Here is a 57671-nt window from a genome sequence, read left to right as displayed (position 1 = left end):
TGCAGGTAAATGCCATCGGGCCGCTGCTGGTGTCGCAGGCGATGCTCCCGCTGCTGCGGGCCGGCCGCAAGGGCCGTATCCTGAGCATCTCATCGGGCCAGGGCTCGCTCACCTGGAAGGCCACCGGCGACCCCTACCACTACAGCGCCAGCAAAGCCGCCCTGAACATGTACATGCGCAGCCTGGCCGCCGAAATCGGCCACATGGGCCTTATTTCGGTGCTCGTCGACCCCGGTTGGATGCGCACCGAAATGGGCGGCGAGCATGCCACCCAGGAACCGGCCGACTCGGCCCGCGGCATCATCCGCCTGGCCGAGCAGCTGCACGCCGAAGAAAATGGCAGCTTCGTGACCTGGCAGGGCCAAGCCGTGCCGTGGTAATCGCCTGCGTGCAGCCCCACGCCAGCTGCGCCGGATGAAGGCCGCCGACAGTTTAACTGCTCATGCCCGTCTAGTTGATGAATCAGCAGACGGGCTTTTTTGTGGCCCCTTCCGCAGCCGCCCGGTAGGCGAGGCATCGGCGCAACTCCCCAGCTGAGTAAATGCTTTACAAAATACTTTCAATAGTAAGTATTGCAGGCAAAGCACCAGGCCGTTGGGCAAAAAACATAAAATAGGGGTTTTTTTATGATAAATGCACTTTAATTGCAAACCAGCAACTACTTTCGGCAATTCCGTTACTCACTTTTCACCAATCAGCTACTCGTATGACAAAAAGCTTACTCCTCTTCCTGTTCATGGTTCTGGGCCTCGCGGCTCACGACCTGCGGGCTCAGAACCGAACCGTTACGGGCACCGTCGTCGGTTCCGACGGGGCGTCCATTCCTGGCGTAACTGTGCTGGTAAAAGGCACCAAGCTGGGCACGTCAACCGACGTCGATGGCAAGTATTCGTTGTCGGTACCTACGAATGCAACGACACTGGTCTTTTCCTACGTGGGTTACGACAACCGCGAAGTGCCCATTGGTAACGAGTCGACCATTAATGCTTCTTTGAAAGTAAACCCCACCGGCCTCGACGAGGTGGTGGTGGTGGGCTACGGCACCCAGAGCCGCCGCGACCTGACGGGCAGCGTGGCCACGGTTACCGGCAAAGAAATAGCCACGGCCCCCGTGCAAAGCTTCGACCAGGCCTTGCAGGGCCGGGCCTCCGGCGTGAGCATCACCACCCCCAATGGGGTGCTGAACAACCCGCCCGTTATCCGCATTCGCGGGGTGAACTCCATTAGCCTGAGCTCGGGGCCACTCATCGTGATTGACGGCATACCCGCGTTCAGCGGCAATTCCTCGGCGGTGGGCAGCGTGCCCAACAACCCGCTCAGCAACCTGAACCCGGCCGACATCGAGAGCATGGACGTGCTGAAAGACGCTTCGGCCACTGCCATTTATGGCTCGCGTGCGGCCGGCGGGGTTATCCTGGTGACCACCAAAAAGGGCAAAAAAGGCCAGAGCCACCTCAGCTACGACACCTGGGCGGGCTGGAGCAAGCCCGTGCGCCTATACAACGTGCTGGGCGCGCAAGACTACGTGAGCATCAAGAACGAGGCCGTGCGCAACCTCAACGACAACCGGCGTGCCGTGGGCTCTACGGCTACGCCGAACGTGGAAGGCTTCAAACTGGCCGACGCCAACGGCAACGCCGCCGACACCCGCTGGTACGACTACATCTACCGCACGGGCTTCGCGCAGTCGCACAACCTGAACTTCTCGGGCGGCACCGACAAAACGACGTTTTACTCGTCGGTGGGCTACACCAACCAGAAGGGCATGATTGTGAACAACGATTTCCAGCGCGTGTCGGCCCGCGTGAACGTGGACCACAAGGTGTTTAAAAACTTCAGCGTGGGCATGCGCGTGGGCTACTCCAACACCCACAACGCCTCGCCCAACACGGGCTCGGTGGGCGACAACTCCTTCGGCTCGGCCGGGCTGGGCCGCGTGCCCATCCTGCTGCCGCCCAACCTGGCGGCTTACAACCCCGACGGCACCCCCAACACCAGCGGCCCTAGCATCGGGGCCGGCCCCAACATCAACCCCGCCACGGGCGGCCCGTTTGTGATTGGCTTTATTAACCCGGTGGTGGACATCGCCAACAACCGCTTCAACTCCGACGGCAGCGAAATCCAGGGCAGCGTGAACGCCGACTGGGAAATTGTGAAGGGCCTGAACCTGCGCACGCAGTACGGCATCAACAACATCGCCTTTAATGACGAGGCCTTCTTTACTTCCTTGCCCGGCACCCTGACCTTTCCGGGCGGCGAAGCGGATAGCTACACCCGCACCAACAAGCGGACGAACTGGCAGAACACGCTCCAGTACGACCACACCTTTGGCGAGAAGCACAACTTTTCGCTGCTGCTCGGCAACGAGCAGCAAACCACCAACGTGCTGCGCTCGGGTGCCGTGCGCACCGGGGTGGCCGACCCGTTCTTCACCACTTATCAGGGCAACTACACCAACATCACGCCGTCGGGCAACTTCCAGGGTGCCAACTACCTGGTGTCCTTCTTTGGCCGTTTGAACTACAATTTCGACCGCAAGTACCTGGCCACGGTCAACGTACGCCGCGACGGCTATTCGTCGTTTGCCCGGAAGTACGGCAACTTTTACGGCGCCTCGCTCGGCTACGCGATTTCGGAAGAAGACTTCTGGAAAAACGCCGCGTTTGCCCAGGCGTTTTCGTTTCTGAAAATCACGGGCAGCTTCGGCAACGTGGGCAACAACCAGGGCATCGGCGATTTTGTGGCGCTGAACACCTACGACTCGGGCTTCTACGGGGCCAACTCCACGCTGGGCTTCAGCAACGCCGGCAACCCCAACCTGGCCTGGGAAGTGAGCAAGAAATCCGACATCGGCGTGTCGTTTGGCTTTCTGCAGGACCGGCTGCGCGGCGACTTCGCCTACTACAACAACCTAGTGGACGGCCTGATTCTGAACGTACCGCAGGCCCCATCGAAAGGCATTCCGGGCAACGCCATCCTGGCCAACGTGGGCTCGATGCGCAACACCGGCGTTGAGCTTAACCTCACATTCAACGCCTTGCAGGGCAAAGCCTTCACTTGGACCGTGAGCGGCAACGTGACCACCCTGAAAAACCGGGTACTGGCCCTGGCCACCGAAGGCCAGCGCCTGCCCACGTCTACGGGCGGCCTCGAAACGGCCAATTTTACCCAGGTGGGCAACTCGGCCGGCCAAATCCTGGCCGTGCAGTCGCTGGGCGTGAACCCGGCCAACGGGCAGCGCATGATTCAGAAAGCTGACGGCACGGTGGCCCAGTACAACCACGGGGGCCTGGGCTGGACCAACGTGGCCGACGGCAAGCCCACCGCCGCCCCCAACCAGCTCACCGACGGGGTGTACTACGGCCCCGTGCTGCCCACCTACTACGGCGGCCTCGACAACACCTTCCGCTACAAAGGCCTGGACCTGGGCCTGTTCGTGCAGTTTTCGGGCGGCAACTACATCTACAACGGCACCAAATCGGGCCTGCACGACCAGCGCTTCTGGAACAACGAAGTGGACATTATTGACCACTGGACCGAAAGCAACCGCGACGCCAAGTGGCCCCGGGTGGTATACACCGACAACGTCTCGAACGGCTCGGCCCTGGTCATGTCGTCGAATGTGGAGAAGGGCGACTTTGCCCGGCTGCGGCAGGTGTCATTGGGCTACTCGCTGCCCCAGAGCCTGGTAGACCGCGTGAAAGTGGCCAACGCCCGCGTGTACGTGCAGGTGCAGAACGCCGGCCTGCTCACGAAGTACTCGGGCATCGACCCGGAGATTTCCACCAACGGAGCCAACAACACCGGCGCCGGCGTCGACCGCAACTCGGTGGGCCAGGCCCGCACCTACACCGTGGGCTTCAACCTCGGCTTCTAACCTCCTTGCTTTCAGTCCTCATGAACAAATTGATAACCAAACCGGCCGCCCGTGCGGTGTGCTGGACGTTTTTGGCGGTGGGCACCTTCGCCTGCCAGCCCGACAAGCTGAACCCCAAGCCCGAGATTCTGCTTTCCGACCAAGTGGTGTTCAGCTCCCCAGCCCGCATTGAGCTGCAGGCCAACAACATGTACGCTTACGTGAAGTCCGGCACCTTTCTCGGGGGCCGGTTCCAGATTTACAACGACATCCGGGCCAACGATTTCATCAACCTGCGCTCGAACGGCGTGACCGGCACGGGCGTGTGGAACCACACGCTCACCGAAACGTCGCAGAACGACGTCATCAACACCTGGGGGGCGGCGTACCAGGCCATCAACCAAATCAACGTGTTCCTCGACGGCCTCGACGCCAACACGGCCAAGTTCGTGGCGCCGCAGTTCCCCGCCACGTACGCAGCCAAGGTCGCCAATTACCAGGGCGAGGGCCGGTTGCTGCGGGCCCTGTGCTACTACTCGCTGCTGCAGCTTTACGCCCGCCCCTACGCGGACGGCAATGGCAGCAAGCCCGGCCTGCCCCTGCGCCTGAAGGGGCAGACGGACGACCAGAACAACGACCTGGCGCGCAGCACGGTGGCCGAGGTGTACACCCAGATTCTGGCTGACCTTGACTTTGCCGAGAAAAACCTGCCTCTCAACAACGGCACGGCCCCGCTGAACGTGACCCGCGCCCACCGCAACACGGCTATCGCCCTGAAAACGCGGGTGTACCTGAGCATGGCCAAGTACGACGAGGTGATTCGGGAAGCCAACAAGCTGGTGCCCGCGACCGCCCCCTTCATTGCACCTACCGGCGTGCCCAACGCACTGAACGCCTCGGTGGCTGCCGTGTTCACGGGCGCGCAGGAAACCACGGAGAGCATCCTGTCTTTCCCCTTCACGTCGCAGGACCAGCCCGGCACCCAGAACCAGCTGGCCTTTTATTACCTACCCCAGAACGGGGGCGGCAACGGCGAGTACTCCCTGAATTCCGGGCCCGGCAGCATCCTGAGCAACCCGGCCTGGGCTGCCACCGATGCCCGCCGTACCAACTTCGTACTCGTGTCGGGCACCGAGTCGTACCTGAAGAAGTACCCCACCGGCTCGCCCAATCCCTACACCGACAAGGCCCCGGTCATTCGCTACCCCGAAGTGATGCTGAGTCTGGCCGAGGCGCGAGCGCGCACCACCAACACCGTCGACCCCCAGGCCCTACTGCTGCTAAACGCCGTGCGCGGCCGCTCGAATCCGGCCGGGGTGTACACCGCCGCCAGCTTTGCGTCGGCCACGGCACTCATCGACGCCATTCTGCTGGAACGGCGCATCGAGTTTCTGGGCGAAGGCATTCGCAACATCGACATCATGCGCCTGCTCGCCCCAATTCCGGGCAAAGGCTCGGTTTCGGCAGTCAACCCCGGCGACATGAATTACGTGTGGCCCATCCCCTTCACGGAGCTGGCCACCAACAAGCTGATGACTCGCAACTAGGCAGTTCCTCAGCGGGACGGCATTCCAGTTAAACCCCGCCTAGACCTAATCCGCTGCTTCACTTTTTGCACCCCTTATTGTCCGCTATGCGGGCCGTAAGGGGTGTTTTCGTTATATGCTGTGGTAAAATGCGTGCGTTTGCAACAGGGTTTTATTATAAAAAAATTATTTAATTAATTAAGATGACATGAATATCAATCTGACCTGGGCCCGCGGCATCATCCGCCTCGTCGAGCAGTTGCACGCCGAAGAGAACGACAGCTTCGTGACCTGGCAGGGCCGGTCCGTTCCCTGGTAGAAACGAAATCGATTCAACAAGGCTGTTTGGCAATTACGAAACTCATTCTGAACGGCGCGCTTTACTGCGGCTGGTATCGCCTTCAGGCTAATTTTAAAAAATTCTGACTAAAAAAAGCAGCCTTTCCATAGAAACTCTGCTTTTTTTCTGAGGGGAGCAAGCTGAATTTCGGGCCCGTATAGCAAAGATATTTTAACGCCAAAAGAGCTAAGAATCAGCTCGTGCAAGCGTTTGCACAGACCGCCAGACGTGCCCACCGGGCTGGCGACCAGGCGGGCGACGGTGCTAGCGACAGGCTGGGTCCGGTTACGCAAGTGAGCCGCGTAGTTAACTTTGGTTTTGCGATATTCAGCGGCATTTCAATAGCGCGCGGCAAACTGGTCGGTGAGTATCGCGCCCTTTTTACTTCTTTCCCCCCAAACTTTTTACTTTTTTACCTGTGAGGAAACCCTCTACAATGAAACTAGGCCTGGCCCTGATGGGGCTGTTGCCAGTTGCGCTGCACGCGCAGACCATTTCCCCCTACTTGGCCCTGGAAACCGCGCTGGCAACCCGCTCGCAGTGGATAGGCCCCGAGTATGCGGAGGCTGACCTGCGCATCAGCAGCGCGTACGCCGAGGCGAACGGACTGGAGCACATTTACGTGCAGCAGGCGCATGCCGGCATTCCGGTGTATAACAGCATGGCTACGCTGGCTTTTGCCCAAGGCCAATTGGCTACGCACTCGGGCAGCTTCGTGCCGGCCAAGCTGCTCGCCGGCCTGCCCACGGTGCCCGCCCTGAGCGCCGCCGGTGCCGTGAGCCGGGCCCTGCTGCACGTGGCCCCCACGGCCGCCGTGGTACCGGTCATGCTCAGCGAGGACAACGGCCCCGAGGCCCGCCACACGTTTGCCGAAACGGGCGTGGCCCGCCGTGCCATCGTCGCCAGCCTGACCTGGGCCATGGACGAGGCCGGCCGCCCCCACCTGGCCTGGAACGTGAACGTGGAATTGCTGCATTCTGCCGACTGGTGGAATGTGCGCGTAGATGCTGCCACCGGCCTCATCCTGGGCCAGGACAACTGGACCGTGGAAGAACAGGCCAGCTCCACCACGGCCGCCCGCCTGATGGGTGCCCGCACCCAGGCCACGGCCCGGCGGCAGCCCCCACCCCCACCGCCCAGCGCCACTTCTTCGACCTTTTTCGTGGTGGGCTACCCACGCGAAAACCCGGGCACCCTCGGTTTCCAGACTGAAACCGACCCCTGGCTGAAGGCCGGAGCCGGCAACAGCGCCACCACCCACGGCTGGAACTTCGACGGCACCACTAACTATGTTACCACGCGTGGCAACAACGTAGCGGCCTACGACGACTCGCTTAAAGCCAACGCTCCGGGCCGCTACGCCAGTTCGAGCACGGCTGCTCCGACGCTGACTTTCTCCTTCTCGCCCAACCCGGGGGCCGCCCCAACCACGCCGGCCAACCGCAACGCGGCTACCGTGAACCTGTTCTACTGGAACAACATCGTTCACGACCTCACCTATCAATACGGCTTTACCGAAGCGGCCGGCAACTTCCAGGCCGACAACCTGGGCCGGGGCGGCCGGGGCAACGACTACGTACGGGCCGAGGCCCAAGACGGCAGCGGCACCAACAACGCCAACTTCAGCACCCCCGCCGACGGCACCAGCGGCCGCATGCAGATGTTTCTGTGGAGCCCGGCCCCGATGCCCTATAGCGTGCAGGTGAGTGCCCCAGCTACGGTGGCCGGCAGCTACCCGGCTGTAGAGGGCGGCTTCAGCACCGCCAACCGGCTGTCGGCCCTGGGGCCGATTGCGGGCCAGCTCGGCCTGTTCATTGATGCGGGCAGCAGCCCCGCCACCAACCAGGCCTGCGGTACCCATGGCGGCAGCCCCCTCACGGGCAAAATTGCCCTGCTTTACCGCGGCACCTGCGGCTTTGCCGTGAAAGTAAAAAACGCCCAGCTAGCCGGGGCCATTGCCGCCATTGTGGTGAACAACGTCGCCGGCGCGCCCATTGTGATGGGTGGTACCGATAACACGGTGACCATTCCGGCGGTGATGATTTCCCTGGCCGATGGCGACCGGCTGGCCGCGCAGGCCGCCAATGGCGTGCAGGCAGTACTGCCGCGACCCGCCGCCGCCGGCCCGGCCCTCGACGGCGACCTCGACAATGGCATCGTGGTGCACGAGTACGGCCACGGCGTATCAACCCGCCTGACCGGCGGCCCGGCCAACAGCAGCTGCCTGAGCAACGCCGAACAGGGCGGCGAAGGCTGGAGCGACTACCTGGCCCTGATGATGACCACCGACTGGGCCAACACCCAGCTCAGCGACGGCCCCAATGCCCGCCCGGTGGGCAACTACGCGGTGGGCCAGGCCAGCACCGGCACCGGCATTCGGCGCTACCCCTATTCCAATTCCCTAACTACCAACCCGCTCACCTACGCCAACGTGGCCACCAACCCCGAGGTGCACGCTATTGGCGAGGTGTGGTGCGCGGCACTGTGGGACATGACCTGGGCGGTTATTCAGCAGCGCGGCAACATTCAGCCCAACCTGTTTAACGGCGCGGCCAACGGCGGCAACAACGTGGCCCTGCAGCTCGTGATGCAGGGCATGAAGCTCCAGCCCTGCCAGCCCGGCTTCCTCGATTCGCGCGATGCCATTCTGAAAGCCGACTCCGTGCTGTACCAGGGCCAGTACCAGAACACCATCTGGGCGGCGTTTGCGCGCCGCGGCATGGGCTACAGTGCCAGCCAGGGCTCGTCGGGCAGCGCTACCGACCAGGTGGCCGCTTTCGACATCCCGCCGCCAGCCAAGCTGCTGCCTACTGCCGGCGTAGTGGCCAGCAATATTTTCGACGTGAGCCTGCAGGTAAGCTCGCTGCTGACCGTGCCCAACACGCCCTACGTGCTCACGGATGAGCTGCCGGCGGGCATGCAGTTTCTGAGCAGCTCGACGGGTGGCACCCTGGTTGGCAATAAAGTAACCTTCAGCAACATCACCTTCACGGCCCCAGGGCAGGTCCGCACCCTCCGCTTCCAGGCGCAGGCTACGGCGGCGGCAGCCTGTGCGCCCGTCTTTCCAGTGAACGACAACCGCGACGTGAGCACCACCGGCGGCTTCACGCCGCAGTCAATTACCGGTACTACCGGCTTTGCTCCCAGCACCGCTCGCGCCAACACCGGCACCAGCAGCTGGTTTTCGCCGGCCCCCGATACCCCCGCCGATTTCGTGCTGACCTCGGCCCCCTTCACGCCCACGGGCCTGTCGGTGCTCTCGTTCTATCACTACTATAACTTCGAGGGAGGCTTCGACGGCGGAGCCGTGGAGATTTCGACCAACAACGGCACTACCTGGCAGAACGCCAAGTCCTTCTTCGTGTTAAATGCCCCTAACACCACGCTCGACCCCAGCACGACGGCACCGGGGGCCTGGGTATTCTCGGGCCAGAGCGCAACCAACGGCACACCCGGCTTCATTCGCTCGGTTGTCGACCTGCGCTCGTTTGCGGGCACCAGCGTGCTCGTGCGCTTCCACACCCGCACCGACAACGGTAGCCCTGCCGGCCCCGAAGGCTGGTTCATCGACGACATTGCCGTACTCAACGGCTGCGGCGGCGACCAGCGCATCGAGCTGCGCGACAACAGTGGCAACCTGGCCGGCTCGCAGAGCGTGGTGAGCTTCCTGTTGCCCGTGGGCGTAACGTTGGGCCAGCAAAGCACCCTGGCTCAGGCCACGGAGTTCAGTGCCCAGCCCAACCCCTTCGGCAGCCAGGGCCTGCGCCTGAACCTGGGCCTGCCCACCGGCTTGCCGCAGGTAAGCATCACCCTGCTCGACGTAACGGGCCGCGTGTTGCTGCGCCGCACCACCGAGCGCCTGGCCGCCGGCCCCAGTACCGTGCAGTGGCCCGAAGCGGCCGGCCTGCCCGCCGGCCTCTACCTGGTGCGCGTGCAGCTGCCCGATGGCAGCAGCCGTACCCTGCGCGTATCGCGCGAGTAACGGCACCTGTAATAATGCCGAAAAAGGCCCGCTGCACGTGCAGCGGGCCTTTTTGCCTTGATAATGGAACCCGTGCTTATCAACTACCAGAACTGCGCCACGCGAGGCTTATGTAATCCAAGTTGCGGAGTACGTGGTTAAGCCCCAGCGGAGTTATCTTCGGTAGTCCGCAAATCGGGTTATGCAGTCAAGTAAACGAGTAGCGTAAACACCGTCATGCAGAACGCGCTGCATATAAGGTTGCTTTTGCGTGAGTAGTTGAAGCCCCTGCGAGGCGATATCCGAACAATAAATACCGCCCGGGTGAGGCTATGCCCTTGTTTTTACTGGTTTCACTACCCGTATCCCATCCCGCTGGGGCTTTGTTGTGTACTCCGCCGCGCGAGTTAAATTGCGGAGCCGTGTGTAAATCGGGCTGCTCCCGCATCGTCCGAATGGTTTCCGACAATCCCCCCTGAGGCTTGCTAACCTAGCCAGCGGAGGATAATGGTATTCTTGCTGAAAAATCCTTCTACCTTGCGCCCCATTCAGGTGGGTTTTTCGCTTTCAAATCTCATCCAAGCATTCCTACTGGCAGATTTTTTCAGGGTCTTGCGCTTCCATCGTTAGCGCACCGAGTTGCAGAAAAATGAGCAAATTGAGTAGTACCAATGGCAATCCGACAAGGTATCCGCTGTGCTGATAAAAGAAAACTATGGCATTACCTATGTTTTTTTGAGCAGTCCAGCTTGTCTGAATATGCCCCGCGCCACTTGCATACGATACCCAAAAATCATTGATTAACAAATAATTAGCCCCATTAAGTAATACTCAGAAAATCGCGATTCTAAATTCACACAATACTCATTGTTGTTGTGATGTTAAGGAAAATACATGCGTTTGTTAAACCTACCGCATCAGAATCTGCGATACATGGCTTATTTTTGGCCATAGCTGCCATCCCACCCCTGTTTTGTTTTCATCCCAAACCTTAATTTTTTACCCATGAAAAAATCCATACTCATGAGCTTGGTGCTCATGTTTACTTTCCTCACCGGAGTGCTGGCGCAAACGCGCGCCATCTCGGGGCGAGTAACTGACCAAGCCTCTGGCGAGGGGTTACCCGGCGTCACGGTGCTATTGAAAGGAACATCCACTGGCATTTCGACCAACTCAGACGGCAAATTCACTTTGTCGGTGCCAGAAGCGGGCGGTACGCTCGTTTTTTCGTCGGTAGGCATGGCAACCCAGGAGCGGGCCATCGGCACCGCTGCGGAAGTTAACATCGCACTCGCCCAGGACAACAAGCAGCTGAGCGAGGTTGTGGTAACGGCCCTTGGCATCGAAAAGGACGTGCGCTCGCTGGGCTACGCGACCCAGGAAATCAAAGCCGACCAGATTTCGCAGAAATCGGAGCCCAACGTACTGAATGCGCTGCAGGGCAAAGTGGCCGGCGTGAACATTACCGGGGCCAGCGGCCTTGCCGGTTCGTCCACTAACATCAACATCCGGGGTATTAGCTCGCTGCAGGGCAGCAACCAGCCGCTGTTCGTGGTGGACGGTATTCCGATTAGCAACGACCTCGACCGCACCAACGGCGGCCCGCTGGGCACGCTCGGCGGCGCCCAAACGTCGAACCGCGCCAACGACATCGACCCCGAAACCATTGCCAGCATCAACATCCTGAAAGGGCCGGCCGCTGCCGCCCTCTACGGCTCGCGGGCCGCTTCGGGTGCTGTCATCATCACCACCAAGTCGGGGCGCAACGCCAAAGGCAAAACCGAGGTTACGGTTACGTCGAGCTACAACGTGTCGAACGTGTATGGCCTGGCTAAGCTGCAAAACGACTATGGCCAGGGTACCCAGGGCGTAGTCGTGACTTCCGGCGGCTTGGGCGACGTGAACACGGCTTCGCGCGCCTCCTACGGCCCCCGCTTCGGCACGACGCCAACCTTGGCCAACGGCCTGCTCCTCACCGATGGCAGCACGCTGCCCTACCAGGCTTATCCAGACAACATCCGGGACTTTTACCGCCAGGGCCGCATTCTGAACAACGGGGTGAACATCGTGGGCGGCAATGCCGACCAGAATGTGTCGCTGAACGTGAACAACACCGACCAGAAGGGCATCACCGAGAATTCTTCCCTGAAACGCACCAACGTGCAGTTGGGTGGCAACGTGAAGCTCATCAACAAGCTGCGGGCCGGTGGTTCCGTTAGCTTCATTCAGACCAACCAGGTAGGTCCGCTGATTGGCAACGGTAGCTCGGCATTTGGCCAGCTGCCCGCTATTCCGCGCAGCTATAACCTGCAGGGGCTGCCCTCGCAGGACCCCAACACGGGGGGCAACATTTTCTTCCCGGGCTCGGACAACCCCTACTTCAACCTGCGCAACAACCCCACTACCTCTAATCTGACGCGCTTCATCAACGTAGCCAACCTCAGCTACGATGTAACGCCCTGGCTGAACGTGGCCTACCGCGCTGGTCTGGATACGTATACCGACCGCCGCAAGCAGATTTTTGCGCTCGGCTCGGCGCGGGTTCCCGGTGGCCAGGTACTCGACCAGGCCATTTACCGCAGCGAAATCAACGGCGACCTGCTCGTAACGCTGAAGAAGGACAACATCATCACCGAAGGCTTCAACGCCTCGCTGCTGCTCGGTCAGAACATCAACCAGCGTCGGGCGCAAAGCATTCAGTCGCAGGCCGATGCCCTGGCTTTCCCGTTCTACAACGCGCAGGCCGGTACGCAGTTCACGGCCTCGGGCGAGAGCTCTTCCGTGCGCCGTCTGTTGGGCTACTACGCACAGCTCTCGCTGGCCTATAACAACTACCTCTTTCTGGAGCTGACCGGCCGGGCCGACCAATCGTCGACGCTGCCCACAGCTCACAACACGTTCTTCTACCCCGCCGCGACTGTGGGCTTTGTCTTCAGCGACGCCTTTAAGCTGTCGAACGACATCTTCACGTACGGCAAGCTGCGGGCCAACGTCGCCCGTGTGGGCAAGGATGCAGCCACCTACGCGCTGGAAACCTACTATAACTCGGCTTCGCTGGGCAACAACGTGGGCAACATCAGCTTCCCCTTCACGGTCAATGGCGTTACGTACCCTGGCTTTGGCATCAGCAGCGCCCTGGGTGGCGGAACTACGCTGACTCCGGAATTCACGAAGTCGTTTGAGGCAGGCACCAACCTGGGCTTCTTCAACAACCGCCTGACGTTTGACCTGTCGTACTTCAAGACGATTAGCGAAAACCAGATTATTCCGATTACCACGCCCGGCTCGACCGGCTACCTCTCCCGCGTTACCAACGTGGGCCGGGTAGACAACACGGGTTTTGAGGCCTTGATGATTGTATCGCCCGTTCGTACGACGAATTTCAAATGGGATATCAATGCCAACTTCACGCACATCAAGAACGAGGTTATCTCGATTGCTCCTGACGTGATTACCGCCTCGGTAAACGGCAGTGCCTTCATCGGCAGCGTACCCTCCTTCCAGGTTGGTCAGCCTTACGGCATCATCATCGGCAGCAAGGTTCCCCGCGTACCTGCCACCGACGCGAATGGCAAGGCCAACGACCCCAGCGTGGTGGGTCGCTACATCATCAACCCGGCTACCGGTAGCTTCGACAGCAACACCGTTCCCAACTCCATCCTCTCGAACCCGAACCCTCAGTGGCAGGGTGGCATCACGAACACCGTGAGCTACCGTGGCCTGTCGCTCTCGTTCCTGGTCGATGCTACCTACGGTGCCCAGCTGCTGTCCTTCACCAACGCCGTGCAGAAGTCGAACGGCCACTTGGCCGAAACGGCCGTTAACCGCGAGGCTCCCCGCGTCATCCCCGGCGTTATTCGCAATCCTGACGGTAGCTACCGCGAAAACAACATCCAGATTGATGCGCAGCAATACTACGGCGCCATTGGTGGCCTGCAGAGCGAGTTCAACGTGTACGATGCATCCGTGTACCGCCTCCGCGAAGCTTCCATTGGCTACACCCTGCCCAAGGCCCTGCTGGAAAAAACGCCCTTCGGCCAAGCCAGCATCACGCTTTCGGGCCGCAACCTGTTCTACTACGCTCCCAATGCCAACTTCGACCCCGAGACGAACACGCAGGGCGCGGGCAACATTCGTGGCCTGGAGCTGCAGGGTCCGCCAAACACGCGCAACTATGGTGTAAACCTGCGCTTCACTCTATAATTTGAGTACTTTCTTCTATATGAAAAAGAACCAATTCTGGGGCCTTGCCCTGGCAGCAACGGTCGTACTTTCTTCTACCAGCTGCAGTAAAGATGAGTTTCTGGACGTGAACCAGAACCCCAACAGCCCGGCCGCCGTGGGCATGCCGCTGCTCCTGACGAGCACCCTGCTCACGACGGGTTTCGCTAACACCAACGACCTGGGCCGCGTTACCTCACTGCTGGTGCAGCACATTGCCGGCATTGCCAACCAGTCGGCTACCTACGATGTGTATAACATCCGGGGCTCGTTCGACAACCAGTGGAACGGGGAGCTCTACAATGGCTCGCTGGTGAACACCAAGTTGTTGATTGACCAAGCGGTACAAAAAAACAGCCCCGCTTACGGCGGTATTGCCAAGCTGATTCAAGCGTACAACTTCGCCCTCACCACCGACCTCTACGGTGATATTCCCTACTCCCAGGCCCTGCAGGGAACGGCCATCCTCACTCCCCGCTTCGATAAGCAGGAGGACATCTACAAAGGCAACACGGCCAAAGGCATTAAGAGCCTGTTTGAGCTGGTGAAGGACGGCCTGGCCGACCTTGATAAGCCCAGCACCCTGAAGCCCAGCGCCGCTGATGACCCGGTTTATGGTGGTGACCTGAATAAGTGGAAGCAAATGGGTAACACCCTGCTGCTGAAGCTGGCCAACACCATCAGCAAGAAAGAGCCGGCATTGGCTGGCCCTATCATTGCGCAGGCCGCCGCCGGTGCTATCACCACGAACGCCAACGACTTTCAGGTTCCCTTCGGCACGTCGACGACCAACCTGAACCCGTTGTACCAGTTCAATTTCGTAACGCGCCCCGACGACCAGATGCTAAGCCAGCGTCTGCTCGACAGCATGAGCGTGCGCCGGGACCCTCGCCTGCCTATTTACTTCAACATGACGCCAACTCCGGTACTCACCGGCACGTTGGTGAACGTGACGGGCACGGTTACGCCAGTGGGTGTCTTCACGGGCTACCAGAACGGCTCGCCCAACGCCGTACCCGTACGGGCCAACCGCTCGCGCTACAACGTGTACATCCGCGGGGCGGGCGGTGAAGCTCCGGCTCGCCTGCTCACCAACTTCCAGCGCTTGTTCATCCTGGCCGAATCGGCCGTACAGGGCCTGCCTGGGTTCACCCTGCCGGCTGGCACTACGGCCCAGTCGCTTTACCAGAGCGCCATCCGCGCTTCGATGACCAAGGCTGGCATAGCCGATGCGGACGTGACGGCCTACTTTACTGCCAACCCCCGGGTAGCGCTGCTGAGCACTAACGCTACCTTGGCTCAAAACCAGATTATTACCCAGAAATGGATTGCCTGGGTTGGCAACGGCTACGAAGCCTACAACGACTACCGCCGTACCGGTTACCCCCGTTTGGCCGTGGTGCAGAATGCCGCCGGCGACGACCCCGCAATCATCCCCCGTCGCATTCCATATCCTAACTCGGAGCTGAACGCCAACACGAACGCCGAAGGCCTGGACAAGAACATCCGGACCAGCGCGCCAGTGTGGTGGGCGCAGTAAGCCGCCCCTTCGTTTAACTTCTCATCCGATTTTCGACATGAAAAAGCAACTCATTCAATTATTCGCCTTGGTTTTGCTGGCCGGAAGCGCTGTTTCCTGCAAGAAGGCCTACGATAACAACAACCTGGACCCCCTGGCACCCAGCCTGGCTGACATTCCGGTGACCGTCACGAACTTTAATGTGTTCGAGCGCTTCCCGGTGTTCTTCGCTACTGCTCCCGCTGGCGCTTTCACGATTACGTTCTCCATTCCCGCCGACAAAGGCAAAATCAAGGAGATTACCAAGGTAACGACGGGTAACAACGGCCTGCGCGACCTGCAGACCGGTGCTCCCGCCGTGCTCTACAACTACAACACGGCAACCAGCGCGGCTGTAGCAATTCCGGGTAATGGCTCCAATACCATCACCTTCACGTCGGACCTGGATACCTACACCAAGTACCGGACCCGCGTAGGGGCAGGCACTGCCACGGTGAACCCCGTGGTATCGACTAACCCGCAGACCCCGACCCAGATTGAGTACTACTTCCTGCTGACGCTCGATAATGGCGCAACCATTATCCCAGAGCGCGTGCGTGTGCGCGTTCAGTAAACCAGGGTACCTGATTGAATAAAAAAGCCCCAGCCAAATTGGCTGGGGCTTTTTTGTGGGAAAAAGCGACTAAATGCCTCACAGGATATACTGGCTCAAGTCGCGGTTCTTCACCATATCACGGAGGCGCTCATCGACCAGCGCGGCCGTAATTTGAATGTGGGCGTTGGGGCCAATCTTATCAGGCACATCGTAAAGAATGTCGTTGAGCAGGCGGCTCATAACGGTGTGCAGGCGGCGGGCCCCAATATTCTCGACTTCGCCATTTACTTCGAACGCGATTTCGGCCAGGCGTTCCAGCGCCGCGTCGTCGAAGGTGAGCGCTACTTCCTCGGCTTGCAGCAAAGCTTCGTACTGCTTGGTGAGGGCGTTTTTAGGCTCCTTGAGAATGTGGTAGAAGTCGTCTTTGGTCAGGCTCTGCAGCTCGACGCGGATGGGGAAGCGGCCCTGCAGCTCGGGAATCAGGTCGCTGGGCTTGGAAACGTGGAAAGCGCCGGCGGCGATGAACAGGATGTGGTCGGTGTTGACGATGCCGTATTTGGTGTTCACGGCCGAGCCCTCCACAATGGGCAGCAGGTCGCGCTGCACGCCCTGGCGGCTCACGTCGGGGCCGGAGCCACCGCCTTTACCGCCGCTACTGGCCACTTTATCGATTTCGTCGATGAAGATGATGCCGGCATTTTCGCACTGCCGAACGGCCTCGTCCTTCACCTCATCCATGTCGATGAGCTTGGCGGCTTCCTCGTCGAGCAGCAGCCTGCGGGCTTCGGCCACGGTTACTTTGCGCTTACGGGTTTTCTTGGGCATCATGTTGCCCAGCATATCCTGCAGGCCCGACATGGCGTTTTCATCCATGCCCGGCGCCCCCATAATACCGATGCTGGGTGCACCCTGGGCCACTTGAATTTCAATTTTACGGTCTTCGAGCTCGCCGTTTTTAATTTTCTGGCGGAACCGCTCGCGGGTGCGCTCATTCAGCTCGGTGTCCGACGTGGGCATGTCGTTGCCTCCCCCACTGCCGAAGCCGACGCCGGCTTTGACTCCGGCCGGCTGGCCAATGGATGGGATAAGCGCGTCGAGAATAACTTCCTCCACGGCATCGGCGGCCTGGGCTTTCACAGCTTCCTGGCGGCGGGCTTTCACGCGGTTGAACGACTGCTCGGCCAGGTCGCGCACCATGCTTTCCACGTCGCGGCCCACGTAGCCAACCTCGGTGAATTTGCTGGCTTCGACCTTCACAAAGGGCGCGTCGGCGAGGTGAGCGAGGCGGCGGGCAATTTCGGTTTTGCCCACGCCGGTGGCCCCAATCATCAGAATGTTGTTGGGCACTATTTCGGCCTGCATGTCGGCCGGGGCATGCAGGCGGCGCCAGCGGTTGCGCAGGGCAATGGCCACGTGGCGCTTGGCCTCGTGCTGGCCGATGATGTACTTGTCGAGCTCGGCCACAATCTGGGCCGGAGTAAGGAAGTTTTGCATGGATGATTATTTGGCAGAATACCGCGCGGCATGGGCAAAGGTTCGCCGCACGATGGGTCAGGAGCCGACTTTGCGGTACCGGGTTCTCGCCCCGTCGGGCGTGGCTTTGGGCACGCTCGGCGTGGTGCTTTTATCCTTCTTCTTAAACAGCGAATCGAGGCTACGGGAGACGGTGATGTACTCGCTGGAACCGGCTGCCTGCAGCGTGGCGTGCGTGTAATCGAGCTGAAAGGTGCTGATTTTAACCATCGCGCCAAAACTGAGGCCGGCGCTGCCGCTGGTGTTCTCCAGGCGCAGCTCGCGGCGCTGCAGGTGGTTGTAGCCCGCGCGCAGCTGCAGGCCCGGGCCCAGCACCAGGGCCGCACTAGCCGTGAAATGCCGGGCCAGGTTATCGCCGAAGCTGCGGGTGGGCTTCTTCTCCACGCCGCTGGCATCGACAGTACCGCGGGCGTTGGGGTCGAGGTACTGAATATCCCACTGCTGCAAGTGGTGGGCCGTAAGCGAGAAGCGCACGGGCATGTGCTCGGGCTTCACGGTGGCCCCGAGCTGCACGTCGAGCGGCAGGCGGCCGCGGTCGGTGCCGGGATAGGTGACGAACTGATAGCCGGCTGATTTTACCACCAGCCCGGCCGTGAAATCGGCGGTGGGGTGCTTGTAGACCACGCCCGCATCGGCCACGCCGGCCAGCGAGCGGCTGCCCGCAATGCTGCTCACGGCCAGCTTAGCGGTGGCTCCGAAGGTAAATTTTCCCTTCGTATAGGCATCCGACAGGCCCACGGTGTACTCGTTCACGCCGAAGGTGCCCAAAGTGTTGCCGGCCGCATCGTAGCTCTCGAAACTGCCGTAGTTGAGGTAGGTGATGCCCACGCCCATCCGGCCAAACTTCTGGGTGTTGAAGACGTAGGCGGCGGTGCTCTGCTTGATGTCGGCCATGTAGGCCACGTAGCTCAGGGCCAGGCGGCCGTCCATGTCGGAGTTCAGCAGGGCCGGGTTGCCGTAGAGCATGGTCGGGTCGTCGGTGCGGGTCGACGGGTTCATGCCGCCCAGTGCGGCCAGATGGGCACTCGGCGGCAGGTCTAAGAACGGAAACACCGTGCGGCCACCCAACTGCTGCGCCGCAACGGGTCGCAGCCCCAATCCGCCCAATAACAACCCTAAACCGACCAGCCGGCACGCGGAAAGATGCTTCATATTACTAAGGTACGGCGGAAGGAAAACCCGCTGCGGCTGCTAACGCCAATACCGGGAAAGAAAGTACCTGAAAGCATCTGATTGTTCAGCCAAAGCAAACCGTCATGCTGAGCGAAGTCGAAGCATCTCTACCGCGCAATGCAATAATTTACTATGAATCTGTTTAGAAATCACATCGGAACGTCATGCTGAGCGAAGTCGAAGCATGACGTTCTTATGTATTGGCATGTCACTGCACTTCCACGCTGGGCCCCGCTACCGGCACGGGCTCGTCGCGCACCGGCAGCTTCTGGGGGTGCGGCACCAACTCGTCGAGCAGGGCCACGCGCAGCACGTCGTCCACGCGGTCGCAATAGTGAATGGTGAGGCCCTTGAGGTAGTCCTCCTGAATTTCCTCGATGTCCTTGCGATTCTTGGGGCACAGGATGATGTCCTTCATGCCGGCGCGGCGGGCCGCCAGCAGCTTCTCCTTGATGCCGCCCACGGGCAGCACCTTGCCGCGCAGGGTGATTTCGCCGGTCATGGCCAGACGCGGGCGCACCCGACGCTGAGTGAAAGCCGAGGCCATGCTGGTGAAGATGGCGATGCCCGCGCTGGGCCCATCCTTGGGCACCGCGCCCTCGGGGAAGTGGATGTGCAGGTCGTACTGTTCGAAAAGGCGGTAGTCGATGCCGATTTCATCGGCCCGCGAGCGCAGGTAGCTGAGGGCCGTAATTGCCGATTCCTTCATCACGTCGCCGAGCTGGCCCGAAAGCGTGAGCTTGCCCCGGCCCCGGCTCAGCAGGCTTTCCACGAACAGGATGTCGCCGCCCACCGAGGTCCAGGCCAGGCCCGTTACCACGCCGGCGGTGTCGTTGTCCTGGTACTGGTCGCGGTCGAAAATGGCCGCCCCGAGAATCTTGCGGATTTCGGCCGGCTCCATCGTGGCGGGCAGCGGCTCCTTGCCGGCCTTGCGGCGGGCCAGGTTGCGCGTCACGGCGGCCAGCTTGCGCTCCAGACCGCGCACGCCGCTTTCGCGGGTGTAGTCGTCGGCTACGCGGTGCAACGCGGCATCGGTAATTTTCACTTCGGCTTCGCCCAGGCCATGCTCTTTCAACTGCTTGGGCCAAAGGTGCTTACGGGCAATCTGCACCTTTTCGTCCTGGGTGTAGCCGGTGAGGTCGATGATTTCCATGCGGTCGCGCAGGGCGGGCTGAATGGTATCGAGCGAGTTGGCCGTGGCGATGAATAGCACCTTGCTCAGGTCGTACTCCACCTCCAAGTAATTGTCGGTAAAAGTGGCATTCTGCTCGGGGTCGAGCACTTCGAGCAGGGCCGAGCTGGGGTCGCCGCGGAAGTCGCTGCTCACCTTGTCAATCTCATCGAGAATGATGACCGGGTTGCTGGTACCGGCCTTCTTAATCTGGGCAATGATACGGCCGGGCATGGCCCCCACGTAGGTTTTGCGGTGCCCGCGAATCTCGGCCTCGTCACGTACCCCGCCCAGGCTCATGCGGATGTATTTGCGGCCCATGGCGTTGGCAATGCTGCGGCCAAGGCTGGTTTTGCCCACGCCGGGCGGGCCGTAGAGGCACAAAATCGGCGCTTTCAAATCCTGCTTCAGCTTGAGCACGGCGATATACTCCAGAATCCGCTCCTTCACTTTCTCGATGCCGAAGTGGTCGGCATCAAGGATTTTCTTGGTTTGCTTGAGGTTAAATTTATCCTTGGTGTACTCGCCCCAGGGCAGGTCGAGCAGGAACTCAACGTAGTTCATGTTCACCGAATAATCGGGGGCCATTGGGTTGGTGCGGGCCAGCTTCTCCATCTCCTTTTTGAAGTGAAGCGCCACGGCCTCGGGCCACTTTTTAGTCTCGGCGCGGGCGCGCAGGCGGGGAACGTCTTCTTCGGTGCCGTCGGGACCCAGCTCGTCCTGTAGGGTTTTGAGCTGCTGGCGCAGGAAGTATTCGCGCTGCTGGGCATCGATGCCGGTGTGGGTTTTCGAGCGGATGTCCTGCTTGATTTCGAGCAGCTCGGCCTGGCTGAGCAGGGCTTCGAGCAGCTGACGGGCCTGCTGCTCGGGGTCGGCCAGGTCCAGTAATTTCTGCTTGGCAGCGAGGTCGAGCTGTACGTTGCTCGACAGGAAATGCGTGAGAAACGCCGGCGACTGAATGCCGTCGAGCATGGCCCGGGCTTCCATTGGAATCTCGGGCGTAAGCTCCAGTACTTTGGTGGCGGCCTCGCGCAGGGCCTGCAACAGGCCGAATTCGCCGGGCACCTCGGGGTTCAGGGCCACCTCCGGGAAGTAGCTCACGCGGGCCAACAGCGGCGAAAACGACAGCTGCTCCTCGATGCGGAAGCGCACCTGGCCCTGCAGGATAATGGTAATCTGACCGTCGGGCTGCTCCAGCAGCTTCAGAATGCGGGCCAGAGTGCCAACCTGGTGCAGCTCGTCGGTGGCGGGCTCGTCGGCGTCGGGGTTGAGCTGGGCTACCACGCCGAGGAGCTTGTCGGCGGCGTAGGCTTTGCGCACCAGCTTCACGCTTTTTTTGCGGGCTACCGTCACCGGCAGCACCACGCCCGGAAACAGCACGGTGTTGCGCACGGGCAGCAGCGGCAGCGTGGCCGGGGCATCGTCGCCGCGCAGCAGGTGGTCGGGGTCGGCGGCCATAATGGCGATGGCTTCAGGTTGAGAGTGAGAGTCGCCGAGGGCCCTTACGGGGAACTGGGCTGAATATCGAACGGATGCTGGACGCATGAACAGAAATAAGGCAAGGCCACAGAGGCAGGTGCCACATTGGCAGCCCGAAGTCCCGTAGCGCGAGATATACAAGGTACGGCGAACCGCACCGACTGGCTTTCAAGGGCCGTGCCAGCGCCCGGTTTCGGCCAAAGCGGCGGGCATCCGGGCGGGGCGAATAGCCACTCCGAAACGTCATGCGGCGCGCGGCGCAGCAGATTGCCCGCCACCCGTAATCCTGTTGCTGGGCTGGTTTTTATTAGCGCCTCGCGAGCGATGTTGCTAGGCACACCGCCCGATGGTTCCACGAATTCCGAAAACGTTTTCTGTAAATCGCTAAATTGTTGGCAACTTGCGCAACATATCAAAGTTTTATTACTCTACCAATGCCCTTTTCATTGCGTCGGTATTTGCGGGTACTGCTAATTGCACTGCTGGGCGGAAGCCTGGGGATGAGCTCGGCCGTGGCCCAGCGCCGGCCGGCAAAGAAAATTCCCGCGTCGGCCGCGCCCTCGGCCGATACCACCAGCGGCGGGGCTTCGGCGGCCCCGCGCCAGGCGGTGCGGCCGGCGGCCCAAGCTCCGGCCAGCACCCGGCCCACCTACCGGATACGTGCGCTGGGCGGCCGCACCAGCCGCAAGTTGCACCTGCGGCCCGACGGCACCCCCGACTTCGTCAATATCAACAAATACCCATTTTACGAGGATAAGAAGGCCCTACGGGCTATTACCAAGGCCGAAAAGCGGCGGCAGTTTCATCAGGCACGGCTCCTGCTGGAAGACTACGTGGCCAAGTTCGGCCCCACCAACTTCGCCAAAAACACCGACATGATTTGGCACCTGGGCCAACTGTTGCAGCGCGATAGCCAGACCGTAAAAGCCAAGGCCTACTACCGCCTCGCCCTCAAGCACAGCCGCGCCGATACCAAGCGCATTCAGCTCTACTACGACTCGCTGGAGCAGAAGCAGACGCCCCTGTACGTACCCCTGAAAACGTACTACGACCTGGTGGAGTACCGCAAGAACCTCAATACCTTCCATCCGCCCAAGGGCGTGTACACGAGCATGGGCGATGCCATCAACAGCAAGGCCCCCGACTACGGGCCGGCGCTGGCGGGCAATGATTCGCTGATGATTTTCAGCAGCAAGCGGCACCGGCGCGGGCTGACCGGCGTGATAGATGAGGACCTCTACACCTCGCACAAGGAAGGCGAGAGCTGGACCGACGCCGAGCCGCTGCCCAAGCCCATCAACTCGCCCAACAACGAGGGCTCGGCCTGCCTGAGCAAGGACGGCCGCACCATTTTCTTCGCCCGCTGCGAGTGCGCCACCTGCCACGGCAACTGCGACCTCTATACCGCCACGCGGGGCAAGGATGGCAAGTGGAGCACCCCCAAAAGCCTGGGCGGGCTGGTGAACTCGCCGGCCTGGGACTCGCAACCTACCCTCTCGCAGAATGAAGACACGCTGTACTTCGCTTCCGACCGGCTGGGCGGCTTCGGGCTGTCCGACATCTATTTCACCCACAAGCTGCGCAACGGGCAGTGGAGCCCGGCCGAGAACATGGGCCCGGTCATCAACACCCGCGAAAACGAGGTGAGCCCGTTCTACCACCCGCTCTACCACGTGTTGTACTTCAGCTCGCGGGGGCAGTTGCTGAACTTCGGCGATTTCGATATTTACAAAACCTACAAGGTGGCCGGGCGCTGGCAGGAACCCAAGAACATTGGCCCGCTGGTGAACGGCAAAGGCTCGGAGTACTACTTCACCATCGACCGCGAGAGCAAAAACCTGTACTACGCCCGCTCCGAGGCGCAGGAGCTGAACAACCTCGACCTCTACTCTTTCCCCCTGCCGATGGAGGCCCAGCCCCTGGCCACGACCAAGGTGGAAGGCACGCTGCTTGATTCGGTGAGCAACAAGCCGCTGAATGGCATTGTGAGCATCATCGACACCGATAACGGCGTGGAGGTGGCCAGCAAGTTTATCCGACCCGACGGCACATTCGACTTCGAACTGATGGAGGGCTCGCACTACGCCATGCTGATTCAAAGTCCCGACTTTTTCTCGGTGGAAAAGCAGTTTGCGCTACGGGGCGACACGGTGATGACGCTGCTCACGAACAGCATCGACTACAAGCTGCCCCTGATTTTCAAGAATCTGGAGTTTGAGCAGGGCAAGGCCAACGTGCTGGCCAGCATGCACTCCACCCTCGACCGCATCGCGGTATTCCTGGTCGACCACCCCACGTTCCGGCTCAGCATCGCGGGCCACACCGACAGCAGCGGCGACCCCGAGGTGAACGAGAAGCTCTCGCAGGACCGCGCCGAAGCCATCCGGCGCTACATCGAACGCAAAGGCAAGCTGCAACCCAACCGCATCGAGAGCTTCGGCTACGGCTCCTTCAAACCCCTGAAAGACGAGCTGACCGACGCCGACGCCAGGGTGAACCGCCGGGTAGAATTCCGCCTGATAAAGCCCGACAGCGACAAGCCGGCGGATGGCGCCGGGGAGTGGAAATAGCGCAATCGCCGCTCGCTATTCCACCGTTTCCACCCGCACCGTTTTGCCGTTGAAAACGGCCTCCTGCCCCGCCCGCAGGCCCTTAAGCGCCACGGCCACCGGCGCGGCGGGCGATACGGCAAACACGTCCGTCCCTTCGAGCTGGCCGGCGCTGACGCTGATGTAGAACCGGCCCATGCTGGTACCAACTAGCGCGCCGGGGCGCACGGTATCGCAGGGCGCATCGGGGTTGAGGCGGGCGAGCTCGGCTTGCAGCTGCTGGGCCTGCTGCATGTGGGCGGCGTTGCGGTCGCGCTCGGCGTTGGCCATTTCGCGGCCGGTTTCATACTTGTCGCCGGCGCTGCTCTTGGTTTCGGAGGAGGAGGATTCCTGGGCCGCCTGCATGGCGGTGCGGGCGGCAGCAATGCGCTGCTCGATGAAAGCGTGGCAGAGGGCGTGGAGGGCGGGTTTGGATGTCATCTGGTTTCGGCTTTCCATACTATTTGCGGAGTGCTTTCGACCTGCCAGTTCACCAGCAACGCTCCTAAGCGGTTTATAGAAGCGGCTTCTGAAGATATTGAAAATTCAAACCGATGATGAGTAGCCCGCAATTCATTATTGTCGGCTATTATTCGCAAGGCTGTGTGCCCCATAGGAGAAGTGCAATATGCTTCTATCCGCAAGTAGCCAAGTGACGATGGATGTTCAGCGGAGCCCCATTCAAAGCAGACTGTTTCGGCAGCATCCCTTGGAAAGGCCATCAACTGCTTTCCAAATTCGGTGAATAAATCAGCATGACCATAAGATATGTAAGTGTGTGTTTTCACATCGGGCCTGATAACCTCAATATCAAACGAGCAGTCTCCATCAAGGTCAACATTAGCGGTGAATACAATTTTACTTCTTTTCATATTAAGTACAAGCGCTTCAATACGCTTCTAAAGCTTCTTGGATTTTTTGCGCCCACGCCGCATTGTCCGGCCGCATCACCAGCACGCGGAAGCCGTGTCGTTCGCCTTCCAGCCGCATGCTCTAGGAGTCGTAAATTAATAAGTTGATGCCAAAAACTGAGCGGATGAGGGTGTTGTCGAGGTCGAAGGCGAGGCGCGTGTATTTATTTAGAAATCCAGCCAAGAGGCCAACCCAGGGACCAAAGACACCAAGGCGAGGATGAGTGCACCGACTGCCACTCCAATGGCCGGCAGGTTCCAGCTTTCCAAGGTCGGGCGATAATATAGAATCCCTTCAAACTGCACTACTTCGATTAACAGGCTGATAAAAAACGCCCTGCCACTACTGGTGGCGTATTTCAATCGTTCCGTTTGCCAAGTGCCTTCATCGTCCTGATACGCTACATAGGGGTAATCCAGAGCGGTCCAGCTGCCCGCTACCCGGCCAAACTCCGGGCGGTATTCTACTACCGTGACGAAGCGCGAGTGACCAAGGAGCAATAGCTTTTTTCGCTTCCGACGTGCGGACTCCCAAAACCCCGCTAACACGGCCGCTCCAAATAAAAAAATCACGCCACTCCCTATATCTCCCATTTGAATTGGTCGGTTTTTTAGAATGGATATTCGTTTCTAGCCGGCTGAAAGCAGTCCCTCTGCCACTTTCCTATCGTTGCCCAAACGCGGCACCTTGTTCTGCCCGCCCAGCCGGCCCAGGCTTTTCATGTAGCGCTGGAAGGCCCCGGCGGGCAGCGGCGTGAGCAGTAGCGGCACCAGAATGCTGCCCCGGCGCAGGTCGTCGTAGTAGGTATTGCGGCGGCGCAGGGCCGTGTCCAGGGCGGCGGCGAAGGCGACGGGGTCGTTCGGCTCACGCCCAAATTCCACCAGCCACTCGTGGCGCGAGGGCGTGGTGGGGTCGTCGCTCACGAGCGGGGCCACGGTAAATTCGGTGACTTCCACCCCGGGGGTTTGAGCCATGACTTCGCGCAGGGCCTGCTCCACCTCCTCCCCGATTACGTGCTCGCCGAAGGCCGAGAGGAAGTGCTTGATGCGGCCCGTGACCACCACGCGATGCGGCGCGAGGCTCACGAAGCGCACCGTGTCGCCGAGGCTGTACGCCCACAGGCCGGCGTTGGAGGTGAGCACGACGGCGTAGTTGCGGTCCAGTTCCACGTCGGCGATGGTGAGGCGGGGCGCGTCGGGCTCGAAGAACCGCTCGGCGGGGATGAATTCGTAGAAGATGCCGCTGTTCAGCAGCAGCAGCAGGCCCGGGTTACCGGGCTCGTCCTGGAAGGCCAGGAAGCCCTCGGAGGCCGGGAACAGCTCGATGCTGTCCACCGGCCGGCCGATGCTTTCGAAGAGCTTAGCGCGGTAGGGCTCGAAGTTGACGCCACCGTACACGAACAGGTTGAAATCGGGAAACAGGTCCTTGATGGGCCGGCCGGTACGGGCCGTAAGGCGGTCAAAATACATCTGCACCCAAGGCGGAATGCCGGATATCAAGGTCATCTTCTCGCCCAGCGTTTCGTCTACGATGCGCTCCAGCTTAGTTTCCCAGTCTTCGATGATGTTGGTTTCGTAGCTGGGCAGCTGGTTGCGGCGTAAGTACGCTGGTACGTGGTGGTTGGCAATGCCCGAGAGCCGGCCCGTGCGGATACCGTGGTGCATTTCCAGTTCCGGCGAGCCCGACAGGAATATCAGCTTGCCATCGAGAAACCGGCTGCGGCCGGTGCGGTAGATGTAGTAGAGCAGGGCATCGCGCGCGCCCTCGATGTGGTTGGGGATGCTATCCCGCGTAATCGGGATGTACTTGGTGCCGGACGTAGTGCCGCTGGTTTTGGCCAGGTACAGCGGGTGGCCGGGCCAAAGCACGTCGGCCTCGCCGACCTGAGTACGGTCGAAATACGGTTTGAGGGCTTCGTAGTCGCGCACGGGTACCTGCCGCGTCAGGTCGGCGGGCGTGCGAATGCCGCCCAGGTCGTGGGCGCGACCGAAAGCAGTGCCGGCGGCCGTGGCCGTGAGCTTCGACAGCAGCTCGCGCTGGGTGGTTTCGGGGCGGTGCTGCCAGCGGGCGTAGCGGCGGGCAATGTAGCGGGCCAGGGGCTGGCTAAGAGTGGCTTTCAGTCCCATTCATTTCGAAGTAATAGGCCGTTGGAAGGGCGGCGAAGGTACGTTGGGAGTGGGCGGCGGGGCATGCGGCGGCAACCTGCGTCGCGGGCTGCCGTTAAGGTTTTAAGAGCTGGCCGTTACGGCGGCCGGCTGAAGCTTACCTCACCACTCCCCATTTCCCCAACTCACCCCATCATGGCAGACCACAAAGGCACCGCCGCCTGGACCGGCGACATCAAAGGCAGCGGCATCCTCAGCACCGAAAGCGGCGCGCTGAATGCTCCCTACTCCGTGGGCAGCCGCTTCGAAGGCAAAGGCGGCACTAATCCCGAAGAGCTGATTGGCGCGGCCCACGCCGGCTGCTACACCATGTACCTCACCAGCGTGCTCACCAAGCACGGCCATTCGGTGCAGAACATCAAGACCACCAGCACCGTGACGATGAATCCCAACAACGGCCACCCCGTCATCGAGCACATCCACGTCACCACAGAGGGCCACGTCACCGGCGGCAACATCACGGCCGACGACTTCCAGAAGCACGCCGAAGATGCTAAGGAAAACTGCCCGGTATCGAAGGTGCTGAGCGCCGTGCCCAAAATGACGCTCGAAGCGAAGTTCCTGGGCTAGGTTTCTGGCGGACCAACCAGCTGAACAATGAAATAAGAACGTCGTGCTGAGCTTGCCGAAGCATCCCTACCGCAGCAGTAAGCAATTACTACCGCGTTAGTGGTGCTTGGGCTTTGCTCAGCACGACGTTCTTTTTGGTTTTAGCCCTACACTAAAATCTTCGCCCTAAATTTGTCGCTATGCCCACTGGTACCACCCGCATCCGTCTCCGCCCCGCCAACAACTCCCGTGTTCCGTTCTGGGGCCAGCTCGCCATTGGCTTTTTCTGGCTGGCCTACGTGCTGTTCGGCATCCTGAGCAACACTGGCGCGCAGGACTACCACTTTCTGCATTGGGTGTTTCTGGTGTTCACGCTCGTGTACCTGGGCTACGTGCTGGTGAATAACGCCCCCATTTTTGGTACCCAGAGCTACCTCGAATTCACGCCGGGCTACATCGTGCATAAAAATGGCCTTTTCCGCCCCAAGCAGGTATTCGCCGCCGAAAACATCGCCGCCCTCGAGCTAAAGTCCTTCCAGCTACGCGTACGCCAGAAAGATGGCGAAATTTACGCCCTCAACCTGCGCGAGGTGAAAGGCAAAATGCGCAAAACCCGCTTTCGCGAGCAGCTGCGCGAGTTTGCCGCCAAGTACAACCTGCCCCTGCAGGAAAGCAGCCCGGCGGCAGCGGTGTAGCCCCCTTCCTTTTTAGGTGGGAACAGCCCCTATTTCTTGGCGAACTTCTTCCGCAGCTCGTCCACCTGGTCGCGGAATTTCTTATCCGAGTCCACTAGGTCCGACACCGTCTGCACCGAGTGCATCACAGTGGTGTGGTCGCGGCCACCGAAATGGAAGCCAATGGTTTTCAGGGTGTGCGCGGTGTGGTGCTTGGCGAAATACATGGCCACCTGCCGGGCCGTCACCACTTCCTTTTTGCGGGTTTTGTCCTTCAGCAAATCAACCGAGATGCCGAAATAAGCGGCCACGGTCTTCTGAATGAAGTCGAGGTTGACCTCGGCCTCCACTTCCTCGATGATGTGGCGCAGGGCCTGCTTCACCATTTCCAGGTCGATGTCGCGGCGGCTCAGGCTGCTCTGGGCCACCAGCGAGGCGATGACGCCTTCCAGCTCGCGCACGTTGGTGTGCACCGAGTTGGCGAGGTAGTCCACCACATGGTCCGGCGGAATATCAATTCCATCCTGCTCCATCTTGTTGCGGATGATGGCCACCCGCGTCTCAAAGTCCGGGCTCTGCACGTCAGCCGTCAGGCCCCACTTGAAACGGTTCAGCAGCCGGTCTTCCAGGCCCAGCAGGTCCTTGGGCGGCCGGTCGGAGGTCATCACAATCTGCTTGCCCGACTGGTGCAGGTGGTTGAAGATGTGGAAAAACATCTCCTGCGTCTTGCCCTTGTTGGCCAGAAACTGCACGTCGTCCAGAATCAGGGCGTCGACCTGCAGGTAGAAGTTCGCGAAGTCCTGCACCTGCGCCCGCTGCACGCTGTCGATGAACTGGTTGGTGAACTTCTCAGCCGACACGTAGAGAACGAACCGCTCGGGCGCGGTGGCCTTGATGTGGTTGCCGATGGCCTGCACGAGGTGGGTTTTGCCCAGGCCCACGCCGCCGTACACCATCAGCGGGTTGAAGCTGGTGGTACCGGGCTTGTTGGCCACTGCCAAGCCGGCCGAGCGGGCCAGGCGGTTGCAGTCGCCCTCGATGTAGTTATCGAACGTGTAGGAGCCGTTGAGCTGCGAGGGCACCAGGTTGCCATCCACGGGCTTGGCCTGGTCGAAGGGATTGCGGGGCGGGGCCAGCGTATCGGACCCGCCGCCGTTGGCGAAGTTGTTGCCGCGCGGGGTGGTGCGCACCGCCCCCGAGTTCACGTAGCGGGCCGAGGCGGCGCGGGCGCTGCCAGCCAGCGGGTTGCCAGCGGGCGGGCCCGGCATAGACTGGGGCGCGTCGCGCGGGTCGGGGGCGGCCTGCTTGCGGGGGGGCGGCAGGTGCAGAGCCCGGGGCGGCGTTTGGTCGTTGCCCTGGTCGACGACGACGCTGTACTCCAACCGACCCTCAGAACCCAGCTGCTGGTAGAGGGCGCGGCGCAGCTCATCCACGTAATGCTCCTCCAGCCAGTCGTAGAAATAAGCGCTGGGCACCTGAATGGTCAGCACATTCCCCTTCAGCTCGACCGGCACGATGGGCTGGAACCAGGTCTTAAAGCTCTGCTCGCCGATTTCCGCCGAGATACTGCGCAAGCAGCCAGCCCAAACCGTGCGAAAATCCTTGAGCATGTGAACGATTGAAAGGAAACCGGCAACCAGCCGGGAGCAAAAAGAAGACCGAAAATAGTCGCCGGGAGAGGGCGTTATTTTTTAGAGGGGGACAAAATTGTGGAAAACTTCGCACTTAAAAAAGCCGAAATGCACTTGTTTATGTCGTGCTTTTAGCAGGCCGCCCGAACTGGGACCACGGTGGCGCTTGCCAGCCCGGCCCGCTTGTTTTTTGGGGAAAATTCGTAATCCAGCCGGCCCAGATTGATGCCCGACCAGCCCACTTGGTTGACGAGGGTAGAGTGGCCGTCGGGGCTGGCGATGGGCTCGGGCGCGTCCAGGAACGTGTGGGTGTGCCCGCCCAGTATCAGGTCGATGCCCGACACCTGGGCGGCCAGCTTGCAGTCGTCGAGCTTGGTGCTTTCGTACTTGTAGCCGAGGTGCGAGAGGCAGATGACGAGGTCGCACTTTTCGGGGCCGCGCAGCTGGGCCACCATTTCTTTGGCCTTGGCCACGGGGTCGAGAAATACGGTCTGGCCGAAATTTTTATCGGCCACCAGCCCGCTCAGCTCGATGCCGATGCCGAACACGCCCACCCGAATACCCTGCTTGTCAAACACCTTGTACGGGGCAAAGCGGCCGGCCAGCGGCGTTTTCGAGAAGTCGTAGTTGGCGATAAGAAAAGGGAAGGTGGCGTTGGGCAGCTGGCGCTGCAGCCCGTCGAGACCGTTGTCGAAGTCGTGGTTGCCGAGGGTGCTGGCGTCGTAGCCCATCTGGCTCATCAGCTTGTACTCCAGCTCGCCGCCGAAGAAGTTGAAGTACGGCGTACCCTGGAAGATGTCGCCCGAGTCGAGCAGCAGCACGTTGGATTCCTTACTGCGGATATCCTTGATGAGGGCCGCGCGCCGGGCCATGCCGCCCAGCCCGGCCCACTGCCCGCCATTGTCCGGAAAGGGCTCGATGCGCGAGTGCATATCGTTGGTATGCAGGATGGTGAGCTTGAGCGGAGCCTTGGCGGTAGCGGCGGCGGCGGCCGAGTTGGCCAGGCCGCCCAGCACGGTGAGGCCGGCGGTACCGAGGAGGGAATTGCGCAGAAATTCGCGACGCTTCATAAAAAATAATTAAAAATTGAGAATTAAAAATTAAAAATCAGGCGAATAATCTGAGACCAGAACCAGGGCGGCCTTGCTCATTTTTAATTCTCAATTTTTAATTTTTAATTTATTCTAATTAGCCTTCACCCGGCCTTCTACCTGGGCCGTGACCGGCTGGCCGGCCTTGGTGAGGGCGCGGATGTGGTCGGCGATGGCGGTGCGGAGCAGCACGTTGGTGTGGCGCGGCGTGAGGGCTTTGAAGAACGAGAGATTATCGCCGCCGGTGGCCAGGTAGTCGGAAACGGCAATGGAGTAGGTGCGCGCGTCGTTCACGTCGAAGGGCTGCCCGCCGATGCGGATGTCCTTGGGCATGCCATCGAAAGTAACGCTATACGTTGCCCCAGAAATGGCCATTTTGATGTGCGCGGCGTAGTCGAACAGCTGCTGCACCACGGGGCCCGGGGCATCTAATACCACCAGCTCGTTCTCGAAAGGCATCAGCTCGAACACCGCGCCCAGGGTAACGGGGCCAGCCGCGAAACCAGTGCGCAAGCCCCCGTTGGTCATCACGCCGAGCGCAATGGGCTGCTTGAGCTCGGCGCTGGCGCGCGCCCGCTGCAAGTCGGCCACGAAGTTAGAAAGCGGGTTTTCGCCGGGGGTTTTCGTGATGGGAGTCGGCACGGTGCCGAGTACTTCGCTCATTTGGGCGGTCACCTTATCGTGGTAGGGCGCGATGAGGGCGGCGATGGCAGGGTCCTCGGCCTGGGTTTTGCCCACCGCCTGGCTCGTAACGGGCACGAAGTGGGCCGTGGGTGCGTAGGCGGCGCGCTGGCAGCTAGTGGCCAGCGCCAGCGAGAAGACCAGCACCAGCCGGGAAGAGAAGCCGAAAGTCATGAAATGCGATTTTTAACCAATTACACCGTAAACGGCACGGCAAGTTACTGTCTGGCTAGCGGAAGGGACGTCGCGCCACAGCTTTGTTCACGCGGCGGTTCCCCTGTGGGGGTGCAGCATCACCTGTTGCAGCTGCCCGCAGTATCAACTTGATAAACTGGCTCAGTTGTTCATGTTCGAAGCAAAAGCGGAAATCCGGCATGGCCGCGCAGGTTTCCCCGGTTAACGTCTCAAGTCTGCAACAAATGAGGTCGCGGGCCGCCACGCCGGGGCCGCACGCTGCAAACGTCTCAGCGCGACTGCTTGGAGAGGTCGTAGCTCAGGAGCAGCGAATACCGGGTGATGAGCGTGCCGATGCCCAGGACGTTGCTGAACCCGTTGCCACGCTCGGCCCGCAGCTCGGCCGCGAAGTGGCGCTGGTTGGGCAATTGGGTAGCAACCCCCACCCCAGCCAGCAGCCCCTGCTCGAGGTTACGAACCTGGAAAGCCTGTTGCCACGGCGAGTAGTCGACCGTGGGCAGATACCGGTACTGTGACTCATTGGTGTTTTTCAGGGCAAAGCCCAGGCTTGCCCCGAGCGCCACAAAGGGCTTGATGCGCTTACCGAAGGGCGAAAAACGCACCTCGATGGGCACACGCAGTTGGTCGAGCTGCACCCGCACATGCTCCTGGTAAGCAAAGGTGCGGTACGGACTGCTGGTATGAAATTCTCCCTCGTAGTGCTGACGCAGGTAGAGCAGCTCGACCCGCAACGACCACCGGTTGCCCATGAGCGGCAGGTACTGTTGCAGCGCCAGGCCCACTACGGGCGACGAACTACTTGGCAAGCTGATGCGCTGCACGGGATTATCGACGTCGAAGTCCAGCATGCTGAACTGACTACCCGCCACGGCCTCGAGCAACACGTAGCTGCGACGCGGCGAGGCGGCAACCGCCGATACCACCTGCCCCCCGCCCACGCAATCGTTGTAGTGCCGCACCAGCCGCACCAGACTGCTGCGGTTGAAGGGGGCCTTCACCACCTCGAACTGCACGGCCGGGCACGCTTGAAATACCTCGGCGAAGGTGGCGCGATACAGTGCTTTTTCGCGGTGAAAGACGCGGCCGTTTTCTACGACCCGCTCCGAAAGCTGAACCAATTGCTTCAGGGGCCCGGTGCCGCTGCGCACGTAATACTGCTCGCTGGTATTGCCTCCGGCAAACCGATACAGGGTGGCCGGGCCCTGCACCAGTACCTCCGCAAAGGCCACCTGCGAGGTAGTATCGCCGGCAAAGGCCTGCTTCATTACCCGCTGCGTTTGGTAGAACCGGTCGTTCAGAAAGCCATAGCCCCGCAGCTGGGCGGGAGCATACGAGGCGGCTTCGCCGGCAGGCGTGGGTTTAAACCGGCACTCAAAGGCACTGCGGGAGCTCGAACCATAGTCCACGCTGCCCCGGATGGTATCGCCCGGCAAAGAAATGATATAGCCTAGCCGCCAGTTGTTTTGGGCATAAACTAGCTGGGGTAGCGCCAGCAGGGCAACAAAAAAGGGAAGCGTTCGGAACATGCGGGATAGATTATTCGATGGAAAGTTTCAGTAAAACTACGCCCTGCTACCGTAGAAGCCGGTAGTTAAAAGTGGGTAAGCCCGCTGCTTGGTATCTTTCGGCCAATTTCGACTGGCTGGCCGGTTTTTCATTCCTACATCAAAGAATTCATGGACGAATTGTCCTCCGCAGCACCCGTTTCTTTCGCCGAGTTTCCGGCCGTGACCACCGCCGAGTGGCAGGCCCGCTTAACCCGCGAGCTGAAGGGCCGCGACCCGGCCACGCTGCGCTGGCCCCTGCCCGATGGCTTCAGCCTGGAGCCTTTTTACCACCGCGAAGCCTTGGCGGCCCTGGGTGGCCCGCCCGCGCCCCTGCCCTACCCCGCCGCGCCCTGGCTGAACGTGCCCGCCCTGAGCGTGCCCGCCGGCCAAGACGGCCGCCTGCAGATTGAGCAGGCCGCCGATGCCCTGGAGCGTGGGGCCGACGGCATGCACTTCATCTGCCACGACGCCGCCACCTTCGACGTCGCCTACCTGGCCGAGCGCCTGCCGCTGGCCAGCACCTTCGTGGGCTTCACCACCACCGCCGACCCGGCCGCCCTGCTCAGCCGCCTGGTCGATGCCGCGCCCGGTACCGCCCTGCGCGGCTTTCTGCGCTTTGCCCCCGACACCGTGCCCGAAGGGGCCGAGCAGGCCAACTACCGCGCCGGCCTGCGCCACTGCGTGCGGCTGGCCGCCGCCATGCCCGATTTTCGGGCGCTGGCCGTGAACGGGGCATTTTTTGGCAACCGCGGAGCCACCGCTACCCAGCAGATTGCCTTCAGCCTGAACACCGCCGCTACCCTGCTGGCCGAGCTGCCCGACGCCGACACGACTGCCGCCGAGGTAGCCGCTGCCCTGCACCTGCACCTGGCCGTGATGCCCGGCTATTTCCTCGAAATAGCTAAGCTGCGCGCCCTGCGCCGCCTGTGGGCCACGCTGCTGCACGCCTTCGGCCTACCCGCCGAGCTGAACGCGCGCCTGCGCATCCACGCCACGACGGCCACCTGGACGCAGACTACCCTCGACGCGCACACCAACCTGCTGCGCCACACCACCGAGGCCATGAGCGCCGTGCTGGGCGGGGCCGATTCGCTGAGCGTGTCCCCCTTCGACTGCCTGTTTGCCGACAGCAACGAGTTTTCGGCCCGGCTGGCGCGCAACCTTTCGGTGCTGCTGCGCGAGGAGGCTGGCCTGGGCCGCGTGCAGGACCCGGCGGCCGGCTCCTACTACCTTGAAACCCTGACCGACCAGCTGGCCCGCGAGGCCTGGGCGCTGTTTCAGCGCACCGAAGAAGCCGGTGGGCTGCCGCAGGTGCGCGCCCAGGTGCTGGAAGAGATTAAAACAGTGGCCAACGAAACCTTCCGGCGCATTGCCAGCGGCCAGCAGGTGGTGGTGGGCACCAACCGCTTTCAGAATCAGCAAGAAAGCTTCACCTTTCACCCCAAAAAGCTGCTGCGCTCGGCCGAATTCGACGTGACGCGCGCGGCCTACCCCACCGAGGTGCTGCGCCTGGCCACGGCCCTGCACTTCGAGCGGCGCGACCGCAAGAGCAAGCGCGCCGCCATAGTCCTGCTCGGGGCCAACACCAACCAGGTCATTCTGGAAAGTTTCCTGCAGCTGCTGCAGGAGCACGAGCGGCCCGAGCTGGCGGCCAGCCACCCGGCCGGCACGCTGTCGCTGCTCTACTCGTCGGCCGAAGAAGCGACGCTGATGTACGCCACGCCCGAGCAGTTCCGGCGCTTCGCCCGCTTCATCTATCAGATTCCGACCGAGAAGCAGCACTTCATTCCGCCGGCGCTGCTCTCAGCCGACCTGGCCACCATGCACGAGGCCGTGCGCGTATTCGGCTTTCACGAGATGAAGGTGCAGGGCTACACCACCGAGGAAGTGCTGGCCCGTCTGCAAGGGCGGTAGTTTTTTAGTGGTTAATGCTTTGCGGTAATGATTAATGTCATTCAACTGCCCGCTAACCGAACTGCATTAACCACTAACCATTAAAAATTAACCATTAAGAATGAAGCCCGATTTCTCTTCCATTGCCTACGACGCCGCGCCGGCCCCGGCCGCTCCCGCTGCGCCGGAAACGGCCGCCACGCTCACCCCCGAGGGCATCGCCATCAGGCCCGTGTATGGCCCGGAAGATGTGGCCAACCTCGACCACTTGGGCTTTGGCGCGGGGCAGGCGCCTTACCTGCGCGGGCCCTACGCCAGCATGTACACTCAGAACCCGTGGACCATCCGGCAGTACGCGGGTTTCTCCACGGCCGAGGCCAGCAATGCGTTTTACCGCCGCAACCTAGCCGGCGGGCAGAAGGGCCTGAGCGTAGCGTTTGATTTGGCCACGCACCGGGGCTACGACTCCGACCACCCCCGCGTGCAGGGCGACGTGGGCAAGGCCGGCGTGGCCATCGACTCGGTGGAGGACATGAAAATCCTATTCGACCAGATTCCGCTGGGCGAGATGTCGGTGTCCATGACCATGAACGGGGCCGTACTGCCGGTGCTGGCCTTCTACATCGTGGCGGCCGAGGAGCAGGGCGTGCGCCCCGAGCAACTGGCCGGTACCATTCAGAACGACATTCTGAAGGAGTTTATGGTGCGCAACACCTACATCTACCCGCCCGCGCCAAGCATGCGCATCATCGCCGATATTTTCAGCTACACGGCGGCGCTGATGCCCAAGTTCAACTCGATTTCCATCTCGGGCTACCACATGCAGGAGGCCGGCGCTACCGCCGACCTGGAGCTGGCCTACACCCTGGCCGACGGCCTGGAGTACGTGCGCGCCGGCCTGGCCGCAGGCATGCAGATTGACGAATTTGCCCCGCGCCTGAGCTTTTTCTGGGCCATTGGCATGAACCACTTTATGGAGATTGCCAAGCTGCGGGCCGGCCGGTTGCTGTGGGCCAAGCTCATGCAGCAGTTCAACCCCACCAACCCCAAAAGCCTGGCCCTGCGCACCCACTGCCAGACGTCGGGCTACTCCCTCACCGAGCAGGACCCTTATAACAACGTGGCCCGCACCGCCATCGAGGCGCTCGCGGCCGTGCTCGGCGGCACCCAAAGCCTGCACACCAACGCGCTGGATGAAGCCATTGCCCTGCCCACCGATTTCTCGGCCCGCATCGCCCGCAACACCCAGCTGTATTTGCAGCACGAAACCGACATCACTAAAGTCGTCGACCCCTGGGGCGGCAGCTATTACGTGGAAACCCTGACGCACGAGCTGGCCGACAAGGCCTGGGCCCTGATTCAGGAAGTGGAGGAGCTGGGTGGCATGGCCAAGGCCATCGAAACCGGCCTGCCCAAGCTGCGCATCGAGGAAGCCGCCGCCCGCAAGCAGGCCCGCATCGACTCGGGCCAGGAAACCATCGTGGGCGTGAACAAGTACCAGACCACCGAAAAAACGGAGGTCGAAGTGCTCGACATCGACAACGATGCCGTGCGCGAAAGCCAGATTGCCCGCCTCAAAAACATCCGCGCCACCCGCGATAACGTGGCCGTGAAAGTAGCCCTGGCGGCCATCACCGAGGCGGCGGGAATCAGAGTGGAAGAGTTAGGAAAAATGAGTGCCGACGCGACGGGCGACGCGGCTGCATTCCCGCAACCCGCAACCCTCAACCCGCATAACTTACTGGCCCTGGCCATCACCGCGGCCCGGGCCCGCGCCACGCTGGGCGAAATCTCCGATGCCCTCGAAGCGCAGTACGGCCGCCACCAGGCCACTACGCGCACCGTATCGGGCGTGTACAGCAGCGAGATGCACCACAACGAAGCCTTCGAGCGCGCCCGGGCGGCGGCCGAAGAATTTGCCAACCATGAAGGCCGCCGCCCCCGCATGCTGGTGGCCAAAATGGGCCAGGACGGCCACGACCGGGGCGCGAAAATCATCGCCACCAGCTTCGCCGACGTGGGCTTCGACGTCGACCTCGCCCCCCTCTTCCAAACGCCCGCCGAGGTAGCCCGCCAGGCCGCCGACAACGACGTGCACGTGGTGGGCGTGAGCAGCCTGGCCGCCGGCCACAAAACCCTGCTCCCCCAGCTGCTGGCGGAGCTCAAGCAGCTCGGCCGCGAAGACATTCTGGTGATTGCCGGCGGCGTGATTCCGGCCCAGGACTATCAGTTTCTCTTCGATGCCGGCGTGGCCGGTGTGTTCGGCCCGGGCACGGTCATCGCCACCGCTGCGCTGGAGATTCTGGGGAAGCTGGGTGATAATTAACGGTCAATAATTTGCCAATGCCCTCTTCTTTTCCATTCACAATCTCAGCTACTGACGACTCGGAGCAACCTTTTCAGCTGATAGCCAAGTTTGATACCCCTGACTTGGCATTCTATAAGTCGATTTTCGATAAGCATAGTTTGTCTGACTGCAGAGTTTCGCTAGTAGATGTAGCTGCGTTAGTTATCGAAGAGCATGCTCCTGATTTATTAGACCACCTGAATTTTGATGAAGAAGGCTACTGGCTCGATATGTACGTTGACAGTGAGGCCGCTGTGCAAAGCTTCATCTCTAAAGTCTGTCCCATTTTTCAATCCATTGAGCTCCTAAAACCTTACGTTTATCGTGTAGCTGAGGAAAGGAAGATTTGAATTCACTTTTCAATATTTGGATACACACTAGGCCCGCCCCACCCGGCGGGCCTTTTGCGTGCCCGCCGTTTCTCCTTGCCGCTGCCCTAGCGGCTCGCGCCGACAGTAATTGAGTAAGTTAGTTACTGCTTCTCACGCTTCGCTTCGCCGCCATGCACCTGCTCGCCCAAGTCCTCATTGCCTTCGTGGTACTGATTCACCTCTACATCCTGTGGCTGGAGATGTTTGCCTGGACTACGCGCGGCCCCCAAACCTTCCGTTCGCTGCGGCCCGAGCTATTTGAGCCGACGAAGGTACTGGCGGCCAACCAGGGGCTGTACAACGGGTTTCTGGCGGCCGGCCTCATCTGGGCACTGCTGATTGCGGACCCCGGCTGGCACCGCAACGTGGCCAGCTTTTTCCTGGGCTGCGTGGCAGTAGCGGGCGTGTACGGGGCCGCTACGGCGGGCCGGCGCATCCTGCTGGTGCAAACGGTGCCGGCCGTGCTGGCGCTGGCGGCCGTGTGGCTGGCGTAGCTGCTTAGGCGACTGCTACCGGCGCGAACTCAATGACCCACACCCACTCATTGCGGGTCCAGGCGGTGGGGTAGATGAAATCGAGCAGCCCCCGAAAAGCCGCGATGGGGCTGCCGTACCAATGAAACGCGTTTGGGTGGGCGGCATCCGGCTCGACTCCGCCCCACTGCGGCGGGCCGGCCGCCGGCCGGCGGCGGATACCTTCGGCCAGGGCATCGGCTTCGGTGAGGCGGCGCACCGGTTCGGCCCGCACGCTGGTTACTTCCAGGCGGAGTTCAGGGGCTTCCCGGATGCTCAGCAGGGTGCCGGCTGGGCCAAAGGGCAGCGGTAGCGGGGGCAGCCGCGTGGGCGGGGTGGTGCTACAGTCCTCAAACAGCGCCCCCTGGGCGGTAAGGCCGACAAACCGGTACCGGTCCGGCTCCTGCTGCAGGGTCCATTCGGAAGGCAGGCGGCGGCGGGTGACGGTTTTATGGCCGGCCCGCACCGCCGCCAGCATGGCCGGGTTGAATGAAATACTGCGCATATGGTCAAGATAGCCCGCCCGCCAGGTTGGCCGGGCCGGCGCGTTCCCTAAAGCCGGAACCCTTACGCCTCGTTTACCGGCGCGCCACCGAGCAACGCCAGGGCGGCGGCGCTGCCCTGCTGGCTGGCCAGGTGCAGGGCGGTGAGGCCGCGGGCATCCTGAATATCCTTGTCGGCACCAGCGTCGAGTAGCAGCCGCAGGAGGTCGTGGCGGCCAAACATAGTGCTGTATATAAGGGCCGTGCTGCCGGTACTGTTTTGCAGGTTGAGGCCGGCCCCACGCTCGAGGAGCAGGCGGGCCACTTCGGTGTAGCCTTTGAAGCTGACCCCCATCAGAGCGGTATTGCCGGCGATATCCTGCTGGTTGGGGTTGGCCCCGGCGTCGAGCAGAAAGCGGGCGGCTTCCAGCTGGTTGTCGTAGCAAGCCAGAATGAGGGCCGTGAAGCCTTTGTCGTTAGCGGCATCGATGGGCACGCCGGCGGCCAGGGCGGCTTGCAGGCCCGCGACCTCGCCGCGCCGGGCGGCATTGAACAACTCTTCGGGGTGGGTAGCGGCAAACTCCATGAATAGCGAGGGATAAAAACCGGCGGCCACGCGCCGCCGGCTATTCTACGGCCCTCAACCGCAAAAGGGCCGGCCGGGTTGGGCGCGCGCCCTCAAAACCACAGCAGCACCACCGCCGTGAGCACGGCCAGCAGCGCGGCCACACCGGCCGTGTTCACCACCAGCTCGGGCGAGCGGCCGGGCCAGCAGCCCACGGCGGCCACGGCGGCCAACAGCAGCGGCAGCAAGAAAAAAGTGCCGTAGATGGTGCCACCGTAGGGCTGAAACGGAGCCGGACCGTCGGACGAGGCGGGCGCGCTGATGCGCTGCACTACGCCCAGCAGGGGCGTTTGCCAAACGTGCAGGGCATCGCCCTCGCGCACGCGGTAGCCGATGGCACTGGGCAGCCGGAAGCTGGTGTGCGGGGTATGCACCCGGTAGGCCAGCTGCGGGTCGGAGAGCGACGACGACACGGCGATGGGGAAGCGGCTCTGCACGATTTCCGGCGCGTACTCGCGCAGCGGCAGGGCCCAGTCGAGGCCCAGTAGCAGGCACAGGGCCAGCAGGGCCGCGTTCAGGCGGCGGGCCCACGGGGCCAGGGCCCGCAGGCGGGCTTCCGAGGCGGGCGGCGGCGGGGCGGGCTGCTGGGCCAGAAGCTGGTCGTATAGCACGCGGCGGCGCGGGTGGGCCAGAATGCCGTAGCCGGCCTCTACTTCGGCCAGGCGATGGCGCAGGGCCGGGTCGGCGGTGGCGCGGCGGCCCAGGCGGGCACGCTGCCGGGCGTAGGCCTGCGCAATCTGCACGGGCGTAGCAGTGGGGCCGATGCCCAGCAGGCGGTAGTAGTTCAGCATAAACCCGAGCGTGGTGAAAGCCCTAAAATACGCTTCGGCCGCCGGTATCGAAAACGGCGCGGGCAGCGGCGTATTGCGCCGGCTCGCCCCTGCCGCAGTCCGGTAGCCGCCGCCGGCCCGTTCTTAGCGCCCCGATGCCGACTCACCCCGCTGCCCCGCTCCCGCCCGCTGCGCCTGCTGCCCATGCTTCGGGGCAGCCAATCCCCCCCGTGGCACCCGAATGGAGCACGCTGCGCGTGGCCGTGGGAACCGGGGCGCGGCTCGTGCTCACTACGCAGGCTCGCACCCGGGTTTTCGCTCGGTTGATGGGGCGGGGGCCGAGCAGCACCCCGTGGGCTAACTGGGCGAAAATGCGCTGGCCGTCATCTTCCCCAACCCAGTAGTGCCCCAGGCCGAAAGCCGCTACCACCAAACGCAGGCGTGGCACCTGCTCCCCACATCCCTTCTGCTGCTGGTCGACTGGTTTTGCTCCGGCCGCATGGACCAGGGCGAGCGGTTCGCTTTCACCTCGCTTCACTCGGAGCTGCCGGAGCTGCGCGTTCGGGTGGCCGACCGGCTGGCTGGTGCTTCTGGATAGGTTTGTCTTTAAACTAAGTGAAAACATTGCCACTTCCCCGGCCAATTTCGCGGGGTACCAAGCCTTTTTTTCGTTGTTCTTGGTGGGCAATCCCGACGATACGCGATTCCGGCTTTTGACGGCGATACTGACGCAGCAAAAGATGCCCGGCAGCAGCAGTCCGCATTTCACTATCAACAGCCAGGAGTACGTAGTTTCCGTAACGCAAGCACGGCAAAACGTCTGGGTGCTGCGGGCCGCCGCGCACTGCCGGATGGCCTTGCAACCGCTGGGCAAAGCGATTCTGGCGGTGCTCGCGGATGAGGACTTGCTGGGGTATCATCCGCTGGCGCGGAAGCACTGAGTCGCGTGGTCGTACCTGGAGCAACGCCGCGAGTCCGCTACCTCCCCACCCGGCCTTCCTCGTCGGCGCTGCCGCTGGCGTGGCGGGCGCGGGTTTTGCCGGTCCCGATTTTCCAGGTGAGGGCCAGGGTGAGGCGACGGCTTTCGTACTGGTTGTTTCAGGTGGCGTCGTTGTTGGCGTAGCGGATGATGCCGCGGAACTGGTCGGTGTAGAACAGGTCGCGCAGCTTGAGGCTGAGGGCGGCGCGCTCGTGCCAGAGCTGCTTTTTCAGGCTCACATCGAGCGAGCCGCTGGATTTGGTCACAAACAGACCATAAACGGTAGCCGACTCGTAGCGGCCGCTCACTTGCAGCTTGAGCTGGTGGGGCAGCAAGAAGGTGTGCTCCGAGCTGGCCGACCAGCCGAAGCGGGCCAGCCGCACGGGGCGGCCGGCCACCGGCGTTTCCACTACCGCGTAGGAACCGCCCACCTGGTTATCCATGCTCCAGCCCTTGGTGAGGTCGGTGTGGCCGCCCGAGCTGAGGCTGAGCGTGGTAGCTTGGGCCAGGTTCTGGGGCACGAGGGTGGTGACCTTGGTGTGGTCGTTCTGATACGCCACTTCGTTGATGGCGTCGGTTTCGCGTAGGTAGCTGAGGCTGAACACCTGGAAATCGCGGTGCGTGTAGTTCAGCACCAACGACGTGGACCGCGACGGGGCCAGAAACGGGTTGCCCTGCAGGGCCGTGTAGGCGTCGGTGTAGTCCAGAAACGGGTTCAGGTTCTGGTAGGCGGGCCGGCTGATGCGGCGGCTGCCCGACAGCCCCAGCCGGTCGTGCTCGCCCAGCTTGTAATTGAGAAACAGGCTGGGGAAGAGCTGGAAGTAATTGCGTACCACGCGCTGGCCCGTGGTGGCCGACTCGCCCACCGAGTGCGTGTGCTCGCCCCGCAGGCCGCCCTTCAGCTCCAGCGGGCCGAGGGTGGTACCCAGGCTGAGGTAGGCCGCTGTCACGGTTTCATCGTACCGAAACTGGTTGGTACGGCGTAGGTTGGGCTGCCAGCCATCGGCCCGCAGCGTGTCGAAAGCAATGGCGCTGCGGGTGGTTACCCAGCTGGTTTTGGCCCCCGCCTCGGCCTTCCATTTGGTGCCCGCAAAGGGGTGCACGTAGTCGATTTTCGCAGCCCGGATGCTGACCTGCGACGATTGGTCGCTGCGGAGTTGGCCGGCATCGCGGGCCACGTCGCTCAGCGGGGCGTAGGCCAGGTTGACGAACGACTGGGTTTTGGCCGTGCTGTAGCGCACGTAGTCGGCATCGGCACTAAGCTCGCGGCCGAGGCTGTCGAGGGCGAAGCGGTAGTTCAGGTTCAGGCCTGCGTTGGCGTCGTGGCCGGTGCGCGGGTTGGCCAGGCGGAGGCGGCCGGCGGGGCGGCCGGCCGCGTCGGTGATGGTGGACTCGCTATTGGTGGGAGCATCTTCCGTTTCGGCCCCACCGCGTAGCTGCGCGCCCACGGTGTGGCGCGGGCCGGGGCTGAACTCGGCCCCCGCCGCGTAGCTGAGGCGGTGGCTGAGCGGGTGCCAGTAGTTGACTTGCCGGAACAGGCTGTCGCGGATGCGCCGCTCCACCACCAGCCGGTTGAAGGAGTTGTAGCGCTCGGCGTTGACGCTGCCGAACAGGCGCAGCTTACTCGTATTATAAGCAAGGTTGGTACCGCCCGAGGCTTTTTCGTAGCGCCCGTAGCCCCCGCTCACCGTGCCCGTGCCGCTTAGGCCGGGCAGCTGCCCGCGCCGCAGCCGGATGTTGAGCACGCCCGCCGTCCCGGCCGCATCCATCGAGGCCGGCGGGTTCGGAATCAGCTCGACCTGGCTGATGGCCGAGGCCGGCAGCGATTTGAGGTAGCTGATTAAGGCCCCGCCGGCCATGTACGTAAGCTTGCCGTTGAGCATGATGGTGACGCCCGCGCTGCCCCGGTAGCGGATGTTGTCGTCTTTGTCGAGGGTCACGCCGGGGGCTTTTTTGAGGATTTCGAGGGCGCTTTCCCCGGCTGTATTCAGGCGTTCCACGTTCAGCACGGTGCGGTCGACGAGCTGTTCGAGCACCGGCACTGCCAGTGCTTCACTGACTAGGGAAAGCAGTAGTCGATAGCCGCTCCAACGTCTACCCTATCGCCCGCTGCACCCACGGCTTCAGCCCCGGCACCCGGGCCAGGCGTACGGCCGCGTTCACCAGCCACGCCTTGTTGCTGAGGAAGCGCATGAGGCGGTAGCTTTTGGCCAGCTTCCGGCCGATTTTGTGGGCCACCTGCGCGTCGTATTCGCGCATGAATTCGGCGCTGAAATCCTGCTGGGCGAAGCACGCCGCCGCCTGCGCCCCGGCCAATATGCCGCTTTGAATAGCCGTGTCGATGCCGTGGCCCTGCAAGGGGTCGATGAGCGAAGCCGCGTCGCCGCAGAGCATGAACCGCGCGCCGCTGATAGGGCGCACCCGCCCGCCACCCAGCGGCAGGCCGAAGCCTACGATGGGGCCCAGCGGCCGCGCCCCGGCGAAGCGGCCGGCCAGCTCGGGGTGGGTGGCCAGCACCCGCGTGAGGGTTTGTTTGAGGTCAACTTTGTGCTCGGCCACGATTTCGGCCAGCATACCCAGGCCTACGTTGTAGCGGCCCGCGCCCACCGGAAACAGCCACACGTAGCCGGCGAGGTAATCGCTGCTAAGAAAAAACTCGGTGGTGCCGCTGCTGGCCCCGGCCACGTTCTCGTAATACGCCCGCACGCCCACGCAGTGGTGGGCCCGGGCCAGGCGCGGCTCGGGCAGCAGCCGGCGGCCCACGGCTGAGTTGGCTCCGTCGCAGCCGATGACCAGTTGAGTGGTGATTTCGCGGCCCTCGGTGGTGGTCAGGCGCACGTGGCCGGGCTCGATGGTCAGGGTTTTGAGGCCGGTATTTTCGAGAATTTCAGTGCTTGAATGCTCCCGCACCAGCGCCAGTAGGGCCGCGTCGAAGGTCTCGCGGGGGCTGTTGAAGCTGGGCAGCTGCCATTGCAGCGTGAGGCTGGCCCCGCTGGGTGCTACCAGGCGGGAGTCGCGCACGTCGTCGCGCGGCTGCAGCGGCCAGAGGGCCTCCACGAAGGCGGGGTCGAGCTGGCGCAGGGCCTTGAAGGCCTGCCCGGGAATAGCGTCGCCGCACACTTTGTCGCGCGGGAATTGGGCCTTATCGAGCAGCGCTACGCGCAGGCCGCTTTGGCGCAGGGCCAGGGCACAGGCCGTGCCGGCCGGGCCGGCACCTACGATGGCCACGTCGAAATCGGAAGTAAAAGCTGGCGGAACTGGCAACACGGCCCAAAGGTAGCCGCCCGCGCGGGCATGGCCGAACCGCACTTGTTCATTCCGCCCGGCAGCACATCTTTCGGCCAGGGGATTCGTAATATCAGTCACAATCTATATATTAGGCATCTGCAATGCGTGCTGCCTGCCGGGTCGAATGCCACTGGCCCCGGTACTACCCTACCATTCCCGGCCGTGAATACGCTCCCACCTTTCCTGCTCCCGGCCGACGACCCGGCCCGCCTGCGTGCCCTCGACCGCTACCAACTGCTCGATGCCCGCCGCGAAGCCATTCTCGACGAAGTGGTGGCCACCACCGCCCGGCTATTTCGCGTGCGCAACGCCATGCTGTCCCTCGTGGAAGAAACCACGGTGCTGCTCAAATCGCCCTATCAGCTGCCCGTCGACCTCGAACGCATTCCGCGCCAGCAAAGCATGTGTTCGGCAACCATCTTGCAAAACGATACGGCCGTGTTTGAAGACCTGGAGCACCATAGCGCGCCCGGGGTCGATGTTTCCCTGATTTTGCAGCTGGGCCTGCATTTCTACGCCGGCCACAACCTGCGCACCGCCGACGGCCACAACATTGGCACGCTGTGCCTCTTCGATGGGCCACCGCGCCAGTTTTCGTCGGCCGAGCGCCACCTGCTGGCGCAGCTCGCCGGCCTGGCCATGCACCTGCTGGAGCTGCGCCGCACCCTGGGGCCGCATTCCGGCCTCACGGCCCTGCTCTGGGAAACTATTTACCAGGGCATGGGCGAGCAGCTGGCCCGGCTCACCGCGCTCATCGACCAGGCCGTGCCCGCCAGCGGCATCCTCAGCGCCGCCGTGGCCCAGGAGGCCGGCAGCATTGTGGCGGGCCTCGACCAGCTGGTGGCCGCCACTCTGCGGCGCAAGTAGTCGCGCAACCCCAGCTGCCACCCACTTATTTTTGGGCCTGAATTGGCATCGGTAGCGGTACTTGCCTCGCCGTGCTGGCGCAACCCCGCCCGCCCACCCGAGGTACAAGCAGCCACGGGCCACGCGGTAGTATCGGCATTCTCAATTTAGCCAACCCAGACAATCTACCTTTGCGGACTCTTCTTCGCTAGCTATTTTGACTGACAATTCTACTTCCCTGATACCGACCAACGACGCGGCCCGGTTACACGCCCTCGAAAGCTACCAGCTGCTCGATGCCCGCAGCGAAAAGGTGCTCGATGACGTGGTGGCGGCCACCGCCCGGCTCTTCGGCGCGTCCAACGCCATGCTTTCCATCGTGGAAAAAGACGAAGTGCTGGTGAAAGCCCCCTACAACCTGCCGGTGGCCATCGAGCGCATTCCGCGCGGGCAAAGCCTGTGCTCGGCCACCATTTTGCAGGACGACACGGCCGTGTTCGAAGACCTGAACCAGGCCAGCGCCCCCGGCGTCGATATTTCCCTGCTCCAGCAGCTGGGCCTGAGCTTTTACGCCGGCCACAACCTGCGCACTCCCGACGGCTACAACCTGGGCTCGCTGTGCGTGTACGACGGCCCACCCCGGCAATTCGCCCCCGTCGAGCGCGCCCTGCTCGCCACCCTGGCCAGCCTGGTGATGCGCCTGCTGGAGCTGCGCCGCACCCTGGGCGCGCACGCCGACCGCACCGCCGTGCTCTGGGACCCCGTGTACCGCGCCATCGGCGGGCAATTGGCTCGCCTCACGGCGCTGGCCGAGCGCACGGCCACAGCCTCCAACCCACCCGCCCTCACCGAAGGCGTGGCGGCCGAAGTACGGGTCATTGCCGCCGTGGTCGACCAGTTTGTGGCCGCTACCCTCAAGCGGGTGTAGGCTGCTGAACACCGGGCCGGCGTACTTTTGCGCCGTTTCCGTGTTAGTCGCATTATGCTCGAAGAAAAAAAGGTAAAAACCCTGGCCCTGCTCGGGGCTACGGGCTCCATTGGCACGCAGGCGCTGGAGGTGGTGCGGCAGCAGCCCGGCCGCTTCCGCGTGGCGGTGCTGAGCGCCCAGCGGCAGTGGGAGCTGCTGGCGCAGCAGGCCCGCGAGTTCCGGCCCGCCGTGGTCGTCATCGGCGACCACAGCCTGTACCAGCCCTTAAAAGCCGCCCTGGCCGACCAGCCCGAAACCGAAGTACTGGCCGGCGTAGCTGCCCTGGCCGAGGTAGTGACGCGGCCCGAAATCGACATCGTGCTCACCGCCCTGATGGGCTACGCCGGGCTGCTGCCCACGGTGGCCGCCATCCGGGCTGGTAAGGACATTGCCCTCGCCAACAAGGAAACGCTGGTGGTGGCCGGCGAGCTCATCACCGGCCTCATCAAGCAGCACGGCGTGCGCCTGCTGCCCGTCGACTCCGAGCACTCGGCCATTTTCCAGTGCCTGGTGGGCGAGGAGCAGAACCCGATTGAGAAAATCATCCTCACGGCTTCGGGCGGGCCCTTCCGCGGCCGCACCGCCCAGCAGATGGAAGCCGTGACCAAGGCCCAGGCCCTGAAGCACCCTAACTGGGATATGGGCGCGAAAATCACCATCGACTCGGCCTCGCTCATGAACAAGGGCCTTGAAGTCATCGAAGCCAAGTGGCTGTTCGGCCTCACCAATGAACAGATTGACGTGGTGGTGCACCCGCAAAGCATCGTACACTCGCTGGTGCAGTTCGCCGACGGCTCGCTGAAGGCCCAGCTGGGCCTGCCCGACATGAAACTGCCCATTCAGTACGCGCTGGGCTACCCCGAGCGGCTGGCCAATACCTTCCCACGCTTTTCGTTTCTCGACTACCCCACGCTCACCTTCGAAGCACCCGACCGAGTAGCCTTTCCCAACCTGGAGCTGGCCTTTGGCGCTATGCGGCGGGGCGGCAACGCGCCCTGCGTGCTCAACGCCGCCAATGAGGTAGCTGTGGCCGCATTTTTGCGGGACCAGGTCGGCTTCCGCCAGATGTCGGACCTCGTGGCCGAGTGCCTGGCGCGGATTTCGTACCTTGCAGAGCCATTATTGGCCGATTTGGTAGCAACCGACACGGAAACGCGCCGGCTGGCCGAAACCCTGGTCTGAGCAGTTTTGTCATGCACTGCTGGCTCCGGTCATGCTGAGCTTGCCGAAGCATCTCTACCGCTTCGTTGTTTCAGCATCAATTACTTCGGCACGCGAGATGCTTCGGCAAGCTCAGCATGACGTTCTTTTTACATAACACTTCCCTCGTTTCCCTTGGCTATCCTCACCATGATTGGCCAGCTTGTGCTGGCGCTATCCATCCTTGTTGGCTTGCACGAATTCGGCCATTTCGCCTTCGCCAAGCTTTTTAAAATCCGGGTCGATAAGTTTTACATCTTCTTCGACTTCCTGTTCCCGATGCCCAACGTGGCCAACTTCGCGCTGGTCAAGAAGAAGATTGGCGAAACGGAGTACGGCATCGGCTGGTTTCCGCTGGGCGGCTACGTGCAGATTCACGGCATGATTGACGAGACCCAGGACGCCAACGCCCTAGCCGGCCCGCCGCAGCCCGACGAGTTTCGCGGCAAGCCGGCCTGGCAGCGCCTGCTGGTGATGCTCGGCGGCATCATCATGAACGTGCTGCTGGGCATCGTCATTTTCACGGCCATGACTTCGTACTACGGCGAAACCTACCTGCCGGCCTCGGCCGTGAAATACGGCGTGCTGCCCAACGGCCTGGCCCGCCAGGTCGGCTTCCAGACCGGCGACAAGGTGGTGAAAATTAACGGCCGCCCGTTCAAGGATTTCGACGACATCTACCAGCCCGACGTACTGCTCGGCGACAACACCTACTTCACCGTGGAGCGCGGCAGCCAGCTGGCCGACGTGAAGCTGCCCGCCAATTTCCTCGACCTTTCCAGCAAGCAAACCGAGGACAGCGTGCTGCTGCGCCCGCGCGAAACTTTCGCCGTGGACCGCGTGACGCCCGGTGGCAACGCCTCCAAAGCGGGCCTGCTGGCCGGCGATGGCATCACGACGGTCGCGGGTCAGCCCGTGCACTTCTTCGATGAGCTGCAGGGCGCGCTGCTGGCCAACAAAGGCAAAACCATACCCGTGGTGGTGCAGCGCACCGGCGCGGCCGAGCCCCTGACGCTGAGCATTCCGGTAGACGCCGACGGCCGCATCGGCTTCGAGCGCAAGTCGACGCTCAACATCGGCACGCGCAATTACTCGCTGGCCGAGGCGCTGCCGCGCGGAGCTAAAAAAGCCTTCTCCATTGTGTGGGTGCAGGCCCGGGCCTTCGGCAAAATCTTCACCGGCAAGGCGTCGGCCAAAAATCTCGGCGGCCCGGTCGAGATTGCCCAGCAGTTTGGCGGCGTCTGGGACTGGCAGCACTTCTGGGGCCTGGCCGGCATCCTGAGCATGGTGCTCGCCTTCATGAACCTGCTGCCCGTGCCGGCTCTCGACGGCGGCCACGTCGTGTTCCTGCTCTACGAAATGATTTTGCGCCGCAAGCCTTCCGATGCCTTCCTCGAAGGTGCCCAGCGCGTGGGTACAGTGCTGATTCTGGCCCTGATGGCCTACGTCATCGTCATCAAGCAGGTGCTGAAGTTCTTCTAGAATTTTGATTGGTTGCATAAAAAGAACGTCATGCTGAGCTTGTCGAAGCATCTCTACCGCAGCAGTAATCCTATCGATTGGATTGCGTTGTGCGGTAGAGATGCTTCGGCTTCGCTCAGCATGACGTTCTCGGTTGTTTCTTCTCTCCCATAATCTCCTCCATATGCGCCTCCTCGCCCCGTTCGCCGCCGCGCTACTGCTGTTTCCGTTGGCGGGGGCGCGGCCGGCGCGCCATTCCTATCACTCCACCCTCACGGAGCTGCGCTACAACTCCGCCAAAAAGCAGCTGGAGCTATCGGTGAAGGTGTTTACGGATGATTTCGAAAAGGCGCTTTCGCAGGGCCAGTCCAAAACCGTGAGCCTGACCGAGCCCGGCCCACGCCCATTGGTGCTGGCTGATGCTTATTTCCAGCGCACCCTGCAAATCAGCACCGTGGCCGGGGCCCGGCTGCCGCTGCAGGTACTGGGCATGCAAGCCGAAGCCGACGGCTACTGGTTTTACTGCAAGGTGCCGCTGCCGGGACCGGTAGCCGGCATTAAGCTGCGCCAAGCCGTGCTCATCGACGCCTTTGCTGATGAGATGAATATCGTAAACGTGGAGGCCAATGGCCAGAAGCAGAGTGCGTTATTCCGCGCCGGCCACGAGGAGGAAGTAGTGAAGTGGTAGCGCTTTATAAAGTTAAAAGGTGAGGATTAAGAGTTAAGTACTCACGCCTAAGTAAGCACACAGTAAAAAGGCCGTCATGCTGAGCTTGTCGAAGCATCTCTACTGCTTCGTTGAACGGCTCATGCGAAGCGGTAGAGATGCTTCGACAAGCTCAGCATGACGGCCTTTTTCGCCACGTTCACTTTTGCGTGAGAACTTAACTGTTTTTCTACCCTACACCGCGCTCCGCAGGAACTGGCAGAAGGGCACCATCGCGGCAAACACCTCCGGCACGTAGGCCCGGAAATCGGCGTGGCTTAGCACGTCCGCATCGCTCATCGGGTGGCTGGCGACGAAGCTTTTGTGCTTGAGCAGCTCGATTTCTGGATGGTCGACGGAATAGGCGGCGGGCGACTTCTTGAGTTTGTCGCCGCTCATGCCCCTGAAGTAGCGCTGGAAATCCGGCGCGGCGATGATGGCTTTCAGGTCGGCGGCGTTGTAATCGATTTCCTGGCGGATGGCGGCCAGCTGGTCTTTGTCGGGCATGTACCGGCCGCCGCCAATGAGCGTGTTGCCATTCGGCCCCACCTGCACGTAGTAGCCGGGTGTTTCAATGTCCTTGCCGCTGGCCGTGAAATAGGCCGAAAAGTGCGTCTTATACGGGTCCTTGTTGTTGCTGAACCGCACGTCGCGGTAGATGCGGAAGATGCTTTTGCGGCCCAGCGGCCCGGCCAGCGCGGGGTCGAGCTTCTGCAGCTCCTGAAACCAGAACTCCGCGTCTTCCTCAAACTGCTTGCGGAGCTGGTCGTAGGTGGGCTTGCGCTCCTGAAACCAGGCGCGGTCGTTGTGCTTGGTGAGGCTGGTGAGGAAGGTAAAAAGGGGCTTGAGCTGCATGGGAGGGTGGTGGAATGCGGAATTTGGGTATAAGTCAGAACGGTCATACTGAGCGCAGCGCAGTCGAAGCATTTCTACCGTAATAGTAAATGATTACTTGAGCAGTAGAGATGCTTCGGCTGCGCTCAGCATGACGTCCGCTTCAATCCTCCTCGCCTTCTTCCTCCTTCTCCCCTTTCACGCCGCGCACGGCGGCGCTGCGGCGGGGGGCGGGCATGCGGCTGTGCTCGCCGCGCACGGCCTGCCAGATGTTTTCGTTGAAGGCCAGGTCGGGGGCGGCATCTTCGCGGCTCATATCGAAGCGTTCGGCGCGGCGGGCGGGCGCGTTGTAGGCGGTGTTGCGCACGTCCTGCGGGGTGGTGGCGGGGCGCAGGGCGTAGGCCCGGAAATCGGGCTTGGCGGTGAAGCAGGCCCAGAGCGGCGGCGCGGCGGCGTCGTACTGGCTCATGGGCGGCAGGCCCAGAATGAGTTCCAGCGTGCGCAGCATCCCGGACGTGGTGTAGGCCGTGTGCACCACCGCGTGGCGGCGGATGTAGGGCCCAACCAGGTAGGCCGTAGAGCGGTGCGCGTCAATGTGGTCGGGGCCGTTCTGGGCATCGTCTTCCACTATCATCACCACCGATTCTTTCCAGACGGCACTCTTGGAAAGGTGCTCAATCAGGCGGCCCAGGGCCAGGTCGTTGTCGGCCACGTAGCTCAGGGGGCTGAGCTCGCCTTTGCGCGCGCCAAAAGTATGGTCGTTGGGCAGGCGGATGATGCTGAGGTCGGGCAGCTTACCGGCGGCCACGAGTTGGTCGAAATCCTGCTCCCAGATGCGTTCGCGGTCCACATCTTTCACTTTTAAATCGAAGCCGGGGTAATCCGGGCAGAAGTGGCCCTCGATGGCCGGCACCGTGGCTTTGCCCTTAAACACGAATTCGCCGTAGCTGCGGTAGCTGCGGCCGGCGCGGCGGCAGTAGTCCCACAGGAAGCCGTCCTTGGGCTCGGCCACTTCGCCCCGGCCGCCCTCGAAGTCGTATTCGCCGCCCCGACGGCTGTAGTTGGCGGGCCAGCTTTTTTCCACGAAATCGGTGGCGTAGGCGGCCATGCTCCAATTGTGGCCGTCGGCACTTACCTCGGCATCGACGTAAAAATTATCGAGCAGCACAAACTCCCGCGTGAGGGCGTGGTGGTTGGGCGTCACTTTTTCGGGGAAGAGGCAGAGGCTGGCATCGCCGTTGCCGGCCGGCACGTCGCCCAGCACCTGGTCGTACGTACGGTTTTCCTTGATGATGTAGAAAACGTGCTTGATGGGCGAGGCCCCGCCCACCCGCTGGGGCACGGGGCTGCCGGCGGGCACCTCGGGCGCGGCCTCGCGGGTTTTGCTGAAGGGCGTGTTGGCGTATACCTGGGCCGAATAGGCCGCCAGCGCCGGCGCATCAGGCAGCGGCAGGCGCGAAAGGCTACCCGGCAGCAGCCCGCCGATGTAGCCCTTGCCCACCTCGCCCACGTCGCGGCCGGGGTTGGGGCCGTTGGGGTTGGCGCGCGAGGTGGTGCCTTTGCCGTTGGCCACCAACAGCTGGCCGCCGGCCACGCGCACCGCCGTGGGGTACCAGCCGGTGGGCACGAAGCCCAGCGGCCGGCTGGTGGCCGGGTCGCGCACGTCGAACACGGCTAGGCAGTTGTTGTCGGCGTTGGCAATAAAGAGTTGGCCATCGTCGGCGCTCAGGGCGAGGCCGTCGGGGGTGCTGCCAGTGGGCGAAGCCGGAAACAAGGCGGTGTTGAGCGTTTCGGTGACGCGGCCGGCGCGGGTGTCAATCACGGAAACTGAGTTGCTGTTGGCGTTGGCCACGAACAGGCGGCGGCCGTCGCGGGTCAGGGCCAGGTCGTTGGGGTGGCTTTCGACGGGGATGCTAGCCAGCAGCAGCAGCTTTTCGGTGTCATAAACCGCCACCGCGTGGCCGCCCCACAGGCTGATGTAGAGGCGCGCCCCGTCGGGACTGAGCTGGGCGTCGTAGGCCTCGGCCGGCAGCTTGAGGGTGCGCAGAATCTTCCGCGTTTTCAGGTCGAAGGTGTAGAGCGAATTGTCTTCTCGGGTAACGGCGTAGAGCACCTGGCGGCGGCCATCGACGACGAGGCCGGCCACGCCGATTTTCTGCTTCGGCCACTTATCGCCCAGCACCAGGGCACTGTCGGGCTGCAGCTTTTGGCCCTCGATACGGAAGCTATAAATGCGGTTGTGGTGCCCGCCCGAGGCGTAGAGCGAGCGGCCGTCGGGGGCGAAGGCCAGGCCGGCCCAAGTGGCCGGCACCACGCGGGTGTCGAGCACCCGGCCGGTAGCGGCGTCGAGTAGCTGCACCGAGTTTTCGCCCCAGCCGCCGTTCGTAACGGCCGCCAGGCGGCCATCGGGGCTGGTTTCCAGGCTCAGGGGCAGGTCGCCGAGCGGGGTGGTGGTGCCAGCCGGGCTCAGCTTCCAGCCGTTGGGCAGCTGGGTTTGGGTAGTGCCGGCGATGGGGCCGGGCAGCACGCCGGGCGCTTCAGCGGCGGGCTGGGAGCTGGGGTTGCCCGAGCAGCTAAGCAACGTGAGCAGCGGCAGGAACAGGGCTAGGCGGGAGTATATCGGCGAAAAAAGCATGGGAACGGCGGCGGCAGTTATCGGGCGGGGCAGCACCCGGCGCGCCACACGCGAAGGTAACGGCTACTCGCGGCCGCGGCGATAATCATAGCATGCCGGGGAGGCGCGGCCGCTAAAATATAAATTCCCGAATACCGTTGTAGCTGCATTCCTCACCCTTTCGGAAAGTGCCCCATGCTGCGTCGGTTGTCGTGCTACCTCTTGTTGCTGTTTCCCGGGTGCCCGCTGCTGGCGCAGTCGTGCACCGTTCCCGCTCCGGTGGATAGCAGCGCGGCCTTTTGGCGGCAGCAGTTGCGGTTCCCAAGGGTGCGGGCGGCGCAGGCTACGGCCGGGCCGGTGGTAGCCGCCCGCCTACGCGCCCGCTCCCTCGATTCCAACCGGCTCGAAGTCCTGTTCCGTCTCCTAAAAACCCACCGCGAGCTGGAGGTGTGGGCGCGCAACCGCGACGGTGGCGGGCCCTTCGAGCTGCTGCACGCCTACCCGCTGGCGGCCACCTCGGGCACGCTCGGCCCCAAGCGCCGGGCCGGCGATGGCCAGGTGCCGGAGGGCTTCTACGAAATCGACCGCTTCAACCCCAGCAGCAATTTCCACCTTTCGCTCGGCCTCAACTACCCCACCGCCGCCGAGCGAGCCCGGGGCGAGCCCGACCCCGGCGGCGACATTTTCATCCACGGCGGCAAAGTCACCATCGGCTGCCTGCCCATCACCGACGCGGGCATCGAGGAAGTGTACCTGCTGGCGGTGCTGGCCCGCGCGGCCGGGCAACAGAGTATTCCAGTGCACATTTTCCCTTTCCCGATTACCAATGAAGAGCTGGCGAAACGGGCCGGTAGCCCCCATCTGGCGTATTGGCGCGAGCTGCAGCCGGGCTACGCGTATTTTGAAAAAACCCACAAAGTAACCGGGCCGGGCACGGTGGCCGCGCAGTAGCGTGCAGCAATGGCGGCCTGCTACTGCGCGCGCTACTACCTTGCCGCCGTGCCGCGCCTGCTCCTGCTGTTTCTGCTTCTGATTGCCGCTTTCCACGCCAGCCGCGTGCTGCGCGAGCCTCGGCCCGGACCCGACCGGCCCATGGATTTCCGCACCTGCTACGTGGGGCAGGACGTGCTGCGCCACGGCCAGAACCCCTACGACGATGCCACCCTGAAAGCCGGCTGGCAGCGCATCACCCAGCGCGACCACCTGCGCAGCCGCACCGAGCCGGGCCTACCCAACCTGCCGTTTCTGTACCCGCCGTGGGCGGCGGCGCTGTTCGGAGTATCCATCGGCCAGCTGCCGTATGCCGTCGCGTGGCCGCTCTGGTACGCCCTGGCGCTGCTGAGCCTGGGGCTGCTGGCAGCCCTGTGGCCGCGCGTGCTTCGGGCCGGAAATGCGCCGGAGGTACCGTGGTGGACATACATGCTAGTCGCGCTGGCGCTGAAGGGCACGGTGCCGGCCCTGCTCGCGGGGCAGCCCACGTTTGCGGCGCTGGCGCTGGGCGCGGGGGCGCTGGCCGTGGCGGGCGGCGCGCCGAACTGCGGTGCCGGGGCCGTTGCGGGTGAACGCAGGCGGCATTGGCTACGGCCCGCGCTGGCGGGCCTGCTGCTGGGGCTGGCCGCGTTCAAAGTCACGCTGCTACTGCCTTTTGCGGCGTGGTTTATCTGGAGGAAGCAGTGGCGGGCGCTGGCAGTAGCCGCCGCCGTGGTGGCGCTGCTGAGTGCACTGGCCTGGCACTGGGCGGCGTTTCCAACCAATTTGCTGCCCACCTACCAGCACCTGCTGGCCCAGGTGCGCGCCCAGTCGTTCGACCCCACCGACCCTGACTACCCCCTCACCCAAGGCCTGACCCTGCGCCTGGAGCTGGGCAACGTGCTGGAATGGCTGCGGCCCGGCAGCAGCACCTGGCACCCGTGGCTGCACGGGGCGCTGTGGCTGGCGGCGCTGGCGCGCCTGGCCTGGCGGCGGCGGCAAGGCCAGCGGCTGGCCGGTTGGTACCTGTTTCTGGTGGTAAGTGCGCTCACGCTGCTTACCACCTACCACTTGTACTACGATGCCGTGCTGCTGCTGCCGCTGCTGGCGTTTGCGCGGCTCCTGACCCGGCGTGAGCAAGGGCTGCTGCTGCTCGCGCTGCTGCCGCTACTGCTGCCGCTCAACGGCATCGCGCTGGCGCTGGGCAACCCGGCGGGGCTGCATTTCCTTTATTTCCTGCCGCCGCTGGGGCTGCTGGGGGTGCTGGCGCTACTGCTGGCACGGCCGGTGGCGGTTAAAGCCCGTCATGCTGAGCTTGCCGAAGCATGACGGGCTGCATCATGACCTTACTACCCCCACGCACCACCCGGCACGGTTTTTTCGTTACCCGCCACATCACCCGCTTTGCTGACCCATATGAAACGCCTTTTTCTTGTTCTGCTGCCGCTGCTGCTCACCGTAGCAGCCCGCGCCCAGCGCCCTACTGATATCTGGTATTTCGGCCAGCAGGCCGGCCTGAGCTTTGCTGATGGCGCGCCCAAACCGCTGAACGACGGCAAGATGAGCACCTTCGAGGGCTGCGCGGTAGCCACTACCGGCAAGGGCGAACTGCTCTTCTACACCAACGGCGAAACCGTGTGGAACCGCCAGCACCGGCCCATGCCCAACGGCGTGCACCTGATGGGCAGCGGCAGCAGCACCCAGTCGGCCCTCATCGTGCCCGACCCCGGCTCGGGCAATATCTTCTACATTTTCACGGTGGCCCCGCAGGGCACGCCCAACGGCCTGCGCTACTCCATTGTCGACATGACCCGGGCCGACGGCCTCGGCGACCTGCCCCGGGTGAACATGCTGCTCATTCAGCCGGTGGCCGAGAAGCTGGCCGCCGTGCGCCACACCAATGGCAAGGACGTCTGGATTGTGGCCCACCGCTGGAATTCCAACGCCTTCGTGAGCTACCTGCTCACGGCCGACGGTGTGGCCGGCAAGCCCCTGATGAGCAACGTGGGCAGCATGAACGCCGGCCCCGGCCGCAACGCCATCGGCGCGCTCAAATTCTCGCCCGATGGCCGCCACCTGGCCGCCGCCCTCTGGCGCGAAACCAACCGTTTCGAACTGTATGATTTCGACCGCAGCACCGGCAAAGTGAGCAACCCCAGCAGCTTCGGCCCTTTCGCCGAGGCGTATGGCGTCGAGTTTTCGCCCGATGGCAGCAAGCTGTATGGCACCTGCAACGGCGTGGGCGGCGGCGAAACCCAAATCTGGCAGTTCGACCTCAAAACCAAAGCCAAGACCCTGGTGGGCAAGTCGGCCAACCGCAAAATCGGCGCGCTCCAGCTCGGGCCCGACGGCCGCATCTACGTGGCCCGCGAAGACAACCCCAACCTCGGCATCATCGAGCAGCCCAACGCCCTGGGCAAGGATTGTAAGTACACCGACGAAGGCCTGAAATTAGGTGGCCGCCGCAGCAAGCTCGGCCTGCCGGCGTTTGTGGTGAACCCGTAACCGTGAGTGCGGACAGGTGATGATGCTATCTCGACTAGCCGCTCCAGACCGACCTCACCGATTAAATTTCAGGGTTAATAAGTCACCTTTTTGCTCAAATCCCACCCGCATCAGGAGTTCACGAAACTCGTCCCCTCGGCACGTTTCGTAAACGAGGAATCGTAGACGGGTTTCTTAAACTCGTACCGCGCTGCAGCACCCTACTGGCACCGACCAGCTGCGAGGAGTTTGCGGAAAGGAGCGTTTAGCTACTAACTTTTGGCGGAAGCGTGAACCACGTGAACATCATTATCAGCACGGCCAGCAGGAGCCACGAAAACCATACTTCAACCATCACAATGCCAGCGTGTCCCACCTCCAAATAAATTTGCTGTCCCACCAACTGCTGGTTGGACCTATTCATCAATTCAGCTAATCCATAGACTAGCAGCAGGTACACAGGAACCCATACGAGTCGGGCACGTCTTCGCTGCAGAAGCACATAGGCAAGCGAGAGCGCCAGAAACAGAATGTAAAAAGCTGTGATAAATAGGGCTAACATGGGCTAGAGATTCAGTCAAACCGCCCGTGAAAGTAAGGAGCGTGGTTTAGCGAAACGGTCGAGCCGTAAACGGTCCGACTTGCAAAACGAGCAATTTTATAAACGTCGCGCCGTTTTCGACCGATAAATAAACACGTTCAATCCCTATGCATCCGACGGCAACTGCTTCCCCACTGGCACGATGGCTGTTGCGGTGTGCTTCGGTATCAACCGCATACGTCTTGGTGTGCGCCGCTTTTGGCTACTGGTACTACCTGACTTATGGGCAGTGGCCTCGTGGGGATTCGCGCCCTACCGTGCAGGAAGTACATTTTCCGGTGCTCGAAGCTGCGGTATTGTGCCTGTTGATGGCCC

Annotated in this window: 43 protein-coding genes (1 of these 43 running past the window's edge); 24 read left to right on the top strand and 19 right to left on the bottom strand. The window is 62.4% G+C overall.

Going from position 1 to position 57671, the window contains the following annotated elements; genetic code table 11:
• The 7 genes from ABIB44_RS17080 to ABIB44_RS17050 form a co-directional block, all read left to right on the top strand.
• Positions 1 to 380, top strand: the 3' portion of a protein-coding gene (locus tag ABIB44_RS17080; RefSeq protein WP_354585882.1) for an SDR family oxidoreductase. It extends 334 nt beyond the left edge of the window; the window shows 380 of its 714 coding nt (coding positions 335-714); the start codon falls outside the window, past its left edge; its stop codon occupies positions 378 to 380.
• A gap of 326 nt (positions 381 to 706) precedes the next feature.
• Positions 707 to 3877, top strand: a complete 3171-nt coding sequence (locus ABIB44_RS17075) for a SusC/RagA family TonB-linked outer membrane protein (protein ID WP_354585881.1) — start codon at positions 707 to 709, stop codon at positions 3875 to 3877.
• A gap of 20 nt (positions 3878 to 3897) precedes the next feature.
• Entirely contained in the window at positions 3898 to 5403 is a 1506-nt protein-coding gene (locus ABIB44_RS17070; protein WP_354585880.1) for a RagB/SusD family nutrient uptake outer membrane protein, read from the top strand.
• A gap of 755 nt (positions 5404 to 6158) precedes the next feature.
• Positions 6159 to 9704 carry a M36 family metallopeptidase gene (locus ABIB44_RS17065; RefSeq protein WP_354585879.1) on the top strand — a complete coding sequence of 1182 codons (3546 nt, stop codon included), beginning with the start codon at positions 6159 to 6161 and terminating at the stop codon, positions 9702 to 9704.
• 984 nt (positions 9705 to 10688) lie between these two features.
• The gene (locus ABIB44_RS17060; protein ID WP_354585878.1) at positions 10689 to 13886 is read left to right on the top strand and encodes a SusC/RagA family TonB-linked outer membrane protein; all 3198 of its coding nucleotides are present in this window, start codon (positions 10689 to 10691) and stop codon (positions 13884 to 13886) included.
• Positions 13887 to 13905: 19 nt separating this feature from the next.
• Positions 13906 to 15444 carry a SusD/RagB family nutrient-binding outer membrane lipoprotein gene (locus ABIB44_RS17055; RefSeq protein ID WP_354585877.1) on the top strand — a complete coding sequence of 513 codons (1539 nt, stop codon included), beginning with the start codon at positions 13906 to 13908 and terminating at the stop codon, positions 15442 to 15444.
• A 37-nt stretch (positions 15445 to 15481) separates the two neighbouring features.
• Positions 15482 to 16036, top strand: coding sequence for a hypothetical protein (locus ABIB44_RS17050; RefSeq protein WP_354585876.1), 555 nt, complete (start codon positions 15482 to 15484; stop codon positions 16034 to 16036).
• A 78-nt stretch (positions 16037 to 16114) separates the two neighbouring features.
• Here the strand turns inward: ABIB44_RS17050 and hslU are convergent, their stop codons facing one another.
• From hslU to lon, 3 genes are all read right to left on the bottom strand, one after another.
• The gene (gene hslU / locus ABIB44_RS17045) at positions 16115 to 17512 is read right to left on the bottom strand and encodes an ATP-dependent protease ATPase subunit HslU (protein WP_354585875.1); all 1398 of its coding nucleotides are present in this window, start codon (positions 17510 to 17512) and stop codon (positions 16115 to 16117) included.
• Positions 17513 to 17569: 57 nt separating this feature from the next.
• The gene (gene porQ / locus ABIB44_RS17040) at positions 17570 to 18703 is read right to left on the bottom strand and encodes a type IX secretion system protein PorQ (protein ID WP_354585874.1); all 1134 of its coding nucleotides are present in this window, start codon (positions 18701 to 18703) and stop codon (positions 17570 to 17572) included.
• Between the two features lie 229 nt (positions 18704 to 18932).
• Positions 18933 to 21353 carry an endopeptidase La gene (lon, locus tag ABIB44_RS17035; RefSeq protein WP_354586063.1) on the bottom strand — a complete coding sequence of 807 codons (2421 nt, stop codon included), beginning with the start codon at positions 21351 to 21353 and terminating at the stop codon, positions 18933 to 18935.
• Between the two features lie 455 nt (positions 21354 to 21808).
• On the opposite strand from lon, the gene ABIB44_RS17030 reads away from it, so the two are divergent.
• A complete protein-coding gene (locus ABIB44_RS17030) occupies positions 21809 to 23944 on the top strand; it encodes an OmpA family protein (RefSeq protein ID WP_354585873.1) in 2136 nt (711 codons plus the stop codon).
• Between the two features lie 15 nt (positions 23945 to 23959).
• On the opposite strand, the gene ABIB44_RS17025 is transcribed toward ABIB44_RS17030, so the two are convergent.
• The 4 genes from ABIB44_RS17025 to ABIB44_RS17010 all read right to left on the bottom strand — a co-directional run bounded on the left by ABIB44_RS17025 (position 23960) and on the right by ABIB44_RS17010 (position 27000).
• Positions 23960 to 24403: a 3-oxoacyl-ACP synthase gene (locus ABIB44_RS17025; RefSeq protein ID WP_354585872.1), complete on the bottom strand. Its 444-nt coding sequence runs from the start codon at positions 24401 to 24403 to the stop codon at positions 23960 to 23962.
• Positions 24400 to 24834 carry a hypothetical protein gene (locus tag ABIB44_RS17020; protein WP_354585871.1) on the bottom strand — a complete coding sequence of 145 codons (435 nt, stop codon included), beginning with the start codon at positions 24832 to 24834 and terminating at the stop codon, positions 24400 to 24402. The genes ABIB44_RS17025 and ABIB44_RS17020 overlap by 4 nt, the downstream gene beginning before the upstream one ends.
• Positions 24835 to 25041: 207 nt before the next feature.
• Positions 25042 to 25446, bottom strand: coding sequence for a hypothetical protein (locus tag ABIB44_RS17015; RefSeq protein WP_354585870.1), 405 nt, complete (start codon positions 25444 to 25446; stop codon positions 25042 to 25044).
• A gap of 57 nt (positions 25447 to 25503) precedes the next feature.
• The gene (locus ABIB44_RS17010) at positions 25504 to 27000 is read right to left on the bottom strand and encodes a GH3 family acyl-acid amido synthetase (protein ID WP_354585869.1); all 1497 of its coding nucleotides are present in this window, start codon (positions 26998 to 27000) and stop codon (positions 25504 to 25506) included.
• A gap of 174 nt (positions 27001 to 27174) precedes the next feature.
• Here ABIB44_RS17010 and ABIB44_RS17005 point away from each other — a divergent pair, with 174 nt between their 5' ends.
• Together ABIB44_RS17005 and ABIB44_RS17000 are read left to right on the top strand one after the other, a co-directional pair.
• Entirely contained in the window at positions 27175 to 27609 is a 435-nt protein-coding gene (locus ABIB44_RS17005; RefSeq protein ID WP_354585868.1) for an OsmC family peroxiredoxin, read from the top strand.
• A 179-nt stretch (positions 27610 to 27788) separates the two neighbouring features.
• Positions 27789 to 28283 (top strand): hypothetical protein, encoded by a 495-nt coding sequence (locus ABIB44_RS17000; RefSeq protein ID WP_354585867.1) that lies wholly within the window; start codon positions 27789 to 27791, stop codon positions 28281 to 28283.
• A 29-nt stretch (positions 28284 to 28312) separates the two neighbouring features.
• On the opposite strand, the gene dnaA is transcribed toward ABIB44_RS17000, so the two are convergent.
• The 4 genes from dnaA to ABIB44_RS16980 form a co-directional block, all read right to left on the bottom strand.
• On the bottom strand, positions 28313 to 29872 hold the full coding sequence (gene dnaA / locus ABIB44_RS16995) for a chromosomal replication initiator protein DnaA (RefSeq protein ID WP_354585866.1): 1560 nt from the start codon (positions 29870 to 29872) through the stop codon (positions 28313 to 28315).
• A 152-nt stretch (positions 29873 to 30024) separates the two neighbouring features.
• Entirely contained in the window at positions 30025 to 30963 is a 939-nt protein-coding gene (locus tag ABIB44_RS16990) for a bifunctional metallophosphatase/5'-nucleotidase (protein WP_354585865.1), read from the bottom strand.
• Positions 30964 to 31077: 114 nt separating this feature from the next.
• Positions 31078 to 31839 carry a 5'-nucleotidase C-terminal domain-containing protein gene (locus tag ABIB44_RS16985; RefSeq protein WP_354585864.1) on the bottom strand — a complete coding sequence of 254 codons (762 nt, stop codon included), beginning with the start codon at positions 31837 to 31839 and terminating at the stop codon, positions 31078 to 31080.
• A 290-nt stretch (positions 31840 to 32129) separates the two neighbouring features.
• On the bottom strand, positions 32130 to 33386 hold the full coding sequence (locus ABIB44_RS16980) for an outer membrane beta-barrel protein (RefSeq protein WP_354585863.1): 1257 nt from the start codon (positions 33384 to 33386) through the stop codon (positions 32130 to 32132).
• A gap of 150 nt (positions 33387 to 33536) precedes the next feature.
• Between ABIB44_RS16980 and ABIB44_RS16975 the strand changes: the two genes are divergently transcribed.
• From ABIB44_RS16975 to ABIB44_RS16960, 4 genes are all read left to right on the top strand, one after another.
• Entirely contained in the window at positions 33537 to 35321 is a 1785-nt protein-coding gene (locus ABIB44_RS16975) for a methylmalonyl-CoA mutase family protein (protein WP_354585862.1), read from the top strand.
• Between the two features lie 100 nt (positions 35322 to 35421).
• Positions 35422 to 37626 carry a methylmalonyl-CoA mutase gene (scpA, locus tag ABIB44_RS16970; RefSeq protein ID WP_354585861.1) on the top strand — a complete coding sequence of 735 codons (2205 nt, stop codon included), beginning with the start codon at positions 35422 to 35424 and terminating at the stop codon, positions 37624 to 37626.
• Positions 37627 to 37643: 17 nt separating this feature from the next.
• Entirely contained in the window at positions 37644 to 37997 is a 354-nt protein-coding gene (locus tag ABIB44_RS16965; protein WP_354585860.1) for a hypothetical protein, read from the top strand.
• Positions 37998 to 38149: 152 nt separating this feature from the next.
• Positions 38150 to 38512, top strand: a complete 363-nt coding sequence (locus tag ABIB44_RS16960; RefSeq protein WP_354585859.1) for a DUF1304 domain-containing protein — start codon at positions 38150 to 38152, stop codon at positions 38510 to 38512.
• A 4-nt stretch (positions 38513 to 38516) separates the two neighbouring features.
• On the opposite strand, the gene ABIB44_RS16955 is transcribed toward ABIB44_RS16960, so the two are convergent.
• The 3 genes from ABIB44_RS16955 to ABIB44_RS16945 form a co-directional block, all read right to left on the bottom strand.
• On the bottom strand, positions 38517 to 39035 hold the full coding sequence (locus ABIB44_RS16955; protein ID WP_354585858.1) for a hypothetical protein: 519 nt from the start codon (positions 39033 to 39035) through the stop codon (positions 38517 to 38519).
• A 62-nt stretch (positions 39036 to 39097) separates the two neighbouring features.
• Positions 39098 to 39598 carry an ankyrin repeat domain-containing protein gene (locus ABIB44_RS16950; protein WP_354585857.1) on the bottom strand — a complete coding sequence of 167 codons (501 nt, stop codon included), beginning with the start codon at positions 39596 to 39598 and terminating at the stop codon, positions 39098 to 39100.
• Positions 39599 to 39690: 92 nt separating this feature from the next.
• On the bottom strand, positions 39691 to 40428 hold the full coding sequence (locus ABIB44_RS16945; protein WP_354585856.1) for a J domain-containing protein: 738 nt from the start codon (positions 40426 to 40428) through the stop codon (positions 39691 to 39693).
• Between the two features lie 340 nt (positions 40429 to 40768).
• On the opposite strand from ABIB44_RS16945, the gene ABIB44_RS16940 reads away from it, so the two are divergent.
• Positions 40769 to 41005: an urease accessory protein UreD gene (locus ABIB44_RS16940; protein ID WP_354586062.1), complete on the top strand. Its 237-nt coding sequence runs from the start codon at positions 40769 to 40771 to the stop codon at positions 41003 to 41005.
• An 82-nt stretch (positions 41006 to 41087) separates the two neighbouring features.
• Positions 41088 to 41348: a hypothetical protein gene (locus tag ABIB44_RS16935; protein ID WP_354585855.1), complete on the top strand. Its 261-nt coding sequence runs from the start codon at positions 41088 to 41090 to the stop codon at positions 41346 to 41348.
• A gap of 157 nt (positions 41349 to 41505) precedes the next feature.
• On the opposite strand, the gene ABIB44_RS16930 is transcribed toward ABIB44_RS16935, so the two are convergent.
• Together ABIB44_RS16930 and ABIB44_RS16925 are read right to left on the bottom strand one after the other, a co-directional pair.
• Complete coding sequence (locus ABIB44_RS16930) at positions 41506 to 43422, bottom strand: outer membrane beta-barrel protein (RefSeq protein WP_354585854.1); 1917 nt, start codon at positions 43420 to 43422, stop codon at positions 41506 to 41508.
• Between the two features lie 58 nt (positions 43423 to 43480).
• The gene (locus ABIB44_RS16925) at positions 43481 to 44653 is read right to left on the bottom strand and encodes a geranylgeranyl reductase family protein (protein WP_354585853.1); all 1173 of its coding nucleotides are present in this window, start codon (positions 44651 to 44653) and stop codon (positions 43481 to 43483) included.
• Between the two features lie 183 nt (positions 44654 to 44836).
• On the opposite strand from ABIB44_RS16925, the gene ABIB44_RS16920 reads away from it, so the two are divergent.
• The 5 genes from ABIB44_RS16920 (at position 44837) to ABIB44_RS16900 (ending at position 49836) form a co-directional block, all read left to right on the top strand.
• Positions 44837 to 45541, top strand: a complete 705-nt coding sequence (locus tag ABIB44_RS16920; protein WP_354585852.1) for a GAF domain-containing protein — start codon at positions 44837 to 44839, stop codon at positions 45539 to 45541.
• A gap of 196 nt (positions 45542 to 45737) precedes the next feature.
• Positions 45738 to 46448 (top strand): GAF domain-containing protein, encoded by a 711-nt coding sequence (locus ABIB44_RS16915; RefSeq protein ID WP_354585851.1) that lies wholly within the window; start codon positions 45738 to 45740, stop codon positions 46446 to 46448.
• A gap of 54 nt (positions 46449 to 46502) precedes the next feature.
• The gene (locus ABIB44_RS16910; RefSeq protein ID WP_354585850.1) at positions 46503 to 47669 is read left to right on the top strand and encodes a 1-deoxy-D-xylulose-5-phosphate reductoisomerase; all 1167 of its coding nucleotides are present in this window, start codon (positions 46503 to 46505) and stop codon (positions 47667 to 47669) included.
• A 153-nt stretch (positions 47670 to 47822) separates the two neighbouring features.
• Positions 47823 to 49169, top strand: a complete 1347-nt coding sequence (gene rseP / locus ABIB44_RS16905) for an RIP metalloprotease RseP (RefSeq protein ID WP_354585849.1) — start codon at positions 47823 to 47825, stop codon at positions 49167 to 49169.
• 163 nt (positions 49170 to 49332) lie between these two features.
• Positions 49333 to 49836 (top strand): DUF6702 family protein, encoded by a 504-nt coding sequence (locus tag ABIB44_RS16900; RefSeq protein ID WP_354585848.1) that lies wholly within the window; start codon positions 49333 to 49335, stop codon positions 49834 to 49836.
• 213 nt (positions 49837 to 50049) lie between these two features.
• On the opposite strand, the gene ABIB44_RS16895 is transcribed toward ABIB44_RS16900, so the two are convergent.
• Together ABIB44_RS16895 and ABIB44_RS16890 are read right to left on the bottom strand one after the other, a co-directional pair.
• Complete coding sequence (locus ABIB44_RS16895) at positions 50050 to 50709, bottom strand: DUF2461 domain-containing protein (protein ID WP_354585847.1); 660 nt, start codon at positions 50707 to 50709, stop codon at positions 50050 to 50052.
• 142 nt (positions 50710 to 50851) lie between these two features.
• Positions 50852 to 53323 carry a beta-propeller fold lactonase family protein gene (locus ABIB44_RS16890; protein ID WP_354585846.1) on the bottom strand — a complete coding sequence of 824 codons (2472 nt, stop codon included), beginning with the start codon at positions 53321 to 53323 and terminating at the stop codon, positions 50852 to 50854.
• Between the two features lie 174 nt (positions 53324 to 53497).
• Here ABIB44_RS16890 and ABIB44_RS16885 point away from each other — a divergent pair, with 174 nt between their 5' ends.
• From ABIB44_RS16885 to ABIB44_RS16875, 3 genes are all read left to right on the top strand, one after another.
• Positions 53498 to 54253 (top strand): L,D-transpeptidase family protein, encoded by a 756-nt coding sequence (locus ABIB44_RS16885; protein ID WP_354585845.1) that lies wholly within the window; start codon positions 53498 to 53500, stop codon positions 54251 to 54253.
• A 48-nt stretch (positions 54254 to 54301) separates the two neighbouring features.
• The gene (locus tag ABIB44_RS16880; protein WP_354585844.1) at positions 54302 to 55600 is read left to right on the top strand and encodes a glycosyltransferase 87 family protein; all 1299 of its coding nucleotides are present in this window, start codon (positions 54302 to 54304) and stop codon (positions 55598 to 55600) included.
• 87 nt (positions 55601 to 55687) lie between these two features.
• Positions 55688 to 56776, top strand: a complete 1089-nt coding sequence (locus ABIB44_RS16875) for a WD40 repeat domain-containing protein (RefSeq protein WP_354585843.1) — start codon at positions 55688 to 55690, stop codon at positions 56774 to 56776.
• A 244-nt stretch (positions 56777 to 57020) separates the two neighbouring features.
• Here the strand turns inward: ABIB44_RS16875 and ABIB44_RS16870 are convergent, their stop codons facing one another.
• Positions 57021 to 57317, bottom strand: a complete 297-nt coding sequence (locus ABIB44_RS16870) for a hypothetical protein (RefSeq protein WP_354585842.1) — start codon at positions 57315 to 57317, stop codon at positions 57021 to 57023.
• Between the last annotated feature and the right edge of the window lie 354 nt (positions 57318 to 57671).

It is taken from the genome of Hymenobacter sp. UYCo722, from assembly GCF_040547115.1.
Taxonomy (GTDB): Bacteria; Bacteroidota; Bacteroidia; order Cytophagales; family Hymenobacteraceae; genus Hymenobacter.
This window is presented reverse-complemented; position numbering and strand designations above follow the sequence as displayed.

Coding starts and splice junctions, on each gene's coding strand:
- hslU (WP_354585875.1), bottom strand. CDS start 17,512: ATGCAAAACTTCCTTACTCCGGCCCAGATTGTGGCCGAGCTCGACAAG.
- ABIB44_RS16980 (WP_354585863.1), bottom strand. CDS start 33,386: ATGTTCCGAACGCTTCCCTTTTTTGTTGCCCTGCTGGCGCTACCCCAG.
- ABIB44_RS16910 (WP_354585850.1), top strand. CDS start 46,503: ATGCTCGAAGAAAAAAAGGTAAAAACCCTGGCCCTGCTCGGGGCTACG.
- ABIB44_RS17020 (WP_354585871.1), bottom strand. CDS start 24,834: ATGAAAAGAAGTAAAATTGTATTCACCGCTAATGTTGACCTTGATGGA.
- ABIB44_RS16890 (WP_354585846.1), bottom strand. CDS start 53,323: ATGCTTTTTTCGCCGATATACTCCCGCCTAGCCCTGTTCCTGCCGCTG.
- ABIB44_RS17000 (WP_354585867.1), top strand. CDS start 27,789: ATGCCCACTGGTACCACCCGCATCCGTCTCCGCCCCGCCAACAACTCC.
- porQ (WP_354585874.1), bottom strand. CDS start 18,703: ATGAAGCATCTTTCCGCGTGCCGGCTGGTCGGTTTAGGGTTGTTATTG.
- ABIB44_RS17065 (WP_354585879.1), top strand. CDS start 6,159: ATGAAACTAGGCCTGGCCCTGATGGGGCTGTTGCCAGTTGCGCTGCAC.
- ABIB44_RS17055 (WP_354585877.1), top strand. CDS start 13,906: ATGAAAAAGAACCAATTCTGGGGCCTTGCCCTGGCAGCAACGGTCGTA.
- ABIB44_RS17050 (WP_354585876.1), top strand. CDS start 15,482: ATGAAAAAGCAACTCATTCAATTATTCGCCTTGGTTTTGCTGGCCGGA.
- ABIB44_RS16965 (WP_354585860.1), top strand. CDS start 37,644: ATGCCCTCTTCTTTTCCATTCACAATCTCAGCTACTGACGACTCGGAG.
- ABIB44_RS16900 (WP_354585848.1), top strand. CDS start 49,333: ATGCGCCTCCTCGCCCCGTTCGCCGCCGCGCTACTGCTGTTTCCGTTG.
- ABIB44_RS16945 (WP_354585856.1), bottom strand. CDS start 40,428: ATGCTGAACTACTACCGCCTGCTGGGCATCGGCCCCACTGCTACGCCC.
- ABIB44_RS16885 (WP_354585845.1), top strand. CDS start 53,498: ATGCTGCGTCGGTTGTCGTGCTACCTCTTGTTGCTGTTTCCCGGGTGC.
- ABIB44_RS16960 (WP_354585859.1), top strand. CDS start 38,150: ATGCACCTGCTCGCCCAAGTCCTCATTGCCTTCGTGGTACTGATTCAC.
- ABIB44_RS17075 (WP_354585881.1), top strand. CDS start 707: ATGACAAAAAGCTTACTCCTCTTCCTGTTCATGGTTCTGGGCCTCGCG.
- ABIB44_RS16955 (WP_354585858.1), bottom strand. CDS start 39,035: ATGCGCAGTATTTCATTCAACCCGGCCATGCTGGCGGCGGTGCGGGCC.
- ABIB44_RS16870 (WP_354585842.1), bottom strand. CDS start 57,317: ATGTTAGCCCTATTTATCACAGCTTTTTACATTCTGTTTCTGGCGCTC.
- ABIB44_RS16895 (WP_354585847.1), bottom strand. CDS start 50,709: ATGCAGCTCAAGCCCCTTTTTACCTTCCTCACCAGCCTCACCAAGCAC.
- scpA (WP_354585861.1), top strand. CDS start 35,422: ATGAAGCCCGATTTCTCTTCCATTGCCTACGACGCCGCGCCGGCCCCG.
- ABIB44_RS16990 (WP_354585865.1), bottom strand. CDS start 30,963: ATGAAGCGTCGCGAATTTCTGCGCAATTCCCTCCTCGGTACCGCCGGC.
- lon (WP_354586063.1), bottom strand. CDS start 21,353: ATGGCCGCCGACCCCGACCACCTGCTGCGCGGCGACGATGCCCCGGCC.
- ABIB44_RS16985 (WP_354585864.1), bottom strand. CDS start 31,839: ATGACTTTCGGCTTCTCTTCCCGGCTGGTGCTGGTCTTCTCGCTGGCG.
- ABIB44_RS17070 (WP_354585880.1), top strand. CDS start 3,898: ATGAACAAATTGATAACCAAACCGGCCGCCCGTGCGGTGTGCTGGACG.
- dnaA (WP_354585866.1), bottom strand. CDS start 29,872: ATGCTCAAGGATTTTCGCACGGTTTGGGCTGGCTGCTTGCGCAGTATC.
- ABIB44_RS17025 (WP_354585872.1), bottom strand. CDS start 24,403: ATGACATCCAAACCCGCCCTCCACGCCCTCTGCCACGCTTTCATCGAG.
- ABIB44_RS16975 (WP_354585862.1), top strand. CDS start 33,537: ATGGACGAATTGTCCTCCGCAGCACCCGTTTCTTTCGCCGAGTTTCCG.
- ABIB44_RS17010 (WP_354585869.1), bottom strand. CDS start 27,000: ATGGGACTGAAAGCCACTCTTAGCCAGCCCCTGGCCCGCTACATTGCC.
- ABIB44_RS17005 (WP_354585868.1), top strand. CDS start 27,175: ATGGCAGACCACAAAGGCACCGCCGCCTGGACCGGCGACATCAAAGGC.
- ABIB44_RS16875 (WP_354585843.1), top strand. CDS start 55,688: ATGAAACGCCTTTTTCTTGTTCTGCTGCCGCTGCTGCTCACCGTAGCA.
- ABIB44_RS17030 (WP_354585873.1), top strand. CDS start 21,809: ATGCCCTTTTCATTGCGTCGGTATTTGCGGGTACTGCTAATTGCACTG.
- ABIB44_RS16950 (WP_354585857.1), bottom strand. CDS start 39,598: ATGGAGTTTGCCGCTACCCACCCCGAAGAGTTGTTCAATGCCGCCCGG.
- ABIB44_RS17060 (WP_354585878.1), top strand. CDS start 10,689: ATGAAAAAATCCATACTCATGAGCTTGGTGCTCATGTTTACTTTCCTC.